This is a genomic window from Streptomyces sp. NPDC107562, assembly GCF_055657325.1.
This window is the reverse complement of record NZ_JBVKBE010000006.1, coordinates 283647-339703: the sequence shown is the minus strand read 5'-3', so window position 1 is coordinate 339703 and position 56057 is coordinate 283647. Positions and strand designations below refer to the sequence as shown.

Here is a 56057-nt window from a genome sequence, read left to right as displayed (position 1 = left end):
GAACAGCCTGCGCAGCGCGTCCAGGACGACGGCGCTGGCGATGTTGCCGTACTCGGTGAGGGTGGCCCGGCTGAACCGGAAGGCGTGCGGCTCGACCTGCAGGAACTTGCTGAGGTCGTCGAGGATGCGGGGTCCTCCGGCGTGGATGATGTAGAAGTCCAGGTCGGAGGCGTCCCAGCCGTGGGCGCCCGCCAGTTCGTGCAGGGCCGGAGCCAGCGGCTCCATGGTGCCGGGCACCCGCTTGTCCAGCAGGAAGTGGAACCCGGTGGCCCGGACGTCGTACGAGATCCAGTCCTCGGTCTTGGGGATCAGGTACGAGCCGTTGCGCTCCAGCTTCACCCCGGTGCCGCCGCGGCCGCGGACCACGGCGGCGGCGACGCCGTCGCCGAACAGGCCGTTGGACAGCAGCGACCCGATGCCGATGTCGGTCGGCTGGTAGCACAGCGAGCAGAACTCGCAGGCCACGATCAGCACGTTGCACTCCGGGTAGGCCACGCAGAAGTCATGGGCCCGGTTGATGGCCGCGCCGCCCGCCGCACAGCCCAGCTGGGCTATGGGTATCTGGCGGGTGGTGCTGGAGAAGTCCATCTCGTTGATCAGCCACGCCGTGAGCGAGGGCATCATGAAGCCCGTGCACGACACGTAGATGATCACGTCGATGTCGGTGGTGAGGAGTTCCGCGTCGTCGAGCGCCCGTTGCACGACCGCCGGGACGCGGGCCTTGGCCTCGGACTCGTAGATCTTGTTGCGCGCCTCGAAGCCGGGATGCTTGAGGGTTTCCTCGATCGGCTGCACGATGTGCCGGGTGCGCACACCGGTGTTCTCGATCAGCCGGAGAGCCAGCGGGAGTTGGGGGTGGTCCGCGTGGCGGGAGCGTGCCAGCTCCAGCGTCTCTTCCATCGTGATCACGTGTTCTGGAACGGACACCGAGGGTCTGCACAAAGTCGCCATGAACCGTGCCTGCTTTCGCCGTCCGAAGGCTGGTGAGCCCCGGTCAGAAGGTGGTTCACCTCCGAGAAGGTGTAAACCCACGATCACCCGGGAGCGCCACGATCTCTCGCCGGATTACTCCGTCCAGGCGACGACGGCTTTCGGCACCCGTGCTACGAACCGGCTCCGCTGCTGTGTGCGATGCACGCGACGTCGATCCGGTCGGCCAGCTTCGCCAGCTCGATCGTCAGCGTCGCCACGGTGTCCTCGTCGAGTCCCTCCTGGCCGGCCTCGACCAGACGCAGCCACCGGCCGCCCACCGTGCGGAGCAGCTTGCTCACGTCGGACGCGGCCACCTGCAAGGTACCGCGGTCGTCGACGATCAGAGGCAGAGTCACTTCGCGGTTCACAAAGGGGATCGTAGCCCTGGAACCCTCACGCTCCGTGCCATACGGTCGTGATGTTGCAGAACTCGCGGATTCCGTGCCCGGACAGCTCACGGCCGTACCCGGAGCGCTTCACCCCGCCGAACGGGAACGCCGGATGGGAGGCGGTCATCCCGTTGACGAAGACCCCGCCCGCCTCCAGGTCCCGCACGAACCGGTCGACGTCCGCCTCCTCGCGCGTCCAGACGTTGGAACTCAGGCCGAACGGCGAGTCGTTGGCGATGAGCACCGCCTCGTCCAGGTCACCCGCCCGGTACAGCGTGGCCACCGGCCCGAACGCCTCCTCGCGGTGGATGCGCATCTCGCGGGTGATGTCCGCGAGCACTGTCGGCGGGTAGTACCAGCCATCGCCCGCGGGCCGCTCACCGCCGCACAGGACCGTGGCACCGCTGCGCCGGGCGTCGTCCACCAGCTCCTCCACGTCGGCCCGGCCCTGCTCGCTGGCCAGCGGCCCGACCTCCGTCTCCTCCGTCATCGGGTCGCCGACCTTGAGCGCCTTCATGGCCTCCGTGAAGCGCTCCGCGAACGCGTCGTAGACGTCCGTGTGCACGATGAACCGCTTTGCCGCGATGCACGACTGCCCGTTGTTCTGCACCCGGGCCGTCACCGCGACCTGGGCCGCCCGGTCGACGTCCGCCGACGGCATGACGACGAAGGGGTCGCTGCCGCCCAGCTCCAGCACCGTCTTCTTGACCATCTCCCCGGCCGTGGAGGCCACCGCGCGCCCGGCCGGCTCGCTGCCGGTCAGGGTCGCCGCCTTGACCCGCTCGTCGCGCAGGATCTCGTCGACCGCGGCGGACCCGATCAGCAGGGTCTGGAAGCAGCCCTCGGTGAAGCCCGCCCGGTGGAACAGGTCCTCCAGGTAGAGGGCGGTCTGGGGCACGTTCGAGGCGTGCTTGAGCAGGCCGACGTTGCCCGCCATCAGCGCGGGCGCCGCGAAGCGGATCACCTGCCACAGCGGGAAGTTCCACGGCATCACCGCGAGCACCGGCCCGAGCGGCCGGTAGCGGACGTGGACCCGGGAGGCACCGGAGTCCCGGACGTCGGACTCGGCGGGCTCCTCGTCGGCGAGCAGGCTCTCGGCGTTGGCGGCGTACCAGCGCATCGCCTTGGCGCACTTCGCGGCCTCGGCGCGGGCCTGCTTGACCGGCTTGCCCATCTCCGTGGTCATGACACGGCCGATGTCCTGCTGGTCCTCGTCCAGAAGGTCCGCGGCCCGGTTCAGCAGCCGTGCGCGCTCGGCGAAGCCGCTCTCCCGGTAGGTGCGGAACGTGGCCTCGGCGAGCTGGATCCGGCGCTCGATCTCCTCGGCGCCCATGGCCTCGTACGTCTTGATCGTCTCGCCGTTCGCCGGGTTCACCGTCGCGATGGGCATGGCTGACCTCCAAAGGAGCTGCTGTGCTTCGACCTTCCCGCGCGGCGGTGGCCGCCGCAACGCGTGCGGGTCATCCTCGCGACGAGTGCTCCGCCAGCCGGTCGAGAAACGCGGACTGCGCCTTGACGATCACCTCACGGGCCCGGTCCAGGCCGAACCAGGCCACCCGGTCGAGCTCCGGGAACTCCGCGGTGCGCCCCGACCTCGGGGGCCACTCCATGGTGAACGTGCCCGGTGTGACGGAGCGGGGGTCGAGGTCGGCCTCCACCGCCCACGCCGTGACGATCTTGCCGCCGCTCTGCCGGACCTCACCGAGGGGCACCGCCTCGCCGTCCGGCGGCGGCAGCCCGAGTTCCTCCTGGAACTCCCGGCGGGCCGCCTCCCAGGCGGGCTCCTCCGGGTCGTGCTCGCCCTTCGGCACGGTCCACGCACCCGCGTCCCGGCGGGCCCAGAGCGGTCCGCCCATGTGGCCCAGCAACACCTCCGGGCCACCGTCGGTGTGCCGGAACAGCAGCAGGCCCGCGCTGCGCCGGGACCTCACGGCCGGACCTGCGGATGGGCGGCCAGCAGGGTCTCCACGGTGTCCGCGTCCTCGGGGCGCTTGTCCTCGCGGTAGCGCAGCACGCGCGCGAAGCGGAGGGTCACGCCGGCCGGGTAGCGGGTCGACCTCTGCAGGCCGTCGTAGGCGATCTCGACGACGAGTTCGGGGCGCACGGTCACCACGTGGCCCTCGGACGCGACGGCCAGCTCCTGCAACCGCTCGGTCTGCCAGGCCAGCATGGCGTCGGTCATTCCCTTGAACGTCTTGCCGAGCATCGCGAAGCCGCCGTCGGCCGTGCGGGCGCCGAGGTGCAGGTTGGACAGCCTGCCGGTGCGGCGGCCGTGTCCCCACTCGGCGGCCAGGACCACCAGGTCGAGGGTGTGCACCGGCTTGAGCTTCAGCCAGGAAGCCCCGCGCCGCCCCGCGCTGTACGGCGCGTCCAGCGCCTTGACGACGACGCCCTCGTGGCCGCGGCGCAGCGTCTCCGCCAGGAACTCCTCGGCGGCGGGTACGTCCTCGGGGCCCGACACCACCGTCCGCCGCACCCGCATCGGCTCGGGGACCAGCCGGGCGAGTTCCGCGTGCCGCTCGGCGAACGGCAGGTCCAGCAGGTCGCGGCCGCCGACGGAGAGCGCGTCGAAGAAGACGGGGGAGACCGGGACCGCCCGCGCGGCGGTGGCCACGTCCACCCGGGAGCCGACCCGGCCGGCCGTCTCCTGGAAGGAGCGCGGCCGGCCGTCCTCGTCGAAGGCGATCACCTCGCCGTCCAGCACGAACCGCTCCCCGCGCAGCTCCCGCGCGGCCGAGGTCAGCTCGGGCAGCCGGTCGGTGATGTCGTCGAGGGTGCGGGTGTAGAGGCGTACGTCGTCGCCGTCGCGGTGGACCTGGACGCGGATGCCGTCCAGCTTCTCCTCGACGGCGCAGGCGCCGAGCTTGCCGACCGCCTCGGTCACCGAGGACGCGGTGTGCGCGAGCATCGGCAGCACCGGGCGGCCCACGGTCAGGCGGAAACGGTCCAGGGCCTCGGGCCCGTCGGCGAGCAGCGCCCGGGCGACGTCCTGCAGCGACCCCGCCAGCATCACCGCCCGCCGCACGTCCGTGGCGGGCGCCCCGGTCGCCTGCGCCAGCCCCTCGACCGCGACCGCCTCCAGCGCGCCCTGCCGGACCTCGCCCGTGAGCAGGCCGGTCAGGAAGCGCTGCTCGTCCTCGGTGGCGGCGCCCATCAGCTCGCCGACCAGGCGGGCGCGCTCCGCCTGCGAGCCGGTGCCGGCGACCGCGCCGAGCGCGGTGAGGCGGGCGTCCACCTCGCGCACGGTCAGGCCGGGCGCGGCGGCCGGTTCGACCGGGCGGCCGAGCACCTTCCATCCGATGCCGAGCCGGCCCTGCGGCAGTCGGCCCGCGAGATACGGGATGACCACCGGCACGTCGTCCGGCTCCGCCTCCCGGAACAACCCGGCGAGCAGGGCGATCTTGCGGGACCGCGCCGAGGTGGCGGCGACCTCCCGGGACACGTCGGCGAGCCGGGTCAGCAGCATGCAGTCATGGTGCACCGGGGACGGGGGGCCTACACCTGGACGGCGGCGTCGAGATCGGACATCAGCAGCTCCCCGTTGATCGTGGCGCCCGCGCGGTACCCGCCGCTCGCCGCGTTCACGACCTGCTCGGCGAACCCGGTCGCGTTGCCGGCGGCCCACACGCCCGGCACGGTCGTCAGCCCGGTCGCGTCCACCACGGCGTACGCGCCGAACGGCGTTTCGTTCAGTTCGGCGCCCAGCCGCTCCAGCAGGCCCGTCCGCGGGACGGCCCGGGGTGCGGTGAACACCACCTCCCGGTCGTGGACCGTGCCGTCCGCCAGCCGGACTCCGGTGAGCCGGTCGTTCTCGACGACCACGTCCTCGACCTCACCGGGCACCACCTCGACCCCCGCCGCGGCGAGCCGGCGTAGGTCGTCGTCGGACAGATCCTCCTCGGCGACCCGGTGCAGGAAGAACGTCACGTCCTTCGACCACTGGGTGACGATCAGGGCCTGGTGCACGTTCTGCGGACCGGTGGCGAGCACGCCGAACGCCTGGTCGCGGACCTCCCAGCCGTGGCAGTACGGGCAGTGCAGCACGTCCCTGCCGAACCGCTCGGCGACACCGGGCACCTCCGGCAGCTCGTCGGCGAGGCCGGTGGTGACGACCAGGCGCCGGGCGCGCACCGTCCGGCCGCTCGCCAGCTCCACCGCGAAGTCGTCCTCGCCCCGGGTGAGGTCGACCGCCCGGTCCCGGACCAGCCGTACGCCGTACCGCGCGATCTCCTCCCTGCCGGTCGCGAGGAACTCGGCGGGCGACATGCCGTCCCGTGTCAGATAGCCCTGCATGTGCGCGGCGGGCGCGTTGCGCGGCTCGCCCGCGTCGACGACGAGGGTGCGGCGCCTGGCCCTGCCGAGGACGAGCGCGGCGGACAGCCCCGCCGCGCCGCCGCCGATGACGACCACTTCGTAGGACTCGGTTGTTCCGGTCATGGTGACCACCTCCACGCCAGACGGTCGCGCGCCCGCTGCGGGATTGACAAATACGTTTGCCGAATCTGCAATAGCGGCATGACGACCGACGATGTCCTCGCAGGGGTGGGGCCGCGGCTGCGGCGGATCCGGAAGGAGCGGGAGGTGACGCTGTCCGGGCTGTCGGAGGTGACCGGCATCTCGGTGAGCACGCTCTCCCGGCTGGAGTCCGGCCTGCGCAAGCCCAGCCTGGAGCTGCTGCTGCCGATCGCGCAGGCCCATCAGGTGCCGCTGGACGAACTGGTCGGCGCGCCCTCCGTGAGCGATCCGCGGGTGCGGTCCCAGCCGATCGAGCGGTACGGCCGGGTCCACTGGCCGCTCACCCGCCAGCCCGGCGGCCTCCAGGCGTTCAAGGTGCTGGAGCCGCAGCGCGCCCTGGAACCGGAGCCGCGGACCCACGAGGGGTACGAGTGGCTGTACGTGCTGTCCGGGCGGCTCCGGCTGGTGCTGGGGGAGCACGACGTGGTGCTCACGGCGGGCGAGGCGGCGGAGTTCGACACCCGGGTCCCGCACTGGTTCGGGTCGACGGGGGAGGGGCCGGTGGAGTTCCTGAGCCTGTTCGGGCCACAGGGGGAGCGGATGCATGTGCGGGCCCGCCCGAAGCAGGCGTGAGGGATTGGCTGCTTCCGGCGCGGCCGGAGCAGGCGTGGCCTCCCCGACTGTTCACAGGGGGCAAGCGACCGCTTAGTATGCGGTGGATCCGGTCAGACGACGCAGTCCCCCGTGGAGGCCCCGCATGCAGGCATGGCAGGTGCACGAGAACGGCGAGCCGAGCGAGGTGATGCGCCTCGGTGACGTGGCGACGCCCACGCCCGGCGACGGCCAGGTCCTGCTGAAGGTGCGGGCCGCCAACATCAACTTCCCGGACGCCCTGCTCTGCCGGGGGCAGTACCAGGTCCGGCCCCCGCTGCCCTTCACGCCCGGCGTGGAGATCTGCGGCGAGACCGAGGACGGCCGCCGCGTGATCGCCAACCCGGCGCTGCCCCACGGCGGCTTCGCCGAGTACACCGTCGCCGACGCGGCCGCCCTGCTGCCCGCGCCCGACGCGCTCGACGACGCCGAGGCCGCCGCGCTGCACATCGGCTACCAGACCGGCTGGTTCGGCCTGCACCGGCGGGCCCGGCTGGAGGCCGGCGAGACGCTGCTCGTGCACGCCGCCGCCGGCGGGGTCGGCAGCGCGGCCGTCCAGCTCGGCAAGGCCGCCGGCGCCACGGTCATCGGCGTGGTGGGCGGAGCCGAGAAGGCGGCCGTCGCCCGCGAGCTCGGCTGCGACACCGTGATCGACCGGCGTGCCGAGGACGTCGTCGCGGCGGTGAAGGCGGCCACCGGCGGCCGGGGCGCCGACGTGGTCTACGACCCGGTGGGCGGCGACGCGTACACCCAGTCCGCCAAGGCGGTCGCCTTCGAGGGCCGGATCGTGGTCGTCGGCTTCGCGAGCGGCGCCATCCCGAGCCCCGCGCTCAACCACGCCCTCGTCAAGAACTACGCGATCCTCGGACTGCACTGGGGCCTCTACAACACCAGGAACCCCAAGCTGGTCCAGCACTGCCACGAGCAGCTCACCGAACTGGCCGCCCGGGGCGCGATCAAGCCGCTGGTGAGCGAGCGCGTGCCGCTGAGCGGAGCCGCGGCCGCCGTGCAGCGGGTCGCCGACGGAGTGACCACCGGCCGCGTCGCCGTCGTCCCGGAGAACGGAGCCGCCGCATGACCGACGCCGCCGAACTGCGCCGAAGGACCGGGGAACTGCTGGCCGCGCACCCGCCCGGGACCACGGACCGCGTGGACTTCCTCGAAGCCCGCTTCGACGCCGGGCTCGCCTGGGTGCACTACCCCGAAGGGCTCGGCGGGCTCGGCGCCCCCCGCTCGCTCCAGGCCGTGGTGGACGCCGAGTTGGAGGCCGCGGGGGCTCCGGACAACGACCCCCGGCGGATCGGCATCGGCCTCGGCATGGCCGCGCCCACGATCCTGCGCTACGGCACCGAGGAGCAGAAGCGGCGCTACCTGCGGCCCCTATGGGTGGGGGAGGAGGTCTGGTGCCAGCTGTTCAGCGAGCCCGGCGCCGGCTCCGACCTCGCCGCGCTGGGCACCCGGGCCGTGCGTGACGGAGACGGCTGGGTGGTCGACGGGCAGAAGGTGTGGACGTCCAGCGCGCACGTCGCCCGCTGGGGCATCCTCATCGCCCGCACCGACCCGGACGTCCCCAAGCACCAGGGCATCACCTACTTCGTCTGCGACATGACCGACCCCGGCGTCGAGGTGCGGCCGCTGCGCCAGATCACCGGCGAGGCCGAGTTCAACGAGGTGTTCCTGACGGACGTCCGGATCCCGGACGCGCGCCGCCTCGGGGAGGTCGGCGACGGCTGGCGCGTCGCGCAGACCACGCTCATGAACGAGCGCGTGTCCATCGGCGGCATGCGGCTGCCCCGCGAGGGCGGCATGATCGGCCCCGTCTCGGCCACCTGGCGCGAGCGCCCGGAACTGCGCACCCACGACCTCCACCAGCGGCTGCTCACCCTGTGGGTGGAGGCCGAGGTCGCCCGGCTCACCGGCGAACGGCTGCGCCAGCAACTCGTCGCGGGGCATCCCGGGCCCGAGGGCTCCGGCATGAAGCTCGCCTTCGCCCGCCTCAACCAGGAGATCAGCGGCCTGGAGGTCGAACTCCTGGGCGAAGAGGGGCTCCTGTACGACGACTGGACCATGCGCCGGCCCGAGCTGGTGGACTTCACCGGCCGTGACGCCGGCTACCGCTACCTCCGCTCCAAGGGCAACAGCATCGAGGGCGGGACCAGCGAGGTCCTGCTGAACATCGTCGCCGAGCGGGTCCTCGGACTGCCGTCCGAGCCGCGCACCGACAAGGACGTCGCCTGGAAGGACCTGGCCCGATGACCGATCTTCTCTACTCGGAGGAGGAAGAGGCCCTCCGCTCGGCGGTGCGGGACCTGCTCGCTGACCGCCTCGACCCGGCCGGGGTGATCGCGCGTACCGAGTCGGACACTCCGCACGACGTCTCGCTGTGGAAGACGCTCACCGACGGCATGGGTCTCGCGGGTCTGCTGATCCCGCTGGAGCTCGACGGCCAGGGCGCCTCGCACCGGGAGGCGGCCGTCGTCCTGGAGGAACTCGGGCGAGCGGTTGCGCCCGTGCCGTATCTGACGAGTGCGGTCGTCGCGACCGAGGCGCTGCTGGAGTGCGGGGCCGACGACCTGCTCACGCAGCTGGCATCCGCGACGCTGGTCGGCGCGCTCGCCGTCGCCCTGCACCTTGCTCCCGGTGTCGCCTTCGCCACCGTCCGGGTCGAAGACGGCACTCTGCACGGCGAGTTGACTGGCATCGCCGACGCCGCGGGTGCCGATCTGCTGCTGGTGCCCGCGGACGACGGTGGTCTGTACGCGGTCGACGCCTCGGCCGTCACCGTCACTCCGCAGATCTCTCTCGACCTCACCCGGCCCCTCGCGGCCGTCGCGCTGAACGGTGTCGCGGGCCGTCGCCTCGGAGACGCCGAACCGGCCGTCCGCCGCGCCCTGCGGACCGGCGCCGGACTGCTCGCATCCGAACAACTCGGACTCGCCGACTGGGCGCTGACCGAGACCGTCCGCTACCTCAAGGAGCGCAAGCAGTTCAACCGGCCCGTCGGCGGGTTCCAGGCGCTCAAGCACCGGCTCGCCCAGCGCTGGCTGGAGGTCGTCCATCTGCGGGCCGCGGCACGCGCCGCGGCGGACGCGCTCGCGACCGGCGAGGACGTCGACGTGTCGGTGGCGGTGGCCCAGGCCTACGCCGCGCCGGTGGCGGTGCGCGCCGCCGAGGAGGCGCTGCAACTGCACGGCGGCATCGGAATGACCTGGGAGCACCCGGCACACCTGTATCTCAAGCGGGCCAAGGCGGACTCCCTGGCCTACGGCACCGCGGGCGCCCACCGCGCTGCGCTCGCCGAACTGGTGGACCTTCAAGCCCCCTGACGTACAGCCGGGACGCGCCGCCGAAGCGCGCCCGAACCCCGAGGGAACCCCGAGGAAAGCCCGTCCCACCTGGGGCGGGCTTTTCGGTGCGGGTACGCCGGTGAAGTGAACTCATGACGGCGGTCCGGCCAACTCACCAGCCCCCGTCTGCCAGTTGAGCGGCCGTGAACCCCATACTCGCTGAGGTTCCGTTCCCCGCCCACACCAGGGAGGCAGAGCATGGCCCTCACCACCCGTCGCAGAGCCCTCACCACCTTCGGCGCCGCCCTCGCGGGCGCGGTGGCCCTGCCCGGCGCGAGCGCGCTGGCGGACGACCGCGGGCACCGTCCCCGTCCGCCGCGCCCGCTGTGGCGTGCCCACGCGCACAACGACTACGAGCACCCCCGTCCGCTCCTCGACGCCCTCGACCACCGCTTCGGCAGCGTCGAGGCCGACATCTACCTCGTGGGCGACCAGCTCCTCGTCGCCCACGACCCCGAGGACCTCGACCCGGCCCGCACCCTGGAGTCCCTCTACCTCGACACCCTCGCCGCGCGCGTCCGCGCCAACCGCGGCTCGGTGTACCGCGGGCACCGCGGCTCGCTCCAGCTGCTGATCGACATCAAGACCGAGGGCTCCTCGACGTACCGCGAACTCGACCGGCATCTGCGCCGCCACCGGCACCTGTTCACGACGTACGCCCACGGCAAGGTCCTGCCCGGTCCGGTCACCGCCGTCATCTCCGGCGACCGGGCGGCGCGTGCGCCGATGGAGGCGCAGAAGGTGCGCCACGCCTTCTACGACGGCCGGCTCGCGGACCTCGGCAGCCCGGCGCCCGCCTCCTTCGTCCCGCTGATCAGCGACAACTGGACGCTGAGCTTCAGCTGGCGGGGCGCGGGCGAGTTCCCGGCGGCCGAGCGGCAGAAGCTGCGCGACACCATGCGGGCGGCGCACTCGCGCGGGCAGAAGGTGCGGTTCTGGGCCACGCCGGACATCGCGGGACCCGAACGGGACGCGCTGTGGGGCGAGTTGCTCGCCGCGGACGTCGATTTCATCAACACCGACGACCTGCTCGGACTGGAGGCGTTCCTGGACGCTCACGGGCGGGTCTGACCGTCACCCGCCCGCCGGTCGCGGACACCACACTTTCGGGGGACAGGTCAGCCGCCCGGAGGAACCCTCCGCTACGCCACACTTGCGGCCGAACGCCGCGAAGCGGACGTGGCGGAGGAGGTTCACGATGGCCATTTCCATCTCTGTGGTGCTGTTGCTGTTCATCCTGGCGGTGATCTTCGTACGGAACGGGGGGCTCAAGCTCACGCACGCGATCGTCTGCCTGCTGCTCGGCTTCTACCTCGCGGGTTCGAGCATCGCCCCGACCATTCACAGCGGCCTCACGGCCACGGCCGACATCGTGAGCGGCCTCAGACCGTGAGGTCGCCGTGCCCCCTCACCTGACGGAGAACACCCCGATGCCGTTCGGCACCGGGCGCTCCACGCCGCCGCTCGGATGGTTGCGTACGGAGACGGTGTCCGCGCCCGGAGCGCGGGCGACCAGCGTCGAGGAGCCACCGCCGTCCAGGCTGAAGGCGTGCACCGCGCCCAGCCGGCGCATCGTGTCCGCCACCTCGGCGATCGTCAGGCCGGTGCGGTACTCGGCGGCGCCGTCCACCGCGAGCAGCAGCACCCGCCGCCCGCTCTCCGCGATGCCCACGGCGGTGCGCACCGCCGCCGTCCGGTCGTCCAGGCCGGGCAGCGGCCGCCCGCCCCTGAGGACCGGATATCCGCCCAGTGCGAAGCGGTACGGGAGCCGTGTCGCCGACGCCACCAGCCGCTGCCGTACCGCGACGCGCTCGCCCACCTTCACCTTCGTCAGCCACCGCGCGCCCGCCTCACGGCCGACGAGCACCGTCGTCCCCGCGGCGACCGGACCGCTGCCCGGAGCGTCGGCACTCGACACCACCTTGCCGTTCCTGACCGTCACCTCGTGGGTCTCCGTGCTGCACGGCGCCGCCCGGTCGGTGTCGGTGCCGCAGGTGGCGCGCATCCGGGAGACGCTGCCCCACGCCGACGTGAACGCGCCGACGGAGTCGACCGGCAGGGCGTACTGGTTGAGGCCACCGAGCGGCCGCTTCCCCTGCGGCGCGGTGACCGACCCCTCCAGGGCCAGGCTGTCCAGCCGGGCCCGCCGGTCGGCCCCGACGCCCACCACGTCCCGGGTGCTCGTGCCCGGCGGCAGCGCCGGGCCGAACCGCTGACCGTCCGGGACCGCCCCCTTCAGCGCCTCGCCCCGCGCGATCACGGGTCCGACGCTCGCGCCGGTCGCGGGGACGCCCGGGTGCTGGGTCTCGGTGATGTTGAAGAAGTCGCCGTTGACGCCGGCCACCGCTCCCTGGGCGTCGGCCAGTCGGGACACGGTCGCCCGTGCGGCCACCGCTCCCGGATGCAGCAGATCGAGCCGCACGCGCGGGTCGCGCAGATCGACGCCGAGCACATGGACGCGCGTCGGCCCCATGGCCGCCTGGATGTCGAGCTGCTGATAGAGGACGCCCGGTGCGATCCGGGTCTCCTCCGGCGCGGCACCCGCCGGTGCCGCCCCTGCCGGTGCCGCCCCGGTCAGGGCCGCACCTGTGAGTGTGCCGAGCGCGGCGAGCACCGCGACGAACGTTCTGCCTGATCCGAACCGCTTCTGACGACGCGTCACAGATCCCCCTGAGGTCTCGTCAACTTTCCCAGGACGCGTGGGAAGTGCACCAGACGGCAGTGTCCGAAGGGATGACGGGGAACCGACTGCGCGAGAACAGGCGAGGGAACGGGTGCCGGGCGGGCCGGAGCGGGTGCGAGGGATCAGCCGGTGGGCGGCCGGGCGAATGCCAGGGGACAGTCGGCCGGCGGGCTGAGGGCTGGTGTGAGGGGGCGGGCGGGGCGGGTGTGAGGGGGCTGCCGGCGGGTGGGCTGAGGGCCGGTGCGAGAGGGCTGCCGGCGGGTGGGCTGAGGGCCGGTGCGAGAGGGCAGTCGGCGGGCGGGCCGGGGCGCGTGTCAGGCGGCAGGTGATGCGGCCGAGGTGGGGTCCGCTGTCAAGCGCAGGCCCGTGTGGCAGGGGGGTGGTGGGCGGCCGAATATGGGAGCGGCTGTGAAAGCGGCCCGGTGGCGGCACCCGGGTCGCCGTCGCCGAGAGGCGTCGGCGGTCCGGGGCGCTTCGGCGAGAGGCCCCGTGCCTCTGCGGCGGAAGGAAGGTCGCGCTGATGACGACGATGACCGTTTCCGAGGCGCCGGCGACACGACCCGCCTGGCGACGGGCCCTGGTGACCGGCGGGGCCGGATTCCTGGGCTCGCATCTGTGTGAACGTCTGATCGAGGCCGGTGTCGGCGTCGACTGCGTCGACGATCTGTCGTCGGGGTCCGCGGACAACCTCCGGCACCTCGCCGGCCACCCCGGCTTCCGGTTCCTGGAACGCGACATGGCGGACCCCGGTGTCCCGGACGCGCTGCACGGGGCGTACGACCTGGTCCTGCACTGCGCGGGCCCCGCCCTGCCGGCCGACTGCCGGGATCGCCCCCTGGAGGCGCTGGACGCCGCCGCCCTCGGTACCCGCAACGCGCTGACCGTGGCCGCCCGGTCCGGCGCCCGCTTCCTGCTCGCCTCGGCGGGCCGACCGCGGGGGGAGGCGGGGCCGTCGCACCGGGAACCTGACGGGGGCTGGTGGGACGCCGGCCGGGGCCGCACGGGTGAGCCGGAGTCTGCCGCTCCGGACGACTCGGGGGGCGACGAGTCCGGGGGACCGCACGCGGCGTACGGCGCGTCCGCGCGCTTCGCGGAGGCCCTGACCGCCGCGTACGCCGCCGAGCACGCCACGGACGCCGGGATCGTGCGCCTCTTCGACACATACGGCCCGCGGATGCGGGCGGACGGCCCGCAGTCGATCCCGGCCCTCGCCGGGCAGGCACTGGCCGGCATGCCGGTCACCGTGGAGGACGACGGCACGGACTCGCGCTCCCTGTGCTACGTCGACGACGTGGCCGACGGTGTGCTGCGCGTCGCCGCGAGCCGGTCCCGGCGGCCCGTGGACATCGGCGGCGGCGACGAGACGACCGTCCAGGAGATCGCCCGCCGGGTGATCGACGTGACCGGCTCCCGCGCGGGCCTGTGGTTCGGTACCGCCCGCCCACCCGATCACGCCCGGCCGCGCCCCGACCTGTCCCGCGCCCGCGAACTGTGCGGCTGGACGCCCAGGGTGTCCTGGGAGGAAGGCTTCGAGCGGACGATCGCCCACTTCGCGACCCCGCGGCAGGGCACCCCCGGCTGAGAGGGCCGCCACCGCCCGGCAGGCGCGCGGGTGCCGCGATGGTGGCGTGCCCGATCCCGTGGGACGATGACGCTGCCTGTCGAGAAGTACCTGTCCGGGGGATTTCTCCCGGTACCGGGGTTTTCCCCGCGCACACAGGGCAACCCGAGGTCGGCCCCACGGCAGCGCACCCCGCAGTTGTCCCGGACCCCGCACCGCTCGCAGCTCCTCCGACAGGAGTTCCGGATGACCTTCACCACCCAGCCCTTCCGGCCCCCAGGGCCGGGCCCGCGCATCGGTCTGCTGGGCTCGTACGGCGGCTTCAACATCGGCGACGAGGCCATCCTGACCTGCGTGCTCGGCTGCCTGCGCGACCACCGCCCGCAGGCCCGGCTCGTCGTCTTCAGCCGGAACGCCGAGCACACCCGCGCCCACCAGCCCGCCGCCGACGAGGTGGTCGACTGGGAGGGCGTCCCGCAGAAACAGATCCTCGACGTCCTGTCGAACCTGGACCTGCTGGTGCTCGGTGGCGGCGGCATCCTCTACGACGGCGAGGCACGCCGCTATCTGCGCCTGGTGGGCGCCGCCCAGGCCAGTGGGGTGCGCACCTTCGCGTACGCCGTCGGCGCGGGCCCGCTGCGCGAGGCGGAGGACCGGGAGGCCGTGCGGACCGTGCTGTCGGCCATGGACGAGGTCGTCGTACGTGACGAGGAGTCCCGGCTCGTGCTGGAGGAAGCCGGGCTGGACCGCGACGTCACCGTGACCGCCGATCCGGCACTGCTGCTGCCGCCCGAGCCCTTCACCGACCAGATGATGCGCCAGGAGGGCATCCCCGCCGACACCCGGCTGGTCGGGATGTCCGTCCGCGAACCGGGCCGGGCCGCGGAGAAGCTCGACGAGAGCGACTACCACGCCCTGCTCGCCGACGTCGCGGACTTCCTGGTGCGGCGGCTGGACGCGCACGTGGTCTTCGTGCCCATGGAACGCCAGGACGTCCACCATGCCCACGGCGTGCTCTCCCGGATGACCGCCCCGGATCGCGGACGCATCCTCCACAGCGTCTACAGCCCCGGCCAGGTCCTCGGCTTCATGAACCATCTCGACCTCGCCGTCGGCATGCGCCTGCACTTCGTGATCTTCGCCGCGCTCTCCGGGCTGCCCGTGCTGCCGCTGCCGTACTCCGGCAAGGTCTTCGACTTCTCCCGCCGCATCGGCGCGCCCGCCCTGGTCGGCGTGGCGCGTGAGCAGGCCGGACTGCTGCTCGCGGAGGTCGACCGGCTGTGGGACGAGTTTCCGCAGCGCCGCGATGAACTGGACGCGCGGGTCCAGGCATTGCGGGGGGCCGCCCGGGAGACCTGTCTCCGGTGCTCCGTGGTTCTCGAAGCGCTGGAGGAGCGGACCGAGGCCGAGGAGATGCCGGACGCCGAACGCCCGGGTCTGCACCTGCTGCGGCCGGGCTCCGGATCGGTGACCTGACGCGCCGCGCGCCCACCGCCTTCGGAACACCTCCGACGGGAAGAACCGATGCCGATCCTGCAACGACCCCCGGAACCACGGACCGTCACCCTGCCGCCGCGCGAGGCCCGTCACGGCGGCCGCACGGAGGTCCTGGTCGTCGGCGGCGGGCCGGCCGGCACCGCCGCGGCGTACGCCGCGGCCGACGCCGGGGCCGACGTCGTGCTCGTCGAGCGGTACGGCTTCCTCGGCGGCAACGCGACCGTGGCCCTCGTGATGCCGCTGATGTCGTTCCACAACGAGCAGAAACAGGCCGTCTTCACCGAACCCGGCCAGGCGGGCGACCAACTGCTGCCGACCGACCACGGCGAGGGCGAGGCGGTGGTCGCGGGCTTCCTGTGGCGGCTGCTGGACCGGCTGAACGAGCGCGGCGGCTGCATCCCGCCCTCCCTGCGGACCGGGTACACCGTGCCGTTCGATCCCGAGATCTACAAACTGGTCCTGCTCGACCTGCTCGACGAGGCCGGCATCCACATGCTGTTCCACTCCTTCGCCTCCTGTGCCCTTCCTCTGGACGACGGCTGGCGGGTCGTCTTCGAGACCAAGTCCGGACCGGTGGTGATCGACGCCGACGTCGTCGTCGACGGCACGGGGGACGGCGACGTGGCCGCCGCGTGCGGGGCGCCCTGGGAGATCGGCCGGCCGGAGGACGGGCTGGTGCAGCCGATGACGCTGATGTTCCGCGTCGTGGACTTCCTGCGACCCCGCTTCGCCGAGTACGTCCGCGAGCACCCCGACCAGTGGCGGGGCGTGCACGGCCTGTGGGACCTCGTCCAGGAGGCCACCGAGGCCGGCGAACTGAGCCTGCCCCGCGAGGACATCCTCTTCTTCGGCACCCCGCACCCGCGCGAGGTCAGTGTCAACAGCACCCGCGTCACCCGGGCGCTCGGCATCGACGTGTGGGACCTGAGCCGCGCCGAGTACGTCTCCCGCCGCCAGATGGAGCAGATCGACCGCTTCCTCCGCGGGCACGTCCCCGGCTTCGAGGAGGCCTACGTCGGACAGAGCGGCACCCAGATCGGCGTCCGCGAGACCCGGCGCATCCTCGGTGACTACCAGCTCACCGGCCACGACATCCTGGCGGCACGCCCCTTCCCCGACGTGGTGGCGCACGGCGCCTATCCCATCGACATCCACAACCCCAGGGGCAGCGGCACGGTCCTCAAGCGCGTCCCGCGCGGCCGCTTCTACGACATACCGCTGCGCTGCCTGCTGCCCCGCGACACCGACCGTCTGCTCGTCGCGGGCCGCTGCATCTCCGGCTCCCATGTGGCGCACTCCTCCTATCGCGTCATGCCCATCGCCATGGCCACCGGCCAGGCCGCGGGCGTCTGCGCCGCGCTGGCCACCCGGATCGACCGCAGCCCCCGGGAGGTGCCGCCTGCCCTGGTCCAGCAGGAGCTGCTGCGCCAGGGGGCGCGGCTGCAACTGCCGGCCGGTGCGGCGGCGGAGCGCGGCTGAGGCGGGCGTCAGGCGGAGTTGACGAGCCCCATGTAGCGCGGCCAGTCCCAGTGCGGGCCGGGGTCGGTGTGGTCGGTGCCCGGTATCTCGTGATGCCCGACGATGTGCTCGCGGTCCCTGGGGATGCCGTATCTCGCGCAGATCGCCGCCGTGAGGACGGCCGATCGCGCGTACATGGCGTCGGTGAAGTAGCCGGGCTGGTCCACCCATCCCTCGTGTTCGATGCCGATGCTGCGCGTGTTGTGCTCCCAGTTCCCCGCGTGCCAGGCGATGTCGGACTCGCGGACGCACTGCGCCACATGTCCGTCGCGGGACCGGACGACATAGTGCGCGGACACCTTCTTGCGGGGGTGCTGGAAGACGGCCAGGGTTCCGGAGTAGTCGGTCTGCGTGACGTGGATGACCACCAGATCCACGGCGTGCGTCGCCGGTCGGTTCGCCTCGGTGTAGTTGGCGCGCGACGCCGGCTGCCACTCCGCGAGCGGGTGGTCGGGGGCCGGGGTCTGCGCGCCCGCCCTCGGTCCGGGCAGCAGCGCGTAGGGGACGACGGCAAGAGCGGCGCCCTTGAGGAATCGCCTCCGGCGGGGGAGCGGTCGTGCCCGATCCATGGGGAATCGCCTCTCAGCTGGACGAAGTTGAAGCGCGAAGGGAGCGGTCGGGTCGCGGCCGACCGTGCCTCGCTTGATTCAAGGTACGGCGCGTGAGGGCTGGGTGAAGCTCGCGCCGTCGATCCGTGGACGGCCGCCACCTTGTGGACAACTCGCTCACTCGAAAGGGATACGTGCAGGCCCTTGACGAGCCGGCGGAAGGCTTCAGGCCTCCGCTCGGACCCCCGCCGGATCGTCCAGGACCCCGCGGACCACCCAATGTCCGGCCCCGAGCAGCGGCCCCTCGGAACCCAGCCGTGACACGGACACCGGGCAGGCCGGCCCCGCCGTGCGACGGGCCAGTTCGGAGCGCAGGGACGGCAGCAGCCAGGGCGCGAGCCCGGCCAGCGCGCCGCCCAGCACCACGCTCTCGGGGTCCAGCAGATTCACGGCCCCGGTCAGCGCGACGCCGAGTGCCTCGCCCGCGTCGCGCAGCGCCCGCCGTACGTTCTCGTCGCCCTCCGCCGCCAGGCCGGCGAGCAGCCCCACCCGGTCCCCGTCCGGGCGCAGACCGGCCGCGCGCAACACGGCCTCCTCACCCGCGTACTGCTCCAGGCACCCCCGGCCGCCGCAGGCGCACTCCGGGCCGTCGGGCCGGACCGGCACGTGCCCCAACTCGCCCGCGAACCCCCGCGTTCCCCGCAGCAGTCCGCCGTCCACGACCACGCCGGCGCCGATACCGATCTCGGCGGACACATGCACGAAGTCACGAGGCGTGTCCTCGCCCAGCCAGAGCTCGGCCAGCGCGCCGAAGTTGGCCTCGTTGTCCACGGTGAGGGGCAGGTCGACGGGGAGCAGGGAGCCCAGGTCGATGTCGTGCCAGCCGAGGTTGGGGGCGCGTACGACGGTCCGGGCGTCGCGAGCCACCAACCCGGGCACCGCCACCGCGAGCCCCGCGGGCCACAGCCCTTCGCGGTCCGCCTCGGCGACGACCTGGCGTACCAACGCGGTCAGTTCCCCGATCACCGGCTCGGGCGAGCGGTCGCGGTTGGTGCCGTGCCGCACGGCTCGTGCACGCACCTCTCCGCGCAGGTCGACGGCGCAGACGGCGAGATGGTCGACGCCGACCTCCGCGCCGATCCCCGCGGGACCGTTCCCGCTGACCGCGAGCGCGGAACCGGGACGGCCCCGGCCCACGCGGCCGGGACGCTCGGGGCCCAGTTCCTCCAGCAGACCGGTACGGATGAGCTCGTCGACCAGGGTGGAGACCGCCGCACGGGTCAGGCCGATGCGCGAGGCCACCGCGGCGCGCGACAGCGGGCCCTCCGCGCCGACGGTGTGCATCACCCGGGCGAGGTTGCGGCGCCGCATGCCCTGCTGGGTGTCCGGCAGCGCGCGTCCGGGACCGGCGGGGTCGGCCTTGTGCAGCGGTGCGGTCATGCCCCCGTCCTTGTCGGTGGAGTCATCGGTGAGTCGTCGGTGAGCCTGTGAGCCTGTGAGCGGTGGGAGTCGGTTGTCGGCGGCCGCTCGGCCCGCGTGGTCTCAACGGCTCTCGGGGCTCCGCTCCAGCAGCGGGGCCGCGTCGGAGAGTACCCCGGAGATCCTCGCCAGCGTCTCCTCGTCCCGCTCGATCGCGTCCAGGACCGGCCCGCGCGCGGTGTTCCAGCGCCGGGCGACCGCGGCGGGATCCTCGCCGGTGAGCACTCCGGCCGCCTGCGCGGCGGCGCCGAGGGCGACCAGTTCCCGGGCCTCGGGCACCTGGACAGGCCGCCCGGACAGCCGTCGTACCGTCTGCTGCCAGGCCGCGCCCCGGGCGCCGCCCCCGATCAGAAGCAGGGGCGCCGACGGGTCCGCGTCCTCGTCGAGGACCAGGTCCAGCGCGCCCAGCAGCGCGTGCACGGCCCCGTCGTACGCCGCCTGGAGGAGCTGACCGCCGGTGGTGTCGTGTCGCAGGCCGTGCAGCAGGCCCGAGGCGTTCGGCAGGTCGGGGGTGCGTTCGCCGTCCAGGTAGGGCAGCAGGGTCACGCTCGTGCCGGGCTCGACGGCCTCGCGGTCCAGGCCGAGCAGGGCCGCGACGCGGTCCACGGCGAGCGTGCAGTTCAGGGTGCAGGCCAGCGGCAGCCAGTCCCCGCGCGCGTCGGCGAAGCCCGCCACGGTGCCGGTCGGGTCGGCAGGACGCCGCTGCGACACCGCGTACACGGTGCCGGACGTGCCCAGACTCATGACGGGGGTGCCGGGGCGCAGGCCGAGACCGAGCGCGGCGGCGGCGTTGTCGCCGGTGCCCGGGGCGACCAGGGTGCCCTTGGAGAACGGCAGGTCGTGACTGTCCCGCACGGTGCCCGCCACCTCACCGGGCCGGACCACGCGCGGCAGCATCGCCGGATCCAGACCCACGCGCGCGAGGATCTCCTCGTCGTACGCCTCGCTGCCGGACGCCCACCAACCGGTGCCGGAGGCGTCGCCGCGGTCGGTCGTGCCCTGCCCCGTGAGGTGTTCGGTGAGGTAGTCGTGGGGGAGCCGTACGGCCTTCGTCGCCCGCACCGCCTCGGGCTCGTGCTCCGCGAGCCAGGCCCATTTGGTGACGGTGAACGACGCGGCGGGCACGCTTCCCGTGCGCTCCGCCCAGAACTTCGCGCCGCCCAGTTCCTCGACCAGCCGGCGCGCCTGCGGCGCCGAGCGCACGTCGTTCCACAGCAGGGCGGGTCGCACCGGCTCGCCCCGGGCGTCCAGCGTGACCAGACCGTGCTGCTGGCCGCCGATGGACACCGCGGCGGCCTCATGGGCGGGCTCACCGCACTGGCGCAGCGCCTCGCACAGTGCCTGCCACCACTGCCGCGGATCGCTCTCCCGGCCCGCGCCGGAGGTGACCTTGTGCGGCGCCTGACCGCTCGCCACGATCTCACCTGTGGACACGTCGACGACCAGTGCCTTCGTGGACTGGGTGGATGTGTCCACGCCGACGACGAGCGGACCCTCGGCTGCTGACATCGGGCTCTCCCTGTTTTCTGCGGCTCTGTGGTTCTGGTCTCTGCTGTTGCTTCCGCTGTGTTCCGCTGCTGGTGCGGCGTTCCAGCGGCTCATGCCCCCTTCAGGAGACACCTGTGTCTCTTCCCACTGAGGCGGTGGTCTCTTCCCAGGGATGCGTTCGCATACTAATTTGTAAACCGCCATGACGAAATAGTCGTGTGCGACAGTCGCAAGCGAGCAAGGGAGCCGCGGCATGAACTACCAGCCCACCCCCGAGGACAGGTTCACCTTCGGCCTGTGGACCGTCGGCTGGCAGGGAAGGGACCCGTTCGGCGACGCCACGCGGCGTGCCCTCGACCCGGTCGAGACGGTGCAGCGCCTGGCTGAGCTCGGCGCCCACGGAGTGACCTTCCACGACGACGACCTGATCCCCTTCGGATCGTCGGACACCGAGCGCGAGTCGCACATCAAGCGCTTCCGTCAGGCCCTGGACGCGACCGGCATGACCGTCCCCATGGCCACCACCAACCTCTTCACGCACCCCGTCTTCAAGGACGGCGCGTTCACCGCGAACGACCGTGACGTCCGCCGGTACGCGCTGCGCAAGACCATCCGCAACATCGACCTGGCGGCGGAGCTGGGCGCGCGGACGTACGTCGCGTGGGGCGGGCGTGAGGGTGCCGAGTCCGGTGCCGCCAAGGACGTGCGCGCCGGGCTCGACCGCATGAAGGAGGCGTTCGACCTCCTCGGCGAGTACGTCACCTCTCAGGGCTACGACCTGCGCTTCGCGATCGAGCCCAAGCCGAACGAGCCCCGCGGTGACATCCTGCTGCCGACCGTCGGCCACGCCCTGGCGTTCATCGAGCGCCTGGAGCGGCCGGAGCTGTACGGCGTGAACCCGGAGGTCGGCCACGAGCAGATGGCCGGCCTGAACTTCCCGCACGGCATCGCGCAGGCCCTGTGGGCGGGCAAGCTCTTCCACATCGACCTCAACGGCCAGTCCGGCATCAAGTACGACCAGGACCTGCGTTTCGGCGCCGGTGACCTGCGGTCCGCGTTCTGGCTGGTCGACCTCCTGGAGAGCGCCGGTTACGAGGGGCCGCGCCACTTCGACTTCAAGCCGCCGCGGACCGAGGACCTCGACGGCGTGTGGGCCTCGGCGGCCGGCTGCATGCGCAACTACCTCATCCTCAAGGAGCGCGCCGCCGCCTTCCGCGCCGACCCCGAGGTCCAGGAGGCCCTGCGCGCCTCGCGCCTGGACGAACTCGCGCAGCCCACGGCCGCCGACGGCGTGCAGGCGCTGCTCGCCGACCGCACCGCGTTCGAGGAGTTCGACGTGGACGCGGCCGCCGCGCGCGGGATGGCGTTCGAGCGGCTCGACCAGCTGGCCATGGACCACCTGCTGGGCGCGCGCGGCTGAGGCCGTACGAGACCGGTACGGGCATCGCGAGGTCTGCCCCCGCGCGGAATGCCACGGAATCGTGTGCTCCATGGCATGAGCCCGTGTCAACCACCGCGCGGGGGTCGCGGCCCAGGTACCCGATTCGGGAACCTGGGCGCCATGGCCATGCCGCCCGTACCCCCTCAGCCGCCCGGACAACCGGGTGACACGCCGCCCCCGGGCGGCGGTTTCGGACCGTCCACCACGCAATTCGGACCGCTGCCCCCGCGACGGCGGCGCGGTCCCCTCCTGCTCGCCCTGGCCGTGCTCGTGGCCGTCGCGGTCCTCGTCGCCGTGGTGGTCCTGATGGACTCCGGGAGCGACGAGTCGCCGGACGGGAAACCGACTGCCGGCACCACCTCCGCGGAACCAAGCGTCGGCGTTCCCGGCGAGCTGCCCTCCGGGCTGCCCACCGAGTTCCCCTCCGTGTTCCCGAGCGGACTGCCGTCACTGCCGACCGGGCTCCCTTCAGGGCTGCCCAGCAACCTGCCGAGCGACCTGCCGAGCGAGCTGGAGTCCCTGATCTCGAACCTTCCGGTCGACGAACTGCCTTAGGGCCCGTCCGCACGCCCTCCGGCGGCGGCCAACGCCGTCGCCGGGTCAGTGTCTCCCGCGCCCGCCGGCACCCAGCGGCCCCCCTCGTCCCGGTACGGCCACCAGCGACCGTCCCGCCCGAGGCGCAGCTGGAGCGGCGCCCCGGTGACCGTCCACCGGTTGCCCCGCGCCCGCAGTGCCGGACGCGCGTCCTCGTCGTCCCAGGCCGCTTCCAGGGCGGCACGCGCGCGTGCGAGGGCTTCGCCCTCGACCTCCCACTCCTCCTCCAGCACGGAGAGCCCCGCCGTACCGCCGTACCGCCACGCCCGCACCGCCGCCGTCAGCTCTTCGGGGCTCCGCCCGGACCCCTCGGCGAGCCGCTCGGCCACGGTCCGCTCAGGAGCGCCCGCCGCCAGCCGTACGGCGTCCTGTGCCACCGTCAGCTCCTGCGCACCCGCGCCCGCCTCCAGCGCCTCGGACAGCAGACGGTGGGCCATCACCGCCGTGCGGGCGGCCAGGAACTCCAGGGCGGCCGGGTCGACGCCGGGCCCGGGCGGGGTCTCGGTGTCGAAGGACGGTGGCGGTCCCGGCTCCGTCGGGAGGGCGGGCGGTGACGGCAACGGGGGCAGGATGTCCGCGGCCGCGTACGCCTCCAGAGCGTCCAGCCCCTCGGGCTCGGCGTACTCGCCGGCCGCCTCCCGCGCGGGTGGCGCACCACGGGTCTGGAGGGCGTCCAGCAGGGCCTGTTCGCCACGCCCCCGCATCAGCAGCAGGACGAAGGGATCCTCGTCGAGCAGCCGGGCCACCTGGTGGCAGAGCGCCGCCGTGTGGCCGCAGTGGTCCCAGGCACCGCAATCGCAGGTGGGCTCCAGATCGCCCATGGCGGGCAGCAGTTCGACACCCGCTGTGGCCGCGTCCTCCACGAGGTGCGGAGGCATCTCGCGGTCGAGCAGCGCCGCGACGTGCCCGGCACGAGCGACCGCCATCTCCAGGAAGTGGTCCCACTGCGCGGCCGACAGCTCCTCCAGCAGCACGTCGGCTCGGTGCGCCGCTCCGTCCCGGTCCTGCACGACCGCGGTGATCCGCCCCGGTCGCACCGACACGGCCCCCACGGCACCCGCACGCGCGAGCCGTCGGCCCGCCTTCACCTGCGCCGCGTCCAACGCCGCGTCCTCCACCGCCTTCAGCCAGGCCCGGCCCCACCAGGTGAGCGCGAAGCCCCTCCCGCGCGCGGGAGGCAACGCGGCGAAGGTGCGTTCCGTCTCGTCGTGACCAGTCATCGCGTTGCCTCTCGCAGCTCCACCAGATCGGCCAGTTCCGCGTCCGTCAGCTCCGTGAGCGCGGCCTCACCGGATCCCAGCACCGCGTCGGCCAGCTGCCGTTTGCGGAGCAGCATCTCGGCGATGCGGTCCTCGATGGTTCCCTCCGCGATCAGCCGGTGCACCTGCACGGGCCGGTCCTGGCCGATGCGGTACGCGCGATCTGTCGCCTGTGCCTCGACGGCGGGGTTCCACCAGCGGTCGTAGTGCACGACGTGCTCGGCGCGCGTGAGGTTCAGGCCCGTGCCCGCCGCCTTCAACGACAGGAGGAACACCGGGACCTCGCCGTCCTGGAAGCGCCGCACCATCGCCTCGCGCGCGGGGACGGGGGTGCCGCCGTGCAGGAACTGCGTGGCCACGCCGCGGTCCGCCAGATGGCGCTCGATCAACCGGGCCATCCCCACGTACTGCGTGAAGACCAGGACGCCGGCCTCCTCGGACAGGATCGTGTCGAGCAACTCGTCCAGCAGTTCCAGCTTTCCCGAGCGCCCGGCGATCCTCGGGCGCTCCTCCTTGAGGTATTGCGCCGGGTGGTTGCAGATCTGCTTCAGGCCGGTCAGCAACTTCATGATCAGCCCCCGCCGCGCCATGTCGTCGGCGTCCGCGATGTCCGCGAGCGTCTCGCGCACCACGGCCTCGTACAACGCCGCCTGTTCCGCGGTGAGCGACACGCTGCGGTCGGTCTCGGTCTTCGGCGGCAGTTCGGGCGCGATGCCCGGATCCGACTTCCGGCGGCGCAGCAGGAACGGCCGCACCAGCCGGGACAGGCGCTCCGCGGCGGCCGGGTCCTGGCCGCCCTCGACGGCCTGTGCGTACCGACTGCGGAACGTGCCGAGGCGGCCGAGCAGCCCCGGGGTGGTCCAGTCGAGGATTGCCCACAGCTCCGAGAGGTTGTTCTCGACGGGCGTGCCACTGAGCGCCACGCGCGCGCGTGCGCCGATGGACCGCAGCTCCCGCGCGGTCGCCGAGTACGGGTTCTTCACGTGCTGTGCCTCGTCCGCGACCACCAGCCCCCACGGCACCTCGGCCAGCCGTCGCGCGTCGAGCCGCATCGTGCCGTACGTCGTCAGGACGAACTCCCCCTCGGCCACGCCCTCCAGGTCGCGTCGGGAGCCGTGGAAGCGGCGCACCGGCGTGCCGGGCGCGAACCTCTCGATCTCCCGCTGCCAGTTGCCCATCAGGGACGTCGGGCAGACCACGAGGGTGGGACCGGCCGTGGCCGGGTCGGACCGGCGGTGCAGATGCAGCGCGATCAGGGTGATCGTCTTGCCGAGTCCCATGTCGTCGGCGAGACAGCAGCCGAGGCCCAGCGACGTCGTCCGGGCCAGCCATGTCAGGCCCCGCCGCTGGTAGTCGCGCAGTTCGGCGGCGAGCGCCGCGGGCTGGCCGACCGGTTCCTGCGCCTCGGGGTCCGCCAGCCGCTCCCGCAGCGCCGCCAGCCAGCCGGTCGGCTCCACCTCGACCCGGCGGCCGTCGACCTCCGCCGAGCCTGTCAGCGCGGCGCCCAGCGCGTCGAGCGGGGTGATCTTGCGGTCCTGCCGCGCGTGGGCGCGGTGTGCCTCCTGCGGGTCGATCAGCACCCATTGGTCACGTAGCCGCACCACCGGGCGGTTCGCCTCGGCGAGCCGGTCCAGCTCGTCACGCGTGAGCTGTCGGCCGCCCAGCGTGAACCTCCAGTCGAACGCGAGCAACGCGTCCGCCGACAGGAAGGACGGCGTGTCCGAGGAGAGCCTGGCCGGGGTCTTCCCGTCGTCCGGCGGCCCGATGACCGCGCGGGCGGTCAGTCCGCGGGCGAGGTCCCTGGGCCAGTGCACGTCGACCCCGGCCCCGGCGAGGGCCGCCGCGCCTTCGCCGAGGAGCTCGGTGACCTCCTCGTCGGCGAGTTCGACGGCGTCCGGCACCGAGGCCGACAGGAGGGGTGTCAGCGCCGGCCAGGCGCGTGCCGCCCGCCGCAGCGCGAGCAGCGCGTCCATCCGCGCGCGGGGCCCGAAGCCCCGTTCGGAGATGCCCGTCCCGGTCCACACCTCCGTGGCGTCCGACACCAGCGAAGGGTCGCTCACGCTGTGGACCTGGAGCACGGCGCGGAAATCCGGTGGGGTGTCGTCGTCCGGCGCCGGACCACACGCCTCGATCCGCAGCGAGATCCGCACGCCCGCGTCGTGCCCTGCGGCGACGTCCGCGGCCCAGACACGGTGTCCGGGCAGGTGCTGCGGCTCCGCTACGGCATAGGCGGGTCCGCCCGTCACGAGCGACGCGGCGGGGGAGCGGGGCAGGGTGTCGGCGACCGCGTCCAGGAAGGCCCGCAGCAGGCGCTCGGGGTCGGGCAACCGCAAGGGCCCGGAGCCGTCCAGCGGTACGGCGTGCGCCTCGGGCGGCATCGCGGCGGCGAGCCGTCGGACGCTCTCCACGTCCTCGACGCGCAGCGGTCCCGCACGCCAGGCGTCGTGGTCACCGGCCGACAGGCCGGGCAGCAGCAGGCCCCGGGCCACGAACCGCAGCCCCAGCAGGGCGGCCGCGCCCCAGAAGACGGCCGACCGGTGTCCGGCCGGGGCGCTGCGCGCCCGCGTGAGGACGGGCAGCGCCGTGCGCACGGGCAGCAGTACGGCCGGCACCGCGGTCAGCTCGACGCCGGCGCCACCGGGCAGCACGACGGCCAGCTCCTCGAGGGTGCCGCCGTGCATGACCACAGCGGCGGTGCCGTCGGGGCGCCAGAAGGCGACGCGGCCGGTGCGTGCCGGGTCACCGGGTACGAACACGGCGCGGCATGCGGCCAGTTCGGTGATTTCGGAGGGGGTTGCCGTGGGAATCCTCTGCACGGAGATGGCTGCATTCCTCAAGTTTGACTAGCCGGGGCGAGGTCGCCGAGAGTACAGCACCTCCTCGCCCGGCCCGGCATGCTGGAGCTGTGACCCCACTCACTCGCTGGTTGTCAGGGGTGACTCGGGGTCGGGCGTCAGGGATGTCTCAGGGTGCGTCTCAGGGGTGCGGCCGGAACCGCAGGAAACGCGGGCCCGTTTTCAGAGCAGAGAGCGGCAGTGGCCGCGAAGGAGGCGACACACATGTCGAAGAACGCGAAGATCGCCGCAGGAGGTGTGGCGGTCGGGCTCATCCTTTGGATCTGGCTGCCTTGGTGGGCCGCGCTGCTCATCGTGCTGGGCGTCCCGACCGCCGCGTACCTCACGCTGGACCCGTCGCAGCGCCGCAGGCTGCGCCGGGTCACGCGCAAGGAGCTGGGCCGCTGAGGCCCTACCGACCCGCGACGGCCTCGCCGTCCAGCGCACACGAGTCGACCACATCACCGCTCGCGGGCCGGCCGACGGTCCGGTCCGCGGGCGGCCGGGTTCCTCGCTCCACCCATGCGACCAGCGCGTCGAAGGCCGATCGGTAGCAGGGCAGGATCGGCCGCAACCGGTCGGGGTGGGAGTCGTAGAGCCCGTCGACATGCGTGCCGCCCTGCACCGTGTAGTAGCGGTGCCACGGCCCACGCCCCCGCCTGTCGACCATGCGCGCGTACACGTCCGAGTCGGCGGCCCGGGGCAGCAGGGAGTCCATGTCCCCGTGCAGCGTGATCAGCGGTTTGCCGATGCGCCCGGTGAGCGCCACCCGGGCCACGGCGCGGTGGACGGAGGACGGACGCGCGGCGTAGTCGTAGTCCGCGTCGGACGCGCAGGGCGCCAGGATCTCCTCGGTCGTGGTCCCGGCCGAAGGCCCCGGGCACGCGGTGTCGTAGGCCGGGTCGAACTCCGCGCGGTAGGTCTTCTGCGTGACACCCCAGTAGGCCTTCTCGTGGTAGGGCCACAGGAACTCCGAGCCCCGCGCGAAACCCACCCCGTACATGTCCTCGTCCGAGGCCGAGCCGTAGGTCCGACCCACCGCGGTGGGCAGGGAGGTGAGCAGGTTCGGGCCGTCCGCCGTCCACAGGGCGCCTTCCCAGTCCACCCCGCCGTCGTACAGCTCCGGATGGTTCTCCAGCTGCCAGCGTGTCAGGTAGCCGCCGTTGGAGATGCCCGTCATGTAGGTGCGGCGCGGGGCGTGCCCGTAGCGCTGGGCCACGGCCTTGCGGGCCGCGCGCGTCAGCTGGGTGGTGCGCGTGTTCCACTCGGCGACCGCGTCGCCGGGCCGGTCGCCGTCGCGGTAGAAGTCGGTGCCGTTGTTGCCCTTGTCGGTCGCGGCGTACGCGTAGCCCTGTGCCAGCACGCGGTCGGAGATCGCCTTGTCCGTCGCGTACTGCCTGCGCGTGCCCGGGGCGCCGGTGACGACGAGCCCGCCGTTCCAGCGGTCCGGCAGCCGGATCACGAACTGGGCGTCATGGCGCCAGCCGTGCGTGGCGTTGAACCGGGAGGAGTCCGGGAAGTAGCCGTCGACCTGCACACCCGGCACCCCGGACGGCGTGCGGGTGGCCTGCGCCGTCAGCCCCGCTTGGTCGGCCAGGTCGGTGTACGGGGTGCCGGCGAGGCCGGTGGTGGTCAGGTCGTCCAGACAGGCCGTCCGCTGAAGCGCCGCGCCCGGCACCCGCACGCGGTCCTGACGCGCGCAGTGAGTGCCGTCCAGGCCCTGGGCGAGGGCCGGGGCCGGCGCCGTGAGGGCAGCCGCGAGCAGGGCGGCGGACAGCAGGGGGACGCCAGGGGATGGACGCATGCGGGCCTCCGGGACGGGACGACGGGGCGCGGCACACGGGCCGAGCCGGGGCTGCCCCATCGTGGGGCGAGTGCCGCGCGTCTTCCATGGAGTGGCACCACATGCTGCCGAGTTGGGGCATGGGGGGCTGACACAGGTGCTGAACTCCCTTGCCACTGAGGAAGGGGAGCGAGGCCGACGGCCTCCGAGACTCCGAAGGGCGCCGGCTCCCCATGACCCCGGCCCGCGTCAGCTCGGCCGTACCGCCATCTTGTCCAGCGCCTCCAGCAGGGCGGGCAGCCTGGGACCACGGCCCACCGGCAGCACCTCGCCCGGCTTCTCGTCGACCAGCAGGAACGCCATGTCGTCGGTCCTCGCCACCAGCGACCAGCCCGGACCGTCCGCGCGCAGGGTCCGTGCCTCGCCCGTGGCGAAGGACGACCGGACACGGCCGAGCGGGGGCGGGGTGTCCACGTACGCGTGCGCCTCCGCGAGGACGCGCCGGATCACGCTGCGTCCCGGACCGGCCGGCTCGTCCCCGGCGGCCTCCTCGTCGCCGACCGGGACGGCGAGCTCCTTGTCGTCGACCTGCTCCCGCCACGACGTCCACTGCACCGCGATCTCGTCGGCCCCCAGCCTGCGCTGGGCCGCCCCCCAGCCCGTGGTGTCCGGCGGCGACAGGGGGTCGCAGCCCGCTTCCTCGGGGTCGGGATCGTGCGGCGCGGGGACCCCGGGTGCGGCGACGGCGACCGCGAGCGGCCAGCCGGGCAGGGCGGCGACCACGGACCGCTCGTCGGGCGAGAGGTCGTACTCCATGCCGCAGTCCCAGGAGGCGATGGCCACCGCCACCAGCGACACGTCGTCCGTGACGACCGTCCACCGCGCGCCCTCGCCGTCCTGGCCGAACACGAGGCCGTACCCGTCTGCGAGCGGAGCGATGCCCAGCGCCGCACAGGCTTCCGGGTAGTCGTCGCCCAGCACGCTCGGGAAGCGCGCAGGCGTCAGCAGCACCGCCGTGAGCACATAGAGCGCGTCGTCCTCGGCGGCGACGGTGTCCGCGTCCGTCCCGGCCATCCCAGCCTCCCCAGGGGTTCGTCCATCGGCGCGCACCCTAGTGCGACCGCGAGCCGCTTGTCACGACTGCGCGGACCACCGGGACCTGCGGTTGTCCGGCCGGACCGGGCCGACAGCTCCCCTTCTGCCGTCCTCCCCTCACGCCGCCGGCAGCCCCAGCAACTCGCGTGCGACCGTCCGCGGCGACTGGTCGCGCTCCCGGGCCAGCGCGATGACGGCCCGGCACGCCAGTTCGTTCACCCCGAAGGACAACGCTTCCGGAGAGACCCACCCCGCCGCCTCGTCGATGCGGTCCTGGTCGTCCTCCGCGCACGCCGAGACGTACGCTGCGGCGGCCTCGAACAGGTTGTGCGCCCGCCGGTCCTGCCCGGCCCCCCGTTCCGCGCGCGCCGTCTCACGGAACCCGGCCCACGCCTTGCGAAGTCTGTCGAACACGGTGACCACCGTCCCCTTCAGGGCGTCCCTCGCCGATCGCTCACCCGCTGCCACTCAACGTAGAGTTGGAGCTGCGGCGGCAGAAGGGGGAAGGCGCGGTGAAGCGCCGATACGGTCAGGCCGCCCGGACCGCCAGCGCGAGGAAGCGGTCGTCCTCATCGACGTAGGACGTCAAGGTCCAGCCCGAACCGGCGAGCAGCGGACGCAGATTGGGCTCCGCGCGCAGGTCTTCCGGGGTGATCCGACGACCCTGCCGGGCGGCGAGCGCGGCCCGGCCGATCGGGTGGAAGAGGGCGAGCCTGCCGCCGGGGCGCACGACACGCGCCAACTCCCCGAGATTGCGGGCGGGGTGGGGCAGGTGGGCGATCAGACCGGCCGCGAACACTGCGTCGAGCGCCTCCGAGCGCAGCGGCAGCGCGGCCACGTCGGCGAGCAGCAGCCGCCCGTCACTGTCGCGTCCGGCCCGCGCGGCGGCCTGCAGCATGGCCGGGGTCAGATCGACGCCGAGGACCACTCCCGAGGCGCCCACGGCCGCTCGCAGCGGCGGCAGGGCGCGCCCGGTGCCGCAGCCCGCGTCGAGGACGCGGCCCCCCTCCGGCAGACCGAGCTCGCCGACCGCGGCCGCGTAGGCGGGGCCGTCGTCGGGGAACCGGCGGTCCCAGTCGGCCGCGCGGGCCGTGAAGAACTCCTGGACGTGCGTACGGTCGTCGCTCATGTTCGGCATGATCCCTCACTGTGTCGGAGGGACGCCCCTGCGCACATGTTCGAACGGGAGGCGATCGTTCAGGTGCATATCTGCGTCATATTCCAACACCTTTCGAAATGCGCCCCCTTTGTGCTCCCGTGCTCCCACTAGCGTCCCGTGGCCATGGGACACCTGGACCACGCCGCCCTCGGCTGGCTGACACCCGTACTGTCGTACGTCATGGCCTGCACAGGCGCCGCTCTCGGCCTGCGCTGCACGGTCCGCGCGCTCGGCGCCACCGGACGCTCGCGCCGCAACTGGCTGATCACGGCCGCCTCGGCCATCGGAACCGGCATCTGGACCATGCACTTCGTGGCCATGCTCGGCTTCAGCGTCAGCGGGACCGAGATCCGCTACGACGTGCCGCTCACCGTTCTCAGCCTGCTCGTGGCCATGATCGTCGTCAGTGCCGGCGTCTTCGCCGTCGGCTACGGCCGCGACCGGGCCCGCGCGCTGCTCATCGGCGGTCTGACCACCGGGCTGGGCGTCGCGAGCATGCACTACCTGGGCATGGCGGCGGTTCGCCTGCACGGTGACGTGACGTACGACCCGATGCGGGTCGCCCTCTCGGTCGTGATCGCCGTGGTCGCGGCGACCGCGGCCCTGTGGGCGGCGCTCAACATCAAGTCGCCCGTCGCGGTCACCGTCGCCTCCCTCGTCATGGGGGTGGCCGTGAGCAGCATGCATTACACCGGGATGTTCGCGGTGCGCGTGCAGGTCACGCCCTCCGGCGAGGTCCTGCCCGGGGCCACGGCGATGCAGTTCGTCTTCCCCCTCGCCGTCGGCCTCGGGTCCTACCTCTTCCTGACCTCCGCCTTCGTGGCGCTGTCTCCGACGGCCGGCGAGCGCGAGGCATCCGCGTCGGCCCAACGGCCCGTCGGGAGCGCCGCCCACTGAAGGCGCACCTCCACGGTCCGCACCCGAACACTCCCCGAACGAGGAGGCCATGCGTACCACCCGCAGGAAATCCGGCACAGGCGCCGAGACGCCGCCCACCACCCCCGCGCGCGGCCGCCGCGCCCACGCCGGACCGCCGGCCGACGAATCCCCCCAGGACACCGCGGACGTGGCGGCGACGGGTGGTCCCCCGCGCGCGCGGGAGCGCTGGCACATCCGTCCGCGCACCGTGCGCGCCAAGATCGTCTGCCTGCTGATGGTGCCCGCCGTGTCACTGCTGGCCCTGTGGGCGTACGCCACCGTGAGCACCTTCCAGGACGTCGCGCGGCTACGGCAGTTGCAGCGCGTGGACTCCGACGTCCGCGCCCCCGTCGCGGCCACCGTGGCCGCGCTCCAGGCCGAACGCGCCGCCGCCGTACGGCACGCCACCGACCCCTCGGCCGGCGCCGGCGGCGAGCTGCGGCGCCACGCCGAGCGCACGGACCTGGCGGTGGCGCGGTTGCGGCTCGGCGACCACAACACCGTCGCCGAGGGACAGGAACTGCCCCAGGGAGTCGCCATGCGGCTCGACACCTTCGTCACGGGCACCGAGGGGCTGCGGACGCTGCGGGCCGACGTACTGGACCGACGCGCCGGATGGCACGAGGCCTACGAGCAGTACACGAACACCATCGCCACGGCCTTCGGCGTGGGCGGCGCCCTCACCGGCATCCAGGACGCCGAGCTCGGCTCCGACGCGCGCGTGCTGCTGGAGTTCTCCCGCGCGGGCGAGGCCCTCGCCCGGGAGGACGTGCTGCTGTCCAGCGCCAGGCTCGCCGGCGGCCTGGACGGTGAGCGGCTGCGGCTGTTCACCGGAGCGGTCGACACCCGCCGCACCCTCACCGACGGCGCCGTCGCCGACCTGCGCGGCGACGAGCGCGCCGCCTGGCGCGACCTCGCCGGCGGCGTGGACTACGCCGCCATGGTCGCCGTCGAGGACAAGGTCCTGACCAGCAGGCCGGGGCCCGGGGCGATCAAGGCGGCGCCCGAGGCCGACTGGACCCCGGCACACGCGCGCGTGCAGGGCGGTATGCGCGGCATCGAGCAGGACGCGGCGCGGGGTGTGGCCGACCGGGCCGACCCGTTCGCCCGTGGCCTGCTCACGCCCGCGGGGGCCGCCGTACTCTTCGGCCTGGCCGCCGTCGCCGCGTCCCTCGTCATCTCCGTACGCATCGGGCGCGGCCTGGTCGTCGAACTGATCAGCCTGCGCAACGGCGCGCTGGAGATCGCCCGCCGCAAACTCCCCGAGGCCATGCGCAGACTGCGCGCCGGGGAGGAGATCGACATCCGGGCCGAGGCGCCGCCGGGGACGCCCGCCGAGGACGAGGTCGGCCAGGTCGCCGAGGCTCTCGGGACGGTCCACCGGGCCGCGCTGCGCGCCGCGGTGGAACGCGCCGAGCTCGCCAGCGGCATCTCCGGCGTCTTCGTCAACCTTGCCCGCCGCAGCCAGGTCCTCGTGCACCGCCAGCTGACCCTGCTGGACAGCATGGAACGCCGCTCCGACGACCCGAACGAACTGAGCGACCTGTTCCGGCTCGACCACCTCACCACCCGGATGCGACGGCACGCCGAGAGCCTGATCATCCTCTCCGGTGCGGCGCCCGGCCGGGCCTGGCGCATGCCGGTCTCCCTGACGAACGTGGTCCGCGCGGCCGTCTCCGAGATCGAGGACTACGCGCGCGTGGAGGTGCGTCAGCTGCCCGAAGCCCTCGTCGTCGGCGCCGCCGTGGCCGACCTCACCCATCTGCTGGCCGAGCTCGTCGAGAACGCCGCCCAGTTCTCACCCCCGCACACGCGCGTGCGGGTCACCGGAGAGCCCGTCGGCAACGGCTACGCCGTCGAGGTGGAGGACCGCGGCCTCGGCATGGGCAAGGAGACCCTCGCCGAGGCCAACCGCCGTATCGCCCAGTCCGAGGCGCTGGACCTCTTCGACAGCGACCGGCTCGGCCTCTTCGTCGTCAGCAGGCTCGCCGCGCGCCACGAGATCAAGGTGCACCTGCGCACCTCCCCCTACGGCGGTACCACCGCGGTCGTCCTGCTGCCCACCGCGCTGCTGCACAGTGGTGTGCCGGAACGTTCCGGCGCCAAGTCGGCGGACCCGGAGCACGCGTACGCGCGCGTGCCGGGCGGACCCGGCCCCCAGGAGGCCGTTCCCACCACCGGTGACCGGCCGGCCCTGGTGGCCCCCGTCCCGGCCACGGCGCGGACCGGCCCCGAAACCCCGCCCCCCGGAGTCACCACCTTGCGCCTGCACCGTCCCCCCGACCCCGACGAAGGATCCGAGAACCTCCCCCGCCGGGTACGGCAGGCCAGTCTCGCCCCCCAACTGCGCGAGCGTCGCCCCCCTGACCCGCCGCAGCCGTCCGCCCCCCACGACGACGACCGGCGCACCCCCGAACTCGTACGTGACCGCATGGCGGCCTACCGCGACGGATGGGCCCGCGGTGGCGGCCGCCCAGCCGGCCGCGGTAGCGCACCCGATCCCGCAGGCGGCAGTGACAGCAGCGAAGGAGACCCCGCATGATCCAGGACCCGGGCATGAGAGCCGCGCAGAGTTCCGGCGAACTCGACTGGCTGCTGGACGACTTGGTGTTGCGCGTGCACGAGGTACGGCACGCCGTGGTGCTCTCCAACGACGGACTCGCCGTGGGCTCCTCGACCGCACTAGGCCGCGAGGACGCCGAACACCTCGCCGCCGTCGCCTCCGGCTTCCACAGCCTGGCCAAGGGGGCCGGCCGGCACTTCGGTGCCGGCGGAGTGCGCCAGACCATGGTGGAGATGGACGACGCCTTCCTCTTCGTGGCCGCCGCCGGAGAAGGCTCCTGTCTGGCGGTCCTGACCGCCGTCACCGCCGACATAGGCCTCGTCGCCTACGAGATGGCGCGGCTGGTGAAACGCGTCGGCGAGCACCTCTACACGGCGCCGCGCATGAACGCGCGGCCCCCCGCCGCCGGTTGAGGCGAGAAGGAGAAGGCGGTCCGCACGGATGACCGAGGACATCATGGGCACCCCGCACGAGCAGGGCAGCCAGTGGTACGACGGCGAGGCGGGCCCGCTGGTGCGGCCGTACGCCATGACGGGCGGCCGCACCCAGCCCGGGCCCTCCGGGGTGCGCTTCGACCTCATCGCCCTGGTCAGCCTCGACCCGGGCGCCCCTCACCTCGACGACGACCCCGCACTCGGGCCCGAGCACCGGACTCTGGTCGACCTGTGCCGCGACGAGACCCAGTCCGTCGCCGAACTCGCGGCGGACGCCGACCTTCCCGTCGGCGTGGTCCGGGTACTCCTGGGAGACCTCCTGGAGCTGGGCCGCGTGACCGTCAGCCGCCCCGTACCCCCCGCCCAGCTCCCCGACGAGCGGATTCTGCGCGAGGTCATCGACGGACTGCGGGCCCTGTAGATGAACGCACACGACAACCCGCGCGTGTACCGGCGCACAGACCGCCGAGTTGCGCACCTTTGTGGGCGCGGAACGCATGCGAGTCGGTCACATCAGGCAAAGAGCGGTCCGAGCGCCCTGCGGCGACCCGCCGTTGCCATGATGCTGCCTTCGCGCACGAGCACCGAAACCGTGTGCGGACGCCGTGTCGCGGCGTGGCACGCGCGTACCGACGTCGACCCTTGCCGGCACTCCCGAGAGAAGTGATCGATGGTCTCCGAGACGTCCGACGCCACCGAGGGCGAGACCGCCGCCCTGGCGTTGAAGATACTGGTCGCCGGCGGATTCGGCGTGGGCAAGACCACCCTGGTCGGCGCGGTCAGCGAGATCAGGCCCCTGCGTACCGAGGAACTACTGAGCGAGGCGGGCCAGTTGGTGGACGACACCGACGGCGTGGACCACAAGGTCACGACCACGGTCGCCATGGACTTCGGCCGCATCACCATCCGCTCCGGGCTCTCCCTGTACCTGTTCGGCACGCCGGGACAGGACCGCTTCTGGTTCCTCTGGGACGAACTCTCGCAGGGAGCGCTGGGGGCGGTCGTCCTGGCCGACACGCGGCGCCTGGAGGACTGCTTCCCCGCGGTGGACTACTTCGAGCACCGCCACATCCCTTTCGTGGTGGCGGTCAACTGCTTCACAGGAGCCCGGGCCTACGGCGCGCAGGACGTCTGCCGCGCGCTGGACCTCGACCGGGGCACTCCGGTGGTGCTCTGTGACGCGCGGGACCGTGACTCCGGCAAGGAGGTACTGATCCGGCTCGTCGAGTACGCCGGGCGGGTGCACACCGCCCGGCTGCTCGACTCCGTGGGCTGACCGGTCAGGGGCTTAGCCCGCGACGGCCTTCTGGGCCAGGACCTTGTCGATCGAGACCCGTACCAGGAGCTCTCCCGGCTGGCCATTGCGTTCCCCGTACGCCTCGGCGTTCTCCTCGCCCATGTACCGGGCGGCGATGCGGGTGGCCCACTCCCGGAGTTCGCCGAGGTCCTCCGAGAGCCGAGCGCGCCCCTGCACGACGACGAAGTCGAACGGCGGCCGGTCGTCGTCCACGCAGAGGGCGACCCGCCCGTCCCGGGCCAGATTGCGCCCCTTCACGCTTTCCTTGGAGGTGTTGAACACCAGGTCGTCCCCGTCCAGCAGGAACCAGATCGGTGCCACATGCGGGCTGCCGTCGGCCCGTACGGTGGACAGCTTCGCGGTGCGGGTGCCTTGCGACAGGAAGGCCCGCCATTCCGTGTCGGTCATCTTCTGTGCCATGCCCCCATCCTGCTTGCCCGTCAGCCGGACGTGGTGAAGGCTGGCGGAGAGATCCTCCGGCCAGGGGGAGTCGTCACACGGGGAGATCGACATCATGGTGCACAAGGGACTGGGCTGGTTGCTGGACGACTTGACCGAGCGCGTGGAGCATGTGCGGCACGCGCTCGTCCTGTCCAACGACGGACTGGTGACAGGGGCGAGCACGGGTCTGCGGCGCGAGGACGCCGAACACCTCGCCGCCGTCGCGTCGGGACTCCACAGCCTGGCCAAGGGATCGGGGCGGCACTTCGGGGCGGGCCAGGTGCGCCAGACGATGGTCGAGTTCGACGACGCGGTGCTGTTCGTCACGGCCGCCGGCAGCGGGAGCTGCCTGTGCGTACTGAGCGCGGCCGAGGCCGACATCGGTCAGATCGCCTACGAGATGACACTGCTCGTCAACCGGGTCGGTGAGCACCTCGGTGTGGACGCACGCCAACCTGAGCGGTTCCCGTCCACAGAGCTCTGACCTGCGGCTTCAGCCGTCCCCGCGGAGTTATCCACAGGCTCGCCAGGCGATCGGCCGGAGCGGCTACGGTGGTGTGACCGCGAGCGCACGGAGCGTGAGCGGAGTCATCGACCACGACGCCACGGGGGAGACAGGCCATGTCGGGCAACACCATCGCGAGTCCGGAAGTCCTCGGATACTCACCGAGCCGTGCCGCACGCGAACTGGGACTGAAGCGACGCGAATTCGATCTCGCGGTGAATCTCGGGCGGATCCGCACGCTGCCCGACGAGGGTGGCGGAGGGTGCCGCGTCGCACGCACCGAGATCGAGCGGTTGCGCGCGGAGGACGGCTTCCCGGAGGGGCTGCTCGCCCGGGTGCGGACCGTGAGCACGAACGAGGCCGCCCACCTCATGGGCGTGACGGGTGACCGGTTCTCGCGCCTGGCCCGGCTGGGGCTGGTCGCGCCGGTCGCGTTCTACCTGAACCGCTATCGCACGCTCGTGTGGCTCTATCTGGCCGACGAGGTCTGCCAATTCGCGGCCGACGAGCAGAACGCGGCGTTGGTGAAGGGCCGTGCGCTGCCCGAGGGGCTCCGGGCCCGGCTGCGGGACGGCGTCGATCTGCGCCCCCGTAACTGGCGGGGTCGCCACCTGGGGTTCCTGCTGCGCCGGGCCCAGGATCCCTGGGAGCGGGCCGGTGCGCTGGCCGCGCTGCTGGGTCCCGTGCAGGTCGCGGAGATCGTCAAGGACCCCTACGAACGCGCACAGGTGAACCGGTTCCGTCCGGGGCCGCCGACCCACGGCGCCCCCGGCTCACCGTCGGCGCAGCTCGTCGAGAGCCTCATGACGGCCGACGAACCGGACGAGATCGACTGGCTGCGGGCCGACCTCGCCCACGTCCTGGACGAGGCCCGCGCCCACCGGCCGGCGCCACGACCGACCCCTCGGGCCGAGCGCGGGGCCGACCACGGTGACGCGCGCACCGAGAAACGCGGGGCCGAGCAGGGCGACACGTGCCGAGCGGAGCGCCGCGGGGATCACGGTGACGCGCGGCATGGAGCGCGCGCGGCCGCATCCGCGCACACGGGCCGTGCGGTGCGACGGCCGGGAACCGCGCACGGACAGCGCCCGCCCGTGTCCCGACCCCGCACACGTCCTGCCCCAGCACAACCCGACGCGCCCGATCGGGAACGTGGGCGAGGACTGCTGAGCCGGCTCCTTCGCAGAAACCCGTGAAGGCCGCCCCGACGACCGGACGCCTCTGGTGCAGCGCGGCTACAGCGCCCTGAACAGCCCTTCCTGGACGACCGACACCAGCAGACGGCCTTCCAGGTCGTAGATCCGCCCGCGGGCGAGCCCTCGCCCGCCGGTCGCGATCGGCGACTCCTGGTCGTACAGGAACCACTCGTCCGCGCGGAACGGCCGATGGAACCACATCGCGTGGTCCAGCGACGCCATGTCGAAGCCGCGCGGCCCCCACAGGGGCTCGACGGGGATGCGCACCGCGTCCAGCAGGGTCATGTCGCTGGCGTACGTCAGGGCGCAGGTGTGCACCAGCGGGTCGTCACCGAGCGGCCCGACGGCGCGCATCCACACGGCGCTGCGCGGTTCCGCGCCCTTGACGTCCTCGGGCGTCCAGCGCAGCCGGTCGACGTACCTGATGTCGAACGGCTGGCGGCGCGCCATCCGCTCCAACTGCTCGGGCAGCGCGCCCAGATGCTTCCGGATCTCCTCGGTGACGGTCGGCAGGGACTCCGGGTCCGGCACCTCGCGGGCGGGCGGCAGCTGGTGCTCGAAGCTCCCTTCCTCAGGCTGGTGAAAGGAGGCGGTGAGGTTGAAGATCGTGCGGCCCTGCTGCACGGCCGTGACCCGGCGGGTCGTGAACGACCGCCCGTCACGGACCCGTTCGACCTGGTACACGATCGGCACGCCCGGTCGCCCGGGGCGCAGGAAGTACGCGTGCAACGAGTGCACCGGCCGGTCGCCCTCGGTGGTGCGCCCGGCAGCGACCAGCGCCTGTCCGGCCACCTGGCCGCCGAAGACCCGTTGCAGCGACTCCTCGGGGCTGCGCCCCCGGAAGATGTTGACCTCGATCTGCTCCAGGTCGAGCAGGTCGACGAGCTTCTCGGCCGGGTTTGTCATGACTGTCTGTCTCCTGTGCTCACAGCTGGCCGACGTCGGTGACGCGGACCACGGCACGGCCTTCGGCGTCGGAGGCCGCAAGATCGATCTCGGCGCTGATGCCCCAGTCGTGATCGTCGTTGGGGTCGTCGAAGATCTGCCGCACGCGCCACAGCCCGTGCTCCGGCTCCTCCTCGATCAGCAGCAGCTTGGGGCCGCGGGCGTCGGGGCCGGTGCCGAGGTCGTCGTACTCGTCCCAGTACTTGTCCATCGCCTCGCCCCAGGCGTCGGCGTCCCACCCGGCGTCGGCGTCCAGTTCGCCCAGCTCCGCCACCTGGTCGAGGGCGGCCAACTCGACGCGTCGGAACAGGGCGTTGCGGACCAGGACCCGGAAGGCGCGCGCGTTGGAGGTGACCGGCTTGACCTGGTCGGCCTTCTCCTGAGCCTCCTCGGCGGTCATCTCCGCCGGGTTGGCCAGCTGCTCCCACTCGTCCAGGAGGCTGGAGTCGACCTGACGCACCATCTCGCCGAGCCACTCGATCAGGTCCTGGAGATCCTCGGACTTGAGGTCGTCCGGGATGTTGTGCTCCAGGGCCTTGTACGCGCTGGCCAGGTAGCGCAGCACGATGCCCTCGGTGCGGGCCAGCTCGTAGAACGAGACCAACTCCGTGAAGGACATGGCACGTTCGTACATGTCCCGGATGACGGACTTCGGGGACAGCGGATGGTCGCCGACCCACGGGTGGCTCTTGCGGTACGTGTTGTACGCGTGGAAGAGGAGCTCCTCCAGCGGCTTCGGGTAGGAGACGTCCTGGAGCCGCTCCATGCGCTCCTCGTACTCGACGCCGTCCGCCTTCATCGCGGCCACGGCCTCGCCGCGCGCCTTGTTCTGCTGGGCGGCGAGGATCTGGCGCGGGTCGTCCAGCGTGGACTCCACCACGGACACCATGTCCAGCGCGTACGACGGCGAGTCGGGGTCCAGCAGCTCGAAGGCGGCGAGGGCGAAGGTGGACAGCGGCTGGTTCAGCGCGAAGTCCTGCTGAAGGTCCACGGTGAGGCGGACGATGCGGCCCTCGGCGTCCGGGTGGTCCAACTTCTCGACGATGCCGCCGTCCAGCAACGAGCGGTAGATGGCGATCGCCCGCCGGATGTGCCGCAGCTGCTGCTTGCGCGGCTCGTGGTTGTCCTCCAGGAGGTGGCGCATCGCCGCGAAGGCGTTGCCGGGCCTGGCGATCACGGACAGCAGCATGGTGTGCGTGACCCGGAAGCGGGACGTCAGCGGCTCCGGCTCGGAGGCGATCAGCCTCTCGAAGGTGTCGTCGCTCCAGGCGACGAAGCCCTCCGGCGCCTTCTTGCGGACGACCTTCCGGCGCTTCTTCGGGTCGTCGCCCGCCTTGGCGAGCGCCTTCTCGTTCTCGATCACGTGCTCGGGCGCCTGAGCGACCACGAAGCCCGCCGTGTCGAAGCCCGCACGCCCGGCGCGCCCGGCGATCTGGTGGAACTCACGTGCGCGCAGCGTGCGCACCCGGCTGCCGTCGTACTTGGTGAGGGCGGTGAACAGCACCGTGCGGATGGGTACGTTGACGCCCACGCCCAGCGTGTCCGTACCGCAGATGACCTTGAGCAGTCCGGCCTGGGCGAGCTTCTCCACCAGGCGGCGGTACTTGGGCAGCATGCCGGCGTGGTGCACGCCGATGCCGTGCCGAACGTAGCGGGAGAGGTTGCTGCCGAACTTGGTGGTGAAGCGGAAGTTGCCGATCAGCGCGGCGATCTGCTCCTTCTCCTCACGCGAGCACATGTTGATGCTCATCAGCGCCTGCGCCCGCTCCACCGCCTGGGCCTGGGTGAAGTGCACGATGTAGACGGGCGCCTGCTTGGTGTCCAGCAGCTCGGTCAGCGTCTCCGTGAGCGGGGAGCGGCGGTACTCGTAGGAGAGGGGGACCGGACGCGTCGCCGAGCGGACGACGGAGGTCGGACGGCCGGTGCGCCGGGTGAGGTCCTTCTCGAACATCGAGACGTCGCCGAGGGTGGCCGACATGAGGACGAACTGCGCCTGCGGCAGTTCGAGCAGGGGGATCTGCCAGGCCCAGCCGCGGTCCGGCTCCGCGTAGAAATGGAACTCGTCCATCACGACCTGGCCGATGTCCGCGTGCCGGCCGTCGCGCAGCGCGATCGAGGCGAGCACCTCGGCGGTGCAGCAGATGACCGGGGCATCGGCGTTCACGGAGGCGTCGCCGGTGAGCATGCCGACGTTCTCCGTGCCGAAGAGCTTGCACAGCTCGAAGAACTTCTCCGAGACCAGCGCCTTGATCGGAGCCGTGTAGAACGTGACCTCGTCCCGGGCCAGCGCGGCGAAGTGGGCGCCCGCGGCGATCATGCTCTTGCCGGAGCCGGTCGGCGTCGACACGATCACGTTCGCGCCGGAGACCGCCTCGATCAGCGCCTCCTCCTGATGGGGGTAGAGCGTGAGACCGCGCTCCTGTGCCCACGACTCGAAGGCTTCGTAGAGGGCGTCGGGGTCGGCGGTCTGCGGCAGCTGATCGATGAGGGTCACGCCCCCATCTTGCCTGGCCTTCGGACCGATGCGGGAATCGGATGCCCGCATGAAGATCGCGAACGCTACGCTGTGTCGCCGACACGACGTCAGCGCACCAAGTCAACTGGACAGCGGCGCACGAAGGATGGGGCGGGCAGCGGCAATGATGGGACCAGCACACTCTCTCTCGGGCGCCGCGGCCTGGCTCGGCGTCGGAGCCGCCGCCACCGCGGCAGGGCACGGAATGCCCTGGCCTGTCCTGCTGTGCGGCGCCCTGATCTGCGCCGGTGCCGCGCTCGCCCCCGACCTCGACCACAAGGCCGCCACCATCTCGCGGTCCTTCGGTCCGTTGTCGCGCTGGCTCTGCGAGATCGTCGACAAGCTCTCCTACGCCGTCTACAAGGCCACGAAGAAGCCGGCCGACCCCCGTCGCTCCGGGGGACACCGCACGCTCACCCACACCTGGCTGTGGGCGGTCCTGATCGGCGCGGGCGCCTCGGTGCTGGCGATAACGGGCGGGCGCTGGGCGGTGCTGGCGATCCTCTTCGTCCACATGGTGCTGGCCATCGAGGGCCTGCTGTGGCGGGCGACCCGCGGAGCCAGCGCCGACGTCCTGGTGTGGCTGCTGGCCGCGACGAGCGCCTGGATCATCGCCGGTGTCCTGGACCAGCCGGGCAACGGGGCGGACTGGCTGTTCACGGAGCCGGGCCAGGAGTACCTCTGGCTGGGCCTGCCGATCGTCCTCGGCGCGCTGGTGCACGACATCGGGGACGCGCTGACCGTCTCGGGCTGCCCGGTACTGTGGCCGATTCCGGTGGGCCGCAAGCGGTGGTACCCGATCGGTCCGCCGAAGGCCATGCGGTTCCGCGCGGGCAGCTGGGTGGAGCTGAAGGTGCTGATGCCGGCGTTCATGGTGCTCGGGGGAGTGGGCGGCGCGGCGGCGCTCAACGTGATCTGAGGCCCCGCACGGCACACGCAGACGACGCGGAGCGGTCAGTCGGTGCCCTGGCGCGTCCCTTCACCGTAGCGGCGTTCGAAGCGGGCGACCCGGCCCTCGGTGTCCACCGTGCGGGCCTTGCCGGTGTAGAAGGGATGGCTCTCCGAGGAGATCTCGACGTCCACGACGGGGTAGGTCTCGCCGTCGTCCCACTCGATGGTCTGCTCGCTGGTCGCGGTGGACCGGGTCAGGAAGGCGTACCCGGCGGAGCGGTCCCGGAAGACGACCTGGTGGTAGTCGGGGTGCTTGTCCTGCTGCATGGCTACTCCTCGTGGGGAGGGGGCATAAGCGGGCGCGACGGGCGGGCCGGGCCGGCGTCAGCCGGACACGGCGTCCTCGTCGACGATGTGGACGGCGGCTTCCTCGGCGGAGGCGGCTGCCCCGTCGATCCCGACGTCGGTGGCGACCAGCGCGGACTCGTCGTCCTCGTGCGCTCCCTCGTCGGGGGCGACGAGCCGCCCGGACCGCGCGGCGCCGACCTCGTTGTCCAGGAGCTCCCCGTCCGTGCCGTCGGCGTCGCCGAGGCCGTCCCCCTCCAGGCCGATCGCATCGGGCAGCTCCTCGGCCAGCCGCTGGTCCAGGGTCTCGCCCCGCGCACGCTCGGCCGCCGTCACGCCGGTGTGCTCCACCGCCCACGGCCGCTCCGGAGGGGACCAGCCACGGTCCAGCGGGTCACTGACACCGTCGTACTCCAGGGTGTCCTCCCCGTCGAGCAGCCCCGTGTCCTCGCGCTGCTCGGACCCGTCGGGCTGGTAGACGTCGTCTCCCCATCCGTCGGCGCTGTTCACGGGTACCTCCAGGTGGTGAGGACGGGGCCGGTCCCGCCACGGGCGGCGGCGCGCCGTCCGTACCGGGGACGCAGACCGCGCCCGGCGCTGTCCCGCGCACTTCGCGGACGCTCCCCGAGCCTGCGCCGCTTCCAGCCTTCCACCCCAGTTCGCCCCCGCGCAACGGCACGGCCACGGACCGGGGGCCGGCCGCCGGAGCGGCGGGGGCGGATCAGCGCCACGCCCCCTTGCCCTGCCCCGCCCCGCGAGAGCCGGCCGTCACCCTCACCCGTGCCACGACCTCCACAGCGCCGCGTACGCCCCGTCCGCCTCGACCAGCTCGGCATGGCTGCCCAGCTCGCTGATGCGTCCGTTCTCGACGACGGCGATGACGTCGGCGTCGTGGGCGGTGTGCAGACGGTGCGCGATGGCGACGACAGTACGGCCGTCGAGGACACGGGCGAGGGAGCGTTCCAGGTGACGGGCCGCGCGCGGGTCGAGGAGGGACGTCGCCTCGTCCAGGACCAGCGTGTGCGGGTCGGCCAGCACCAGCCGGGCCAGCGCGATCTGCTGGGCCTGTGCCGGGGTGAGCGCGAGCCCGCCCGAGCCGACCTCGGTGTCCAGGCCCTCCTCCAGGGCGCGCGCCCACCCGTCCGCGTCGACCGCCGCGAGCGCAGCCCACAGCTCGGCGTCGACGGCGTCCGTGCGGGCGAGCAGCAGGTTGTCGCGCAGGGCACCGACGAAGACGTGGTGCTCCTGGTTCACGAGGGCCACGTGCGAACGGACGCGCTCCGCGGGCATGCGGGACAGTTCGGCGCCGCCCAGGGTGATCCGGCCGTCGCGCGGTGCGTAGATCCCGGCGAGCAGCCGGCCGAGCGTCGACTTGCCCGCACCGGAGGGACCCACCAGCGCCAGCCGGGTGCCGGGGGCGACTTCCAGCGACACCTTGCGCAGGACGTCGACACCCTCGACATATCCGAAGTGGACCTGCTCGGCGTGCACGTCCCGGCCGTCGGGCGCGAGCGCCGGGTCTCCGGCGTCCGGCTCGATGTCGCGGACGCCGACGAGCCGGGCCAGCGACACCTGGGCCACCTGCAGCTCGTCGTACCAGCGCAGGATCAGTCCGACCGGGTCCACGAGCATCTGCGCGATCAGCGCGCCGGTGGTCAGCTGCCCGACCCCCAGCCAGCCCTGGAGCACGAACACCCCGCCGACCATCAGGACGGAGGCGAGCACGGTCACATGGGTGACGTTGATGACCGGGAAGAGGACCGACCGCAGCCAGAGCGTGTAGCGCTCCCAGGCGGTCCACTCCTTGATCCGGCGCTCCGACAGCGCCACCCGGCGCTCGCCGAGCCGATGCGCCTCCACGGTGCGCCCGGCGTCCACGGTCTCGGCGAGCGCGGCGGCCACGGCGGCGTATCCGGAGGACTCGGACCGGTAGGCCGACGGCGCCCGGCGAAAGTACCAGCGGCAGCCGATCACCAGCAGCGGCAGGGCGAGCAGTACGGCCGCCGCGAGCGGGGGCGCCGTGACGACCAGGCCGCCCAGCAGCAGGGCGACCCACACCACGCCGATCGCCAGCTGGGGCACGGCCTCGCGCATGGCGTTGGCGAGCCGGTCGATGTCGGTGGTGATCCGGGACAGGAGATCACCCGTCCCGGCCCGCTCCAGGACACCCGGCGGCAGTCCGACCGACCGCACGAGGAAGTCCTCCCGCAGATCGGCCAGCATCCGCTCGCCCAGGACCGCGCCGCGCAGCCGCACCTCCCGCACGAACACGGCTTGGACGACGAGGGCGAGGACGAAGAACGTCACCGTCGGTCCGAGGTGCAGCTCACGCGCCTGCTCCGAGACCCGCTCGACGAGGCCGCCCAGCAGATAGGGACCGACCATGGAGGCGATCACGGCGATGGTGTTGACGGCGACGAGGAGCAGGAACGCCCGGCGGTGCCGGCGGAACAGTTCGGCCACGTAGCCGCGTACGGTCGCGGGGGCGCCGACGGGCAGCGTGTGCGCCGTCGTCGGGGCCGCCGGGTCGTACGCCGGTGGCGCCACGCCGATCATGCTGTCTCCTCGATCTCGTCCAGCTCTTCCAGTTCGTCCAGCTCGTCAAGTTCACTGAGTTCGTCGAGGTCGTCGGCGTCGAACTCGGCGAGCACGCCGCTCAGCGCGGCGGACTCCTCCTCGGTCTCCCGGGTCACCACGGCCCGGTACCGGGGCTCCGTGTGCACCAGGTCCCGGTGCACGCCGACCGCCGCCACCTCGCCGTCGTGGACGAGCACCACGCGGTCCGCGCGGTCCAGCAGCAGCGGGGAGGACGTGAACACGACCGTCGTGCGCCCGGCCCGCAGCTTGCGCACGCCGTCCGCGATCCGCGCCTCGGTGTGCGAGTCGACGGCGGAGGTCGGTTCGTCCAGGACGAGCACCTCCGGGTCGGTGATCAGCGACCGGGCGAGGGCGAGCCGCTGGCGCTGGCCACCGGAGAGGGAACGCCCGCGTTCGGTGATGCGGGCGTCCATCGGGTCGTCGGCGTCGAGCGAGCCCTGTACGAGCGCGGCGAGCACGTCCTCGCACTGCGCGGCGGCCAGTGCCTCGTCCGCGCGGACGTTTCCGGAGGCGGGGACGTCGAGCAGTTCGCGCAGGGAGCCGGAGAGCAGCACGGGGTCCTTGTCCTGGACCAGGACGGCCGTCCGTGCCTGGTCCAGCGGCAGTGCGTCGAGCGCGACACCGCCGAGCAGCACGGGCGTACCCGCCTCGGAGGGATGGCCGCCGAGCCGCTCGGCCAGCCGGCCCGCCGCGTCGGGGTCGCCGCACACCACGGCCGTGAACCGGCCGGTCGGCGCGAGCAGACCGGTGTCCGGGTCGTACAGGTCCCCGCCGGGCAGGTCCGGGGAGGCGTCGGGAGAGCCTTTGCCGGCCCGCTCCGTGTCCGAAGCCCGCTCTCTGCCAGAGGCCCACTCGGCGTCCGTGACCCCCTCGGCCTCCGCAGCCCCCTTGGCGTCCGTGACGCCCTCGGCCTCAGAGGCCCCCTCGGCATCCGTGGCCCGCTCCAGGGACAGCACGCGCGCCGCCCGTTTGGCGGAGGGACGCGAGAACGAGTACGCCATCGCGATCTCTTCGAAGTGCCGCAGCGGATAGGTGAGGAGCATGACCGAGCTGTAGACGGTGACGAGTTCCCCGACGGTGATGCGGCCCTGCCGGGCCAGATGCACGCCGTACCAGACGACCGAGATCAGCAGCAGACCCGGCAGCAGCACCTGGATCGCGGAGATCAGCGACCACATACGCGCGTTGTGCACGGCCGCGTGGCGCACCTCCTGGGAGGCGCGGCGGTAGCGGTCGAGGAACAGTTCCTCACCGCCGATGCCGCGCAGGACGCGCAGCCCCGCGACGGTGTCCGAGGCGAGCTCGGTGGCGTAGCCGGCCTTCTCCCGCTGGACGTCGGCGCGCCGGGTCGCGCGGGGGAGCAGCGGCAGCACGGCCAGCGCCAGGACGGGCAGGCCCACGGCGACGACGACGCCGAGGGCCGGCTGGTAGACGACGAGGCCGATACAGACCAGCACGATTGTGACGGCTGCCGCGGTGAAGCGGGACACGGCCTCCACGAACCAGCCGATCTTCTCGACGTCACCCGTGGACACGGCGACCACCTCGCCGGCGGCGACCCGGCGGGTGAGGGCCGACCCCAGATGGGCGGCCTTGCGGGCCAGGAGTTGCTGGACCCGGGCGGCGGCGGTGATCCAGTTGGTGACGGCGGCCCTGTGCAGGAAGGTGTCGCCGAGGGCGTTGCCCGCGCACGCCAGCACCATCAGGCCGCCCGCGAGGGCGAGGCGCTCCCCGGAGCGGTCCACCACGGCCTGGACGGCGAAGCCGACGCAGAACGGCAGCGACGAGACGGAGACGAAGTGCAACAGGCCCCAGGCCAGCGCGACGAGCTGACCACGCAACTGGTTCCGGCCCAGCCACCACAGGAACCGCGGCCCCGAACGCGCGTCCGGCACCCCGGGGTCGGCGTACGGAAGGTCTTGAATCTGCATGACGTCCCAGTGGCTCTTGTCAGGGCGGAAAGGGTGCGAGCGCGAAGTGCGCAGGTGGGCACCGAGCCGTGAAAGGCTCGCGCCACAGGCCGGTTCGAAGCAAGCGGTTTTCCGAACCACCGCACAGAACCGGCTACCGCCCGTCACTCCCGAGGGGGCGCCCGCCCTGAGGCTTCATCGGCCTCATGGCGGATCGGGCGTCATCGCCTCATCGCCTCATTGCGGAACCGGGACGCCGGCCGGCGCACCCGCGCGGGCAAAAGGATTCAGCACTGCCCCTCGCCGCCGCTCCCGCCGTCCACCAAGGTGTCCAGGAGCGTCCCCAGCACCCGTCGCTCCACATCCGTCAGCGGCGCCAGAATCTCCTCCGCCGCAGACCTCCGTGCCCCGTGCAGCTCCCGCAGGGTCTCGCGTCCGTGGTCCGTCAGTTCGATCCGGATCACCCGGCGGTTGGTCGGATCGGGTACTCGGCACACCTGGCCGTTCGCCTCCAGACCGTCGACCAGTGTGGTGACCGCCCTAGGCACGACCTCCAGGCGCCCGGCGAGGTCGGCCATGCGGGGCGGTGCCTCGTACTCCGCGAGGGTGCGCAGCAGGCGGGACTGGGCTGGAGTGATGCCATGGATGCGCTGCTGGAGGTGGCGCTTCTGGATCCGGTGCACCCGGCGGGTGAGCCGCAGCAACTGCTCGGCGAGCAGTCCGTCGGGATCGGGCGTGGTCATGCGGGAACAATATCAGGACGCCATTCATTGTGAGCATAGGTAACAATGAGCTATGCTCCATTCAGTCGGCTGCGACTGGTCACGTCGCTCATGGCTGACCACGTCACGCACGGCCGACCCCCACGACCGACTCACTCACGTAGGAGCCCATGAAGCCCGACCATGAACCCGCCTGGACGCCGCCCGCCGACAGTGCGGAGCAGCCGCGTCAGGTGCGCCGCATCCTCAAGCTCTTCCGCCCCTACCGAGGACGGCTCGCCGTCGTCGGCCTGCTCGTCGCGGCCGCGTCGGTCGTCTCGGTCGCCACGCCCTTCCTGCTGAAGGCGATCCTCGACACCGCCATCCCCCAGGGCCGCACCGGCCTGCTCACGCTGCTGGCCCTCGGCATGATCCTCAGTGCCGTCCTGACCAGTGTCTTCGGCGTCCTGCAGACCCTCATCTCCACCACGGTCGGCCAGCGCGTCATGCACGACCTGCGCACAGCGGTCTACGGACGGCTGCAGCGCATGTCCCTCGCCTTCTTCACCCGCACCCGGACCGGCGAGGTCCAGTCCCGCATCGCCAACGACATCGGCGGCATGCAGGCGACCGTCACCTCCACCGCCACCTCCCTGGTCTCCAACTTCACCAGCGTCGTCGCCACGGTCGTGGCGATGCTCGCCCTGGACTGGAGGCTGACCGTCGTCTCGCTGCTCCTGCTGCCGGTGTTCGTGTGGATCAGCCGGCGGGTCGGTGACGAACGCAGGAAGATCACCACCCAGCGCCAGAAGCAGATGGCCACGATGGCGGCCACGGTCACCGAGTCGCTCTCGGTGAGCGGCATCCTGCTCGGTCGGACCATGGGCCGTGCCGAGTCGCTGACCCGGTCCTTCGCGGACGAGTCGGAGCGCCTGGTGGACCTCGAAGTGCGGTCGAACATGGCGGGCCGTTGGCGGATGGCGGTCATCACCATCGTCATGGCTGCCATGCCTGCCGTCATCTACTGGACCGCCGGACTCGTCCTCCACGTCGGCGGCCCCGGCGTCTCCATCGGCACGATCGTCGCCTTCGTCTCCCTCCAGCAGGGGCTGTTCCGTCCGACGGTCAGCCTGTTGAGCACCGGTGTGCAGATCCAGACGTCGCTGGCCCTGTTCCAGCGCATCTTCGAGTACCTCGACCTGCCCGTGGACATCACCGAGCGCGAGCGGCCCACCCGTCTCGACCGCATCAAGGGCGAGGTCCGTTTCGAGGGCGTCGAGTTCCGGTACGACGGCAAGGGCAGCCCGATCCTCGACGGCATCGACCTCACCGTCCCGGCGGGCGGCAGCCTCGCCGTCGTCGGCCCGACGGGCGCCGGCAAGTCCACGCTGGGCTACCTCGTGCCGCGGCTGTACGACGTCACGGGCGGTCGTGTCACCCTCGACGGGATCGACGTCCGCGACCTCGACTTCGACACCCTCGCGCGAGCGGTCGGCGTCGTGTCCCAGGAGACGTACCTCTTTCACGCCTCGGTGGCCGACAACCTCCGCTTCGCCAAACCCGACGCCACCGACGAGGAACTGCACGCGGCGGCGAGAGCGGCCCAGATCCACGACCACATCGCGGCCCTGCCCGACGGCTACGACACGATCGTCGGCGAACGCGGCCACCGCTTCTCCGGCGGCGAGAAGCAGCGCCTGGCCATCGCGCGCACCATCCTGCGCGATCCGCCCGTGCTGATCCTCGACGAGGCGACGAGTGCCCTCGACACCCGCACCGAGCACGCCGTCCAGGAGGCGATCGACGCCCTGTCGGCCAATCGGACGACACTCACGATCGCCCACCGGCTGTCCACCGTCCGGGGTGCCGACCAGATCCTCGTCCTGGATTCCGGCAGCGCGGTCGAGCGCGGGACGCACGAGGAACTGCTGGAGCTGGACGGGAGATACGCGGCGTTGGTCCGCCGGGACGCCCAACTGGAGCCGACAACATGAAGATATGCCGGGTTTGTGACGATATGCGGGTTACCGTGCCCGCATGCAGACGAACACTCCGCCACGGAGCACGACTCGCACGATTCGACTGACGCGCAGGGGCCGTGCCGCCCTCGTCGCGACCGGAGCCGTCGTGGCAGGCACAGCCGTGGCGGTGCCGCTGCTGATCCTGGGAGGCGAGGAGAAGCCGGCCAAGCCGGCCAGCCTCGTGATCCCCGAGGGTTGGCGCGCCGGCCAGGTCTACGCCGCCGTCGACAAGGTCCTCGCCCTGCCCACCGGCACCACGAAGAAGGCGGTTTCCCGAGCCCGCCTCAAACTGCCCAACGACGCTCAGGGCAACCCGGAGGGCTACCTCTTCCCGGCGACCTATCCGGTGCCGGAAGGGACGACGCCGGAGAAGGTGCTGGCGACGATGGTCGACACCGCCAACAAGAAGTTCCACGGGGCGCCGATCGCCGCCGGTGCGCAGCGCAACGCCATGAACGTCTATCAGGCGGTCACCATCGCCAGCATCGTTCAGGCCGAGGCCGCCACCAAGACCGACATGGGGAAGGTCGCCCGCGTCGTCTTCAACCGGCTGGAGCGCGGCATGCCGCTCCAGATGGACTCGACCATCAACTACGCGCTGAACCGCCACACGCTCAGGACCACGCTCGGCGACACCCGGATCGACAGCCCCTACAACTCGTACCAGCGCATGGGTCTGCCGCCCACGCCCATCGACAACCCCGGCGAGCAGGCGGTACGCGCGGCGATCAACCCGACACCGGGGGACTGGCTGTACTTCGTGACGGTCAAGCCGGGCGACACCCGCTTCACGTCCGACTACGCGCAGCACCAGCGCAACGTCGCCGAGTTCAACGCCCAGCAGAGAAGCCAGAGCAGCCCGGCACGCTGAGACGGCGGCGCGTCACGACCGGCTCCGCAAGGGCGTGGGCGGCCTGGTGTGCGGTCGGGGCGGACGTCGGGGCGGACGTGTCACGCCGCGATCGGATCCCCGTGCTCCCCGTGCTCCCCATGCACCCTGTGTTCCCCGTCCCCCTCATGCACCCCGTGCTCCCGATGCTCCCCGTGCGCTCCGAACTCCCCTGGTGCTCCCGACTCCCTCTGCTCCCTGCGCCCCGTCACCTCCGCAACCTCCGTCACCTCCGTAACCTCCGTCACCTCCGTCACCTCTCTCCTCTCCGTCTCCTCCGTGCCTCGCGTCGTGGCGAGGAGCCGCCTGATCTCCTGTACCGCCGCCCGGCCCGCCCGGTTGGCGCCGATGGTGCTGGCCGACGGGCCGTAGCCGACGAGATGGACGCGGGGATCGGCGACCGCACGGGTGCCGTCCACGCGGATGCCGCCGCCCGGCTCACGCAGCCGCAACGGAGTGAGGTGCTCGATGGCGGGCCGGAAGCCGGTCGCCCAGAGGATGACGTCCGCGTCGACATGCCGTCCGTCCTTCCACTCCACGCCGTCCGGAGTGATCCGGTCGAACATCGGCTGCCGGTCCAGCACCCCGTCGGCGAGCCCCTGCCGGACGGCGTCGTTCAGGGGCAGCCCGGTCACGGAGACGACGCTGCGCGGGGGGAGCCCCTGCCGTACGCGTTCCTCGACGAGCGCGACCGCCGCGCGTCCCGCGTTCTCGTCGAACGGTCCCTCACGGAAGACCGGCGGCCGGCGGGTCACCCAGGTGGTGGCCGCCGCGTAGGGCGCGATCTCCATCAGGTGCTGCGTGCCGGAGGCGCCACCACCCACCACGACCACCCTCTGCCCGGCGAACTCCTCGGGCCCGGGGTACTGCGCCGTGTGCAACTGGCGTCCACGAAACGTCTCCTGACCCGGATAGCGCGGCCAGAAGGGCCGGTCCCAGGTGCCGGTCGCGTTGATCAACGCCCGCGTGGCCCAGTCCCCGGCGGAGGTCTCGACGAGGAGCCGTCCCTCGGCGCCTTCCCGGACCGCCCGTACGTCGACCGGCCGCCGCACCCGAAGGTCGAACTCCCGCTCGTAGGCGGCGAAGTACTCCCGGATCACCTCGGACGACGGCCGCGCCGGATCGGCGCCCGTGAGCTCCCGGCCCGGCAGCGCGTGCATCCCGTGCACCTTGCCGTACGTCAGTGAGGGCCAGCGGAACTGCCAGGCACCCCCGGGCCCGGGGGAGTGGTCCAGCACCACGAAGTCGCGGTCCGGTTCGAAACCGGCCCGGCGCAGGTGATAGGCGCCGGCCAGACCCGCCTGACCAGCGCCTATGACGACCACCTCGACCTCGCGCGCATTAGTCACGTTTCTACGAACAGCGCCGTGGCCGTGGATCTTCCCGCCCGGTGTCCCGTGCGATCAAGGCCGTCACCGTCCGCTCGACACGAGCAGCGGCGCACCCGCCGCTTCGGGAGTGCCACCCAGCAGCCCCCGTGCCGCCAGTTCCGGAATCACCCCCTCCCCGAACCAGTACGCCTCCTCCAGATGCGGATAGCCGGAGAGCACGAAGTGCTCGACGCCCAGCGCGTGGTACTCCGCGATCCGTTCGGCGACCTCTGCGTGACTGCCGACCAGCGCGGTCCCGGCCCCGCCACGGACGAGGCCGACGCCCGCCCAGAGGTTCGGATAGATCTCCAGCCGCTCCCGCGAGCCCCCGTGCAGCGCGAGCATCCGCCGCTGCCCCACCGATTCGCTGCGCCCGAGCGCCGACTGTGCGGCGGCGATCGTCTCGGCGTCGAGGTCGTCCAGCAGCCGGTGGGCCACCGCCCAGGCCTCGGCGGAGGTGTCGCGCGAGATGCTGTGGAGCCGGATGCCGAAGCGGACGGTACGGCCCTTCTGGCGGGCCAGCGTGCGGATCCAGTCGATCTTCTCGGCGACCTGGGCGGGTGGCTCCCCCCAGGTCAGATAGACATCGGCATGGCGTGCGGCGACCGGCCCGGCCGCGGGTGACGACCCGCCGAAGAACAGTTCCGGCAGCGGGTCGGGCGGCAGCGCGGTCAGCCCGCCCTGGACGTCGTAGTGCGTGCCGTGGAAGTCGTACGGCCGGCCCTGCCACACTCCGCGCACGACCGACAGGAACTCGTCGGTGCGGGAGTAACGCTCGTCGTGGTCGAGGTGGTCGCCGAAGCGGCGCTGCTCCGAGGAGTCGCCGCCGGTGACGACGTTGAGCAGCAGCCGCCCGCGGGTGAGGCGCTGGTAGGTGGACGCCATCTGCGCGGCCAGGGTCGGTGAGATCACGCCGGGGCGGAAGGCGACGAGGAACTTCAGCCGCTCGGTGTGCTGGGCGAGGGCCACCGTGGTCAGCCAGGCGTCCTCGCACCAGGTGCCGGTCGGCGTCAGCACGGCCTCGAAGCCCAGCCGCTCCGCCGCCTTGGCGATCTGGACGAGGTAGTCGAGGTCCGGGGCGCGGACCCCGGCGGGCTTTCGGGCCGCGCCGACGTCGTTCGCGGCGTAGGCGTGCCGGTCCACCAGCGTGCGGCCGTCGCCGCCCGTCGGCAGGAACCAGTGGAGACGTAGGGGCATGTCACTTCTCCTTGTAGACGCGGGGAGCGGTGCTCGACGGCGGCAGGTCGCCGTTGTAGCGCGTGTCGACGAAGGCGCCGAAGTCGACCTTGCCGGGAATCAGCTTCAGGTCCGCGAAGGTGTCGACGATCTCCTGCTCGGACCGGACGAGCGGCTCGTCGACCGCGACCGGTATCCGGGTGCCGTTGGATCGCTTGACCGAGGCCAGCGCCACCTCGTAGGGCAGCCCGGTGTCCTTCGCCCACACCTTCGCCCAGTCCTCCGGGTGGTCGTGGACCCAGTCCTGCGCGCGCCGGAGGCGGTCCAGGTAGTCCTCGATCGCCGCCGCCTTGGCCTTGTCGCGCAGCGCGCTCGGGGCGGCCACCTGGAAGGACAGACCGTTGGTCACGCCCTGGCCGGTGGTGAGCAGGCGGCCCTGCTTGGCCTGGAGCACCTGCGAGGTGTACGGATCCCAGACCGCCCACGCGTCGACCTTGCCGCTGGTGAACGCCGCCAGCGCGTCCGCCGGCTGGAGGTACTTCACCTGGACGTCGCTCGGCGCGAGCCCGGCCTTCCGCAGGGAGGCGACCAGTTGGTAGTGCGCGGACGATCCCTGCGCGACGGCCACGGACCTGCCCTTGAGCTGGTCGGTGCGGCTCAGCCGTGAGTCGTTCGGTACGAGGAGGGCGTCGCCGTCGGACGTGCCGTGCCAGGCCGCCACGACCGTGATCTTCGAGCCCGCGCCGGCCGCGAACACCGGTGGGGTGTTGCCGACTCCGCCGATGTCGACGGCTTTCGCGTTGACGGCCTCCAGCAGCGGCGGGCCCGAGGTGAAGGTGGACCACTTGATCTTGTAGTCGAGGTCGTCGAGCTCACCGGCGGCCCGCAGCAACGCCTCGGAACCGCCCTTCTGGTCACCCACGTCGAGGGTCAAGGAGCCCTTGCCGTCGGTGTCCGAGCCGGAGTCGGCCGCGGAGCTGCCCCCGCAGGCGGTGAGCAGGAGGGCCAAGGGGAGGAGCAGGGCGGCGGGGACGAGGCGTGGTCGCATGGCGGATCCGTTCATGTCCGTTGGGGAAGTGACCGTGGAGGTGTGTGGCTGCGCTCGTGACGGGCCGGGGAGTTCAGGCGGCCTCGACACCGAGGCGGTGCAGCAGTCCGGCGCGCAACTCGGCGAACCGGGGGTCGGCGATGTCGCGCGGACGTTCCAGTGCGATCCGCTGCTCGTGGGCGATCACGCCCTCGTCCATCACCAGGACGCGGTCGGCGAGCAGTACGGCCTCCTCGACGTCGTGCGTGACGAGCAGCACCGCGCAGCCGCGCCGCTGCCACAACTCGCCCACCAGACGCTGCGCGTTGATGCGGGTGAGCGCGTCAAGGGCACCGAAGGGCTCGTCGAGCAGCAGCAGATCGGGCTCGCGCACCAAGGCGCGGGCCAGCGAGGCGCGTTGGGCCTCGCCGCCGGACAGGGTCTTGGGCCACGCGTCCGTACGGTGGCTCAGGCCGACCTCTTCGAGGGCGCGCTCGGCGACGGCGCGTGGGGGCCTGCCGGGCAGCCCGAGCAGGACGTTGCGCCACACCTTCTTCCATGGCATCAGTCGCGGCGCCTGGAAGGCGACGGCCTTGCGGCGCGGCACCAGGACGGTGCCCTCGATGTCACGGTCGAGCCCGGCGAGGATGCGCAGCAGGGTGGACTTGCCGCAGCCGCTGCGGCCGAGCAGGGCCACGAACTCGCCCTGCTCCACCTCCAGTTCGAGGTCGCCGATGACGGCGCGGCCGTCGAAGGACCGGGTGAGCCCCCTGACGTGCACGGCCGCGCGGGTGCTGGTGGTGCCGGTGGTGCTCAGGGAGCTCACCGGCCGGTGAACGTCGGTCGCCATTGCAGCAGCAGCCTTTCGAGAGAGCGGACGACGAAGTCGGCGAGCAGGCCGAGGAAGGCGTAGACGATGAGGCAGACCACGATCACGTCGGTCCGCAGGAAGTCCCGTGCCTGCACCATGAGGAAGCCGATCCCGGAGTCCGCGTTGATCTGCTCGGCGAAGACCAGCGCCAGCCAGGCGATGCCCAGTGAGTAGCGCAGGCCGGTCAGCGCGCCGGGCAGCGCTCCCGGCAGGACGACGTGCCGCACCAGCCCCCAGCGGGACAGCCCGAGCGACTCACCCGCCTCGATGAGCTGGGCGTCCACGCCGCGGATGCCGGCGTAGACGTTGAGGTACAGCGGGAAGGTCACGCCGAGCGTGATGACGGCGACCTTGGGGGCCTCGCCGATGCCGAACCAGATGATGAACAGCGGGATGAGCCCCACGAACGGCACGGTGCGCAGCATCTGCACCGAGGCGTCCACCAGGTCCTCGCCGATCCGGAACAGCCCGGAGACCAACGCCAGTCCGGTGCCGATGAGGGTGCCCAGCAGGAGTCCGCCCGCCACGCGCCGCAGCGAGGTCGCCATGGCGGAGGGCAGCGAGCCGTCGCCGATCAGATCGCCGGCGACCTGGGCGATACGGCCCGGCGAGGCCAGCACGTCGGCCGTCAGCACGCCGGTGGAGCTGAGGAGTTGCCACAGCGCCAGCAGAAGCAGGGGGCCCGTGGTGC

The 56057-nt window shown here is 72.5% G+C and carries 50 protein-coding genes and 1 pseudogene (2 of these 51 cut by a window edge); 22 read left to right on the top strand and 29 right to left on the bottom strand.

From position 1 onward, the window contains the following. The 6 genes from ACZ7LV_RS19945 to ACZ7LV_RS19920 form a co-directional block, all read right to left on the bottom strand. Positions 1 to 951: the 5' portion of a type III polyketide synthase gene (locus tag ACZ7LV_RS19945; RefSeq protein ID WP_471940889.1), read on the bottom strand. 108 nt of this gene lie to the left of the window's left edge; 951 of the gene's 1059 nt are visible here — the first part of the coding sequence; its start codon is at positions 949 to 951; the stop codon falls past the left edge of the window. Positions 952 to 1103: 152 nt separating this feature from the next. Next, positions 1104 to 1340: a DUF6213 family protein gene (locus ACZ7LV_RS19940; protein ID WP_393113363.1), complete on the bottom strand. Its 237-nt coding sequence runs from the start codon at positions 1338 to 1340 to the stop codon at positions 1104 to 1106. Between the two features lie 25 nt (positions 1341 to 1365). Continuing rightward, positions 1366 to 2751 carry an NADP-dependent succinic semialdehyde dehydrogenase gene (locus tag ACZ7LV_RS19935; protein WP_471940888.1) on the bottom strand — a complete coding sequence of 462 codons (1386 nt, stop codon included), beginning with the start codon at positions 2749 to 2751 and terminating at the stop codon, positions 1366 to 1368. Between the two features lie 70 nt (positions 2752 to 2821). After that, positions 2822 to 3292, bottom strand: coding sequence for an NUDIX hydrolase (locus ACZ7LV_RS19930; RefSeq protein WP_471940886.1), 471 nt, complete (start codon positions 3290 to 3292; stop codon positions 2822 to 2824). Further along, complete coding sequence (locus tag ACZ7LV_RS19925) at positions 3289 to 4827, bottom strand: ATP-dependent DNA ligase (protein ID WP_471940885.1); 1539 nt, start codon at positions 4825 to 4827, stop codon at positions 3289 to 3291. The genes ACZ7LV_RS19930 and ACZ7LV_RS19925 overlap by 4 nt, the downstream gene beginning before the upstream one ends. A gap of 29 nt (positions 4828 to 4856) precedes the next feature. Continuing rightward, entirely contained in the window at positions 4857 to 5798 is a 942-nt protein-coding gene (locus ACZ7LV_RS19920) for an NAD(P)/FAD-dependent oxidoreductase (protein ID WP_471940884.1), read from the bottom strand. Positions 5799 to 5876: 78 nt separating this feature from the next. Here ACZ7LV_RS19920 and ACZ7LV_RS19915 point away from each other — a divergent pair, with 78 nt between their 5' ends. The 6 genes from ACZ7LV_RS19915 (at position 5877) to ACZ7LV_RS19890 (ending at position 11207) form a co-directional block, all read left to right on the top strand. Next, positions 5877 to 6449: a helix-turn-helix domain-containing protein gene (locus tag ACZ7LV_RS19915; protein WP_401671818.1), complete on the top strand. Its 573-nt coding sequence runs from the start codon at positions 5877 to 5879 to the stop codon at positions 6447 to 6449. 124 nt (positions 6450 to 6573) lie between these two features. Next, positions 6574 to 7545 carry an NADPH:quinone oxidoreductase family protein gene (locus tag ACZ7LV_RS19910; protein ID WP_471940883.1) on the top strand — a complete coding sequence of 324 codons (972 nt, stop codon included), beginning with the start codon at positions 6574 to 6576 and terminating at the stop codon, positions 7543 to 7545. After that, positions 7542 to 8723 (top strand): acyl-CoA dehydrogenase family protein, encoded by a 1182-nt coding sequence (locus ACZ7LV_RS19905; protein WP_471940881.1) that lies wholly within the window; start codon positions 7542 to 7544, stop codon positions 8721 to 8723. The genes ACZ7LV_RS19910 and ACZ7LV_RS19905 overlap by 4 nt, the downstream gene beginning before the upstream one ends. After that, entirely contained in the window at positions 8720 to 9793 is a 1074-nt protein-coding gene (locus ACZ7LV_RS19900; RefSeq protein ID WP_471940879.1) for an acyl-CoA dehydrogenase family protein, read from the top strand. The genes ACZ7LV_RS19905 and ACZ7LV_RS19900 overlap by 4 nt, the downstream gene beginning before the upstream one ends. Positions 9794 to 10012: 219 nt before the next feature. Continuing rightward, on the top strand, positions 10013 to 10885 hold the full coding sequence (locus ACZ7LV_RS19895) for a phosphatidylinositol-specific phospholipase C/glycerophosphodiester phosphodiesterase family protein (protein WP_471940877.1): 873 nt from the start codon (positions 10013 to 10015) through the stop codon (positions 10883 to 10885). A 127-nt stretch (positions 10886 to 11012) separates the two neighbouring features. Then, on the top strand, positions 11013 to 11207 hold the full coding sequence (locus tag ACZ7LV_RS19890; RefSeq protein WP_365445044.1) for a hypothetical protein: 195 nt from the start codon (positions 11013 to 11015) through the stop codon (positions 11205 to 11207). A 15-nt stretch (positions 11208 to 11222) separates the two neighbouring features. Here the strand turns inward: ACZ7LV_RS19890 and ACZ7LV_RS19885 are convergent, their stop codons facing one another. After that, the gene (locus tag ACZ7LV_RS19885) at positions 11223 to 12476 is read right to left on the bottom strand and encodes a phosphodiester glycosidase family protein (RefSeq protein WP_471940875.1); all 1254 of its coding nucleotides are present in this window, start codon (positions 12474 to 12476) and stop codon (positions 11223 to 11225) included. Positions 12477 to 13017: 541 nt separating this feature from the next. On the opposite strand from ACZ7LV_RS19885, the gene ACZ7LV_RS19880 reads away from it, so the two are divergent. From ACZ7LV_RS19880 to ACZ7LV_RS19870, 3 genes are all read left to right on the top strand, one after another. After that, positions 13018 to 14079, top strand: coding sequence for an NAD-dependent epimerase/dehydratase family protein (locus ACZ7LV_RS19880; protein WP_471940873.1), 1062 nt, complete (start codon positions 13018 to 13020; stop codon positions 14077 to 14079). Positions 14080 to 14304: 225 nt separating this feature from the next. Further along, positions 14305 to 15534 (top strand): polysaccharide pyruvyl transferase family protein, encoded by a 1230-nt coding sequence (locus tag ACZ7LV_RS19875; protein ID WP_471940872.1) that lies wholly within the window; start codon positions 14305 to 14307, stop codon positions 15532 to 15534. Positions 15535 to 15582: 48 nt separating this feature from the next. Next, positions 15583 to 17034, top strand: coding sequence for an FAD-dependent oxidoreductase (locus tag ACZ7LV_RS19870; protein WP_471940870.1), 1452 nt, complete (start codon positions 15583 to 15585; stop codon positions 17032 to 17034). 8 nt (positions 17035 to 17042) lie between these two features. Here the strand turns inward: ACZ7LV_RS19870 and ACZ7LV_RS19865 are convergent, their stop codons facing one another. The 3 genes from ACZ7LV_RS19865 to xylB form a co-directional block, all read right to left on the bottom strand. Then, entirely contained in the window at positions 17043 to 17642 is a 600-nt protein-coding gene (locus tag ACZ7LV_RS19865; protein WP_471940869.1) for an N-acetylmuramoyl-L-alanine amidase, read from the bottom strand. A gap of 204 nt (positions 17643 to 17846) precedes the next feature. Beyond that, positions 17847 to 19061, bottom strand: coding sequence for an ROK family protein (locus tag ACZ7LV_RS19860; protein WP_471940867.1), 1215 nt, complete (start codon positions 19059 to 19061; stop codon positions 17847 to 17849). Between the two features lie 102 nt (positions 19062 to 19163). Beyond that, complete coding sequence (gene xylB / locus ACZ7LV_RS19855) at positions 19164 to 20609, bottom strand: xylulokinase (protein ID WP_401671790.1); 1446 nt, start codon at positions 20607 to 20609, stop codon at positions 19164 to 19166. A gap of 232 nt (positions 20610 to 20841) precedes the next feature. On the opposite strand from xylB, the gene xylA reads away from it, so the two are divergent. Next, positions 20842 to 22008: a xylose isomerase gene (gene xylA / locus ACZ7LV_RS19850; RefSeq protein ID WP_471940866.1), complete on the top strand. Its 1167-nt coding sequence runs from the start codon at positions 20842 to 20844 to the stop codon at positions 22006 to 22008. A 141-nt stretch (positions 22009 to 22149) separates the two neighbouring features. Then, complete coding sequence (locus tag ACZ7LV_RS19845) at positions 22150 to 22584, top strand: hypothetical protein (RefSeq protein ID WP_471940864.1); 435 nt, start codon at positions 22150 to 22152, stop codon at positions 22582 to 22584. On the opposite strand, the gene ACZ7LV_RS19840 is transcribed toward ACZ7LV_RS19845, so the two are convergent. After that, on the bottom strand, positions 22581 to 23843 hold the full coding sequence (locus ACZ7LV_RS19840; protein WP_471940863.1) for an SWF or SNF family helicase: 1263 nt from the start codon (positions 23841 to 23843) through the stop codon (positions 22581 to 22583). The genes ACZ7LV_RS19845 and ACZ7LV_RS19840 overlap by 4 nt on opposite strands. Next, positions 23840 to 26698, bottom strand: coding sequence for a DEAD/DEAH box helicase (locus ACZ7LV_RS19835; RefSeq protein ID WP_471940861.1), 2859 nt, complete (start codon positions 26696 to 26698; stop codon positions 23840 to 23842). The genes ACZ7LV_RS19840 and ACZ7LV_RS19835 overlap by 4 nt, the downstream gene beginning before the upstream one ends. Before the next feature lie 243 nt (positions 26699 to 26941). Between ACZ7LV_RS19835 and ACZ7LV_RS19830 the strand changes: the two genes are divergently transcribed. Beyond that, on the top strand, positions 26942 to 27124 hold the full coding sequence (locus ACZ7LV_RS19830) for a hypothetical protein (RefSeq protein WP_471940860.1): 183 nt from the start codon (positions 26942 to 26944) through the stop codon (positions 27122 to 27124). Positions 27125 to 27128: 4 nt separating this feature from the next. Here ACZ7LV_RS19830 and ACZ7LV_RS19825 read toward each other — a convergent pair whose 3' ends face one another. The 4 genes from ACZ7LV_RS19825 to ACZ7LV_RS19810 all read right to left on the bottom strand — a co-directional run bounded on the left by ACZ7LV_RS19825 (position 27129) and on the right by ACZ7LV_RS19810 (position 30723). Beyond that, positions 27129 to 28520, bottom strand: a complete 1392-nt coding sequence (locus tag ACZ7LV_RS19825; RefSeq protein ID WP_471940858.1) for a tannase/feruloyl esterase family alpha/beta hydrolase — start codon at positions 28518 to 28520, stop codon at positions 27129 to 27131. Between the two features lie 228 nt (positions 28521 to 28748). Then, complete coding sequence (locus ACZ7LV_RS19820) at positions 28749 to 29573, bottom strand: hypothetical protein (protein WP_471940857.1); 825 nt, start codon at positions 29571 to 29573, stop codon at positions 28749 to 28751. Positions 29574 to 29711: 138 nt separating this feature from the next. Continuing rightward, on the bottom strand, positions 29712 to 30008 hold the full coding sequence (locus tag ACZ7LV_RS19815; RefSeq protein WP_471940856.1) for a hypothetical protein: 297 nt from the start codon (positions 30006 to 30008) through the stop codon (positions 29712 to 29714). 115 nt (positions 30009 to 30123) lie between these two features. Then, the gene (locus ACZ7LV_RS19810) at positions 30124 to 30723 is read right to left on the bottom strand and encodes a class I SAM-dependent methyltransferase (protein WP_471940855.1); all 600 of its coding nucleotides are present in this window, start codon (positions 30721 to 30723) and stop codon (positions 30124 to 30126) included. A 153-nt stretch (positions 30724 to 30876) separates the two neighbouring features. Here ACZ7LV_RS19810 and ACZ7LV_RS19805 point away from each other — a divergent pair, with 153 nt between their 5' ends. The 5 genes from ACZ7LV_RS19805 (at position 30877) to ACZ7LV_RS19785 (ending at position 35944) form a co-directional block, all read left to right on the top strand. Beyond that, the gene (locus ACZ7LV_RS19805) at positions 30877 to 31650 is read left to right on the top strand and encodes an MHYT domain-containing protein (protein ID WP_471940854.1); all 774 of its coding nucleotides are present in this window, start codon (positions 30877 to 30879) and stop codon (positions 31648 to 31650) included. Positions 31651 to 31699: 49 nt separating this feature from the next. Then, entirely contained in the window at positions 31700 to 34213 is a 2514-nt protein-coding gene (locus ACZ7LV_RS19800) for a sensor histidine kinase (RefSeq protein WP_471940852.1), read from the top strand. Beyond that, entirely contained in the window at positions 34210 to 34647 is a 438-nt protein-coding gene (locus ACZ7LV_RS19795) for a roadblock/LC7 domain-containing protein (RefSeq protein WP_471940851.1), read from the top strand. Before ACZ7LV_RS19800 ends, ACZ7LV_RS19795 begins: the two co-directional genes overlap by 4 nt. Positions 34648 to 34675: 28 nt before the next feature. Continuing rightward, positions 34676 to 35089 (top strand): DUF742 domain-containing protein, encoded by a 414-nt coding sequence (locus tag ACZ7LV_RS19790; RefSeq protein WP_471940849.1) that lies wholly within the window; start codon positions 34676 to 34678, stop codon positions 35087 to 35089. 249 nt (positions 35090 to 35338) lie between these two features. Then, positions 35339 to 35944: a GTP-binding protein gene (locus ACZ7LV_RS19785; RefSeq protein WP_471940847.1), complete on the top strand. Its 606-nt coding sequence runs from the start codon at positions 35339 to 35341 to the stop codon at positions 35942 to 35944. A gap of 12 nt (positions 35945 to 35956) precedes the next feature. On the opposite strand, the gene ACZ7LV_RS19780 is transcribed toward ACZ7LV_RS19785, so the two are convergent. After that, complete coding sequence (locus ACZ7LV_RS19780; protein ID WP_471940846.1) at positions 35957 to 36385, bottom strand: PPOX class F420-dependent oxidoreductase; 429 nt, start codon at positions 36383 to 36385, stop codon at positions 35957 to 35959. Positions 36386 to 36479: 94 nt separating this feature from the next. Here ACZ7LV_RS19780 and ACZ7LV_RS19775 point away from each other — a divergent pair, with 94 nt between their 5' ends. Continuing rightward, the gene (locus ACZ7LV_RS19775; protein ID WP_471940844.1) at positions 36480 to 36890 is read left to right on the top strand and encodes a roadblock/LC7 domain-containing protein; all 411 of its coding nucleotides are present in this window, start codon (positions 36480 to 36482) and stop codon (positions 36888 to 36890) included. 137 nt (positions 36891 to 37027) lie between these two features. Continuing rightward, positions 37028 to 38107: a DUF6397 family protein gene (locus tag ACZ7LV_RS19770; protein WP_471940842.1), complete on the top strand. Its 1080-nt coding sequence runs from the start codon at positions 37028 to 37030 to the stop codon at positions 38105 to 38107. A 39-nt stretch (positions 38108 to 38146) separates the two neighbouring features. On the opposite strand, the gene ACZ7LV_RS19765 is transcribed toward ACZ7LV_RS19770, so the two are convergent. Then, positions 38147 to 39013, bottom strand: a complete 867-nt coding sequence (locus tag ACZ7LV_RS19765) for an acyl-CoA thioesterase (protein WP_471940841.1) — start codon at positions 39011 to 39013, stop codon at positions 38147 to 38149. A 19-nt stretch (positions 39014 to 39032) separates the two neighbouring features. Further along, positions 39033 to 41546, bottom strand: coding sequence for a DEAD/DEAH box helicase (locus tag ACZ7LV_RS19760; protein ID WP_471940839.1), 2514 nt, complete (start codon positions 41544 to 41546; stop codon positions 39033 to 39035). Positions 41547 to 41691: 145 nt separating this feature from the next. Between ACZ7LV_RS19760 and ACZ7LV_RS19755 the strand changes: the two genes are divergently transcribed. Continuing rightward, the gene (locus tag ACZ7LV_RS19755; RefSeq protein ID WP_471940838.1) at positions 41692 to 42486 is read left to right on the top strand and encodes a metal-dependent hydrolase; all 795 of its coding nucleotides are present in this window, start codon (positions 41692 to 41694) and stop codon (positions 42484 to 42486) included. A 35-nt stretch (positions 42487 to 42521) separates the two neighbouring features. Here ACZ7LV_RS19755 and ACZ7LV_RS19750 read toward each other — a convergent pair whose 3' ends face one another. The 5 genes from ACZ7LV_RS19750 to ACZ7LV_RS19730 all read right to left on the bottom strand — a co-directional run bounded on the left by ACZ7LV_RS19750 (position 42522) and on the right by ACZ7LV_RS19730 (position 48054). Beyond that, on the bottom strand, positions 42522 to 42785 hold the full coding sequence (locus tag ACZ7LV_RS19750) for a type B 50S ribosomal protein L31 (RefSeq protein WP_401671744.1): 264 nt from the start codon (positions 42783 to 42785) through the stop codon (positions 42522 to 42524). Positions 42786 to 42842: 57 nt separating this feature from the next. Further along, positions 42843 to 43313 carry a DUF5709 domain-containing protein gene (locus ACZ7LV_RS19745; RefSeq protein ID WP_471940836.1) on the bottom strand — a complete coding sequence of 157 codons (471 nt, stop codon included), beginning with the start codon at positions 43311 to 43313 and terminating at the stop codon, positions 42843 to 42845. A 264-nt stretch (positions 43314 to 43577) separates the two neighbouring features. Then, positions 43578 to 45359 carry an ABC transporter ATP-binding protein gene (locus tag ACZ7LV_RS19740; RefSeq protein ID WP_471940834.1) on the bottom strand — a complete coding sequence of 594 codons (1782 nt, stop codon included), beginning with the start codon at positions 45357 to 45359 and terminating at the stop codon, positions 43578 to 43580. After that, entirely contained in the window at positions 45356 to 47332 is a 1977-nt protein-coding gene (locus ACZ7LV_RS19735) for an ABC transporter transmembrane domain-containing protein (RefSeq protein ID WP_471940833.1), read from the bottom strand. The genes ACZ7LV_RS19740 and ACZ7LV_RS19735 overlap by 4 nt, the downstream gene beginning before the upstream one ends. A 266-nt stretch (positions 47333 to 47598) precedes the next feature. After that, positions 47599 to 48054 carry a MarR family winged helix-turn-helix transcriptional regulator gene (locus ACZ7LV_RS19730; protein ID WP_401671733.1) on the bottom strand — a complete coding sequence of 152 codons (456 nt, stop codon included), beginning with the start codon at positions 48052 to 48054 and terminating at the stop codon, positions 47599 to 47601. Between the two features lie 149 nt (positions 48055 to 48203). Here ACZ7LV_RS19730 and ACZ7LV_RS19725 point away from each other — a divergent pair, with 149 nt between their 5' ends. Then, positions 48204 to 50006, top strand: coding sequence for an ABC transporter ATP-binding protein (locus tag ACZ7LV_RS19725; protein WP_471940832.1), 1803 nt, complete (start codon positions 48204 to 48206; stop codon positions 50004 to 50006). A gap of 43 nt (positions 50007 to 50049) precedes the next feature. Then, on the top strand, positions 50050 to 50904 hold the full coding sequence (mltG, locus tag ACZ7LV_RS19720; RefSeq protein ID WP_471940831.1) for an endolytic transglycosylase MltG: 855 nt from the start codon (positions 50050 to 50052) through the stop codon (positions 50902 to 50904). A gap of 311 nt (positions 50905 to 51215) precedes the next feature. Here mltG and ACZ7LV_RS19715 read toward each other — a convergent pair. The 5 genes and pseudogenes from ACZ7LV_RS19715 to ACZ7LV_RS19695 form a co-directional block, all read right to left on the bottom strand. Continuing rightward, positions 51216 to 52271 (bottom strand): annotated as a pseudogene (locus tag ACZ7LV_RS19715) (NAD(P)-binding domain-containing protein); the annotation flags it as partial. Positions 52272 to 52334: 63 nt separating this feature from the next. Next, positions 52335 to 53489, bottom strand: coding sequence for an LLM class flavin-dependent oxidoreductase (locus ACZ7LV_RS19710; protein ID WP_471940829.1), 1155 nt, complete (start codon positions 53487 to 53489; stop codon positions 52335 to 52337). 1 nt (position 53490) lies between these two features. Beyond that, positions 53491 to 54516, bottom strand: a complete 1026-nt coding sequence (locus ACZ7LV_RS19705) for an ABC transporter substrate-binding protein (protein WP_471940828.1) — start codon at positions 54514 to 54516, stop codon at positions 53491 to 53493. A gap of 73 nt (positions 54517 to 54589) precedes the next feature. After that, positions 54590 to 55345 carry an ABC transporter ATP-binding protein gene (locus ACZ7LV_RS19700; RefSeq protein WP_471940826.1) on the bottom strand — a complete coding sequence of 252 codons (756 nt, stop codon included), beginning with the start codon at positions 55343 to 55345 and terminating at the stop codon, positions 54590 to 54592. Then, a protein-coding gene (locus tag ACZ7LV_RS19695; RefSeq protein ID WP_471940825.1) for an ABC transporter permease crosses the window boundary here: on the bottom strand, positions 55318 to 56057 show its 3' portion. Its footprint extends 178 nt past the window's final position; only the last 740 of its 918 coding nucleotides appear in the window; its start codon lies beyond the right edge, outside the window; its stop codon occupies positions 55318 to 55320. Before ACZ7LV_RS19695 ends, ACZ7LV_RS19700 begins: the two co-directional genes overlap by 28 nt.

Coding starts and splice junctions, on each gene's coding strand:
- ACZ7LV_RS19935 (WP_471940888.1), bottom strand. CDS start 2,751: ATGCCCATCGCGACGGTGAACCCGGCGAACGGCGAGACGATCAAGACG.
- ACZ7LV_RS19925 (WP_471940885.1), bottom strand. CDS start 4,827: ATGCTGCTGACCCGGCTCGCCGACGTGTCCCGGGAGGTCGCCGCCACC.
- ACZ7LV_RS19920 (WP_471940884.1), bottom strand. CDS start 5,798: ATGACCGGAACAACCGAGTCCTACGAAGTGGTCGTCATCGGCGGCGGC.
- ACZ7LV_RS19915 (WP_401671818.1), top strand. CDS start 5,877: ATGACGACCGACGATGTCCTCGCAGGGGTGGGGCCGCGGCTGCGGCGG.
- ACZ7LV_RS19910 (WP_471940883.1), top strand. CDS start 6,574: ATGCAGGCATGGCAGGTGCACGAGAACGGCGAGCCGAGCGAGGTGATG.
- ACZ7LV_RS19905 (WP_471940881.1), top strand. CDS start 7,542: ATGACCGACGCCGCCGAACTGCGCCGAAGGACCGGGGAACTGCTGGCC.
- ACZ7LV_RS19900 (WP_471940879.1), top strand. CDS start 8,720: ATGACCGATCTTCTCTACTCGGAGGAGGAAGAGGCCCTCCGCTCGGCG.
- ACZ7LV_RS19895 (WP_471940877.1), top strand. CDS start 10,013: ATGGCCCTCACCACCCGTCGCAGAGCCCTCACCACCTTCGGCGCCGCC.
- ACZ7LV_RS19890 (WP_365445044.1), top strand. CDS start 11,013: ATGGCCATTTCCATCTCTGTGGTGCTGTTGCTGTTCATCCTGGCGGTG.
- ACZ7LV_RS19880 (WP_471940873.1), top strand. CDS start 13,018: ATGACGACGATGACCGTTTCCGAGGCGCCGGCGACACGACCCGCCTGG.
- ACZ7LV_RS19875 (WP_471940872.1), top strand. CDS start 14,305: ATGACCTTCACCACCCAGCCCTTCCGGCCCCCAGGGCCGGGCCCGCGC.
- ACZ7LV_RS19870 (WP_471940870.1), top strand. CDS start 15,583: ATGCCGATCCTGCAACGACCCCCGGAACCACGGACCGTCACCCTGCCG.
- ACZ7LV_RS19865 (WP_471940869.1), bottom strand. CDS start 17,642: ATGGATCGGGCACGACCGCTCCCCCGCCGGAGGCGATTCCTCAAGGGC.
- ACZ7LV_RS19860 (WP_471940867.1), bottom strand. CDS start 19,061: ATGACCGCACCGCTGCACAAGGCCGACCCCGCCGGTCCCGGACGCGCG.
- xylB (WP_401671790.1), bottom strand. CDS start 20,609: ATGTCAGCAGCCGAGGGTCCGCTCGTCGTCGGCGTGGACACATCCACC.
- xylA (WP_471940866.1), top strand. CDS start 20,842: ATGAACTACCAGCCCACCCCCGAGGACAGGTTCACCTTCGGCCTGTGG.
- ACZ7LV_RS19845 (WP_471940864.1), top strand. CDS start 22,150: ATGGCCATGCCGCCCGTACCCCCTCAGCCGCCCGGACAACCGGGTGAC.
- ACZ7LV_RS19840 (WP_471940863.1), bottom strand. CDS start 23,843: ATGACTGGTCACGACGAGACGGAACGCACCTTCGCCGCGTTGCCTCCC.
- ACZ7LV_RS19830 (WP_471940860.1), top strand. CDS start 26,942: ATGTCGAAGAACGCGAAGATCGCCGCAGGAGGTGTGGCGGTCGGGCTC.
- ACZ7LV_RS19825 (WP_471940858.1), bottom strand. CDS start 28,520: ATGCGTCCATCCCCTGGCGTCCCCCTGCTGTCCGCCGCCCTGCTCGCG.
- ACZ7LV_RS19820 (WP_471940857.1), bottom strand. CDS start 29,573: ATGGCCGGGACGGACGCGGACACCGTCGCCGCCGAGGACGACGCGCTC.
- ACZ7LV_RS19810 (WP_471940855.1), bottom strand. CDS start 30,723: ATGAGCGACGACCGTACGCACGTCCAGGAGTTCTTCACGGCCCGCGCG.
- ACZ7LV_RS19805 (WP_471940854.1), top strand. CDS start 30,877: ATGGGACACCTGGACCACGCCGCCCTCGGCTGGCTGACACCCGTACTG.
- ACZ7LV_RS19800 (WP_471940852.1), top strand. CDS start 31,700: ATGCGTACCACCCGCAGGAAATCCGGCACAGGCGCCGAGACGCCGCCC.
- ACZ7LV_RS19795 (WP_471940851.1), top strand. CDS start 34,210: ATGATCCAGGACCCGGGCATGAGAGCCGCGCAGAGTTCCGGCGAACTC.
- ACZ7LV_RS19790 (WP_471940849.1), top strand. CDS start 34,676: ATGACCGAGGACATCATGGGCACCCCGCACGAGCAGGGCAGCCAGTGG.
- ACZ7LV_RS19785 (WP_471940847.1), top strand. CDS start 35,339: ATGGTCTCCGAGACGTCCGACGCCACCGAGGGCGAGACCGCCGCCCTG.
- ACZ7LV_RS19780 (WP_471940846.1), bottom strand. CDS start 36,385: ATGGCACAGAAGATGACCGACACGGAATGGCGGGCCTTCCTGTCGCAA.
- ACZ7LV_RS19775 (WP_471940844.1), top strand. CDS start 36,480: ATGGTGCACAAGGGACTGGGCTGGTTGCTGGACGACTTGACCGAGCGC.
- ACZ7LV_RS19770 (WP_471940842.1), top strand. CDS start 37,028: ATGTCGGGCAACACCATCGCGAGTCCGGAAGTCCTCGGATACTCACCG.
- ACZ7LV_RS19765 (WP_471940841.1), bottom strand. CDS start 39,013: ATGACAAACCCGGCCGAGAAGCTCGTCGACCTGCTCGACCTGGAGCAG.
- ACZ7LV_RS19755 (WP_471940838.1), top strand. CDS start 41,692: ATGATGGGACCAGCACACTCTCTCTCGGGCGCCGCGGCCTGGCTCGGC.
- ACZ7LV_RS19750 (WP_401671744.1), bottom strand. CDS start 42,785: ATGCAGCAGGACAAGCACCCCGACTACCACCAGGTCGTCTTCCGGGAC.
- ACZ7LV_RS19740 (WP_471940834.1), bottom strand. CDS start 45,359: ATGATCGGCGTGGCGCCACCGGCGTACGACCCGGCGGCCCCGACGACG.
- ACZ7LV_RS19735 (WP_471940833.1), bottom strand. CDS start 47,332: ATGCAGATTCAAGACCTTCCGTACGCCGACCCCGGGGTGCCGGACGCG.
- ACZ7LV_RS19730 (WP_401671733.1), bottom strand. CDS start 48,054: ATGACCACGCCCGATCCCGACGGACTGCTCGCCGAGCAGTTGCTGCGG.
- ACZ7LV_RS19725 (WP_471940832.1), top strand. CDS start 48,204: ATGAAGCCCGACCATGAACCCGCCTGGACGCCGCCCGCCGACAGTGCG.
- mltG (WP_471940831.1), top strand. CDS start 50,050: ATGCAGACGAACACTCCGCCACGGAGCACGACTCGCACGATTCGACTG.
- ACZ7LV_RS19710 (WP_471940829.1), bottom strand. CDS start 53,489: ATGCCCCTACGTCTCCACTGGTTCCTGCCGACGGGCGGCGACGGCCGC.
- ACZ7LV_RS19705 (WP_471940828.1), bottom strand. CDS start 54,516: ATGCGACCACGCCTCGTCCCCGCCGCCCTGCTCCTCCCCTTGGCCCTC.
- ACZ7LV_RS19700 (WP_471940826.1), bottom strand. CDS start 55,345: ATGGCGACCGACGTTCACCGGCCGGTGAGCTCCCTGAGCACCACCGGC.